Origin of the sequence: Streptomyces sp. ISL-94 (assembly GCF_018614075.1) — a bacterium.
In the GTDB taxonomy this organism is placed as follows: Bacteria; Actinomycetota; Actinomycetes; order Streptomycetales; family Streptomycetaceae; genus Streptomyces.
In genome coordinates this window covers 1-56,860 of the sequence record NZ_JAGGOZ010000007.1, presented here as the reverse complement: position 1 = coordinate 56,860, position 56,860 = coordinate 1, and the positions used below count along the sequence as shown (strand labels likewise).

At 73.4% G+C, this 56,860-nt stretch carries 50 protein-coding genes (1 of these 50 cut by a window edge); 29 read left to right on the top strand and 21 right to left on the bottom strand.

What is annotated here, in order from left to right; genetic code table 11:
- Positions 1–737, bottom strand: partial view of a phosphatase PAP2 family protein gene (locus tag J7E94_RS02090; RefSeq protein WP_215011789.1) — the 5' portion only. 361 nt of this gene lie to the left of the window's left edge; the window shows 737 of its 1,098 coding nt (coding positions 1–737); its start codon is at positions 735–737; its stop codon lies beyond the left edge, outside the window.
- 274 nt (positions 738–1,011) lie between these two features.
- Entirely contained in the window at positions 1,012–2,130 is a 1,119-nt protein-coding gene (locus tag J7E94_RS02085) for a hypothetical protein (protein WP_308344404.1), read from the bottom strand.
- Between the two features lie 291 nt (positions 2,131–2,421).
- Between J7E94_RS02085 and J7E94_RS02080 the strand changes: the two genes are divergently transcribed.
- Positions 2,422–4,086, top strand: a complete 1,665-nt coding sequence (locus tag J7E94_RS02080; RefSeq protein WP_215011788.1) for an MFS transporter — start codon at positions 2,422–2,424, stop codon at positions 4,084–4,086.
- A 349-nt stretch (positions 4,087–4,435) separates the two neighbouring features.
- Positions 4,436–5,608, top strand: coding sequence for an acyl-CoA dehydrogenase family protein (locus J7E94_RS02075; protein ID WP_215011787.1), 1,173 nt, complete (start codon positions 4,436–4,438; stop codon positions 5,606–5,608).
- A 37-nt stretch (positions 5,609–5,645) separates the two neighbouring features.
- Here J7E94_RS02075 and J7E94_RS02070 read toward each other — a convergent pair whose 3' ends face one another.
- Complete coding sequence (locus J7E94_RS02070; RefSeq protein ID WP_215011786.1) at positions 5,646–6,095, bottom strand: cell division protein SepF; 450 nt, start codon at positions 6,093–6,095, stop codon at positions 5,646–5,648.
- Between the two features lie 283 nt (positions 6,096–6,378).
- Here J7E94_RS02070 and J7E94_RS02065 point away from each other — a divergent pair, with 283 nt between their 5' ends.
- The 4 genes from J7E94_RS02065 to J7E94_RS02050 all read left to right on the top strand — a co-directional run bounded on the left by J7E94_RS02065 (position 6,379) and on the right by J7E94_RS02050 (position 10,277).
- Positions 6,379–7,698 carry a DUF5685 family protein gene (locus J7E94_RS02065; protein WP_215011785.1) on the top strand — a complete coding sequence of 440 codons (1,320 nt, stop codon included), beginning with the start codon at positions 6,379–6,381 and terminating at the stop codon, positions 7,696–7,698.
- Between the two features lie 77 nt (positions 7,699–7,775).
- A complete protein-coding gene (locus J7E94_RS02060; RefSeq protein ID WP_215011784.1) occupies positions 7,776–8,591 on the top strand; it encodes a DUF1684 domain-containing protein in 816 nt (271 codons plus the stop codon).
- A gap of 132 nt (positions 8,592–8,723) precedes the next feature.
- Positions 8,724–9,611, top strand: a complete 888-nt coding sequence (locus tag J7E94_RS02055) for a S1 family peptidase (protein WP_308344393.1) — start codon at positions 8,724–8,726, stop codon at positions 9,609–9,611.
- A 168-nt stretch (positions 9,612–9,779) separates the two neighbouring features.
- Entirely contained in the window at positions 9,780–10,277 is a 498-nt protein-coding gene (locus J7E94_RS02050; protein WP_308344392.1) for an amidohydrolase family protein, read from the top strand.
- 46 nt (positions 10,278–10,323) lie between these two features.
- Here J7E94_RS02050 and J7E94_RS02045 read toward each other — a convergent pair whose 3' ends face one another.
- Positions 10,324–11,463: a DUF3533 domain-containing protein gene (locus J7E94_RS02045; RefSeq protein ID WP_251055989.1), complete on the bottom strand. Its 1,140-nt coding sequence runs from the start codon at positions 11,461–11,463 to the stop codon at positions 10,324–10,326.
- A 145-nt stretch (positions 11,464–11,608) separates the two neighbouring features.
- On the opposite strand from J7E94_RS02045, the gene J7E94_RS02040 reads away from it, so the two are divergent.
- The 3 genes from J7E94_RS02040 (at position 11,609) to J7E94_RS02030 (ending at position 17,384) form a co-directional block, all read left to right on the top strand.
- Positions 11,609–15,352 (top strand): DNA polymerase III subunit alpha, encoded by a 3,744-nt coding sequence (locus J7E94_RS02040; RefSeq protein ID WP_215011783.1) that lies wholly within the window; start codon positions 11,609–11,611, stop codon positions 15,350–15,352.
- Positions 15,349–16,362 carry a hypothetical protein gene (locus J7E94_RS02035; protein ID WP_374224370.1) on the top strand — a complete coding sequence of 338 codons (1,014 nt, stop codon included), beginning with the start codon at positions 15,349–15,351 and terminating at the stop codon, positions 16,360–16,362. Before J7E94_RS02040 ends, J7E94_RS02035 begins: the two co-directional genes overlap by 4 nt.
- A gap of 161 nt (positions 16,363–16,523) precedes the next feature.
- Entirely contained in the window at positions 16,524–17,384 is an 861-nt protein-coding gene (locus J7E94_RS02030) for a triacylglycerol lipase (protein WP_215011781.1), read from the top strand.
- A 33-nt stretch (positions 17,385–17,417) separates the two neighbouring features.
- Here J7E94_RS02030 and J7E94_RS02025 read toward each other — a convergent pair whose 3' ends face one another.
- From J7E94_RS02025 to J7E94_RS02015, 3 genes are all read right to left on the bottom strand, one after another.
- On the bottom strand, positions 17,418–18,476 hold the full coding sequence (locus J7E94_RS02025; RefSeq protein WP_215011779.1) for a lytic polysaccharide monooxygenase: 1,059 nt from the start codon (positions 18,474–18,476) through the stop codon (positions 17,418–17,420).
- 207 nt (positions 18,477–18,683) lie between these two features.
- Positions 18,684–19,169: a DUF402 domain-containing protein gene (locus J7E94_RS02020; RefSeq protein ID WP_215011776.1), complete on the bottom strand. Its 486-nt coding sequence runs from the start codon at positions 19,167–19,169 to the stop codon at positions 18,684–18,686.
- Positions 19,166–20,107 (bottom strand): GNAT family N-acetyltransferase, encoded by a 942-nt coding sequence (locus J7E94_RS02015; RefSeq protein WP_215011774.1) that lies wholly within the window; start codon positions 20,105–20,107, stop codon positions 19,166–19,168. The genes J7E94_RS02020 and J7E94_RS02015 overlap by 4 nt, the downstream gene beginning before the upstream one ends.
- Positions 20,108–20,178: 71 nt before the next feature.
- Here J7E94_RS02015 and J7E94_RS02010 point away from each other — a divergent pair, with 71 nt between their 5' ends.
- Positions 20,179–20,568 carry a GntR family transcriptional regulator gene (locus tag J7E94_RS02010; protein WP_308344388.1) on the top strand — a complete coding sequence of 130 codons (390 nt, stop codon included), beginning with the start codon at positions 20,179–20,181 and terminating at the stop codon, positions 20,566–20,568.
- 573 nt (positions 20,569–21,141) lie between these two features.
- Here J7E94_RS02010 and J7E94_RS02005 read toward each other — a convergent pair.
- Positions 21,142–22,239 carry a DUF5925 domain-containing protein gene (locus tag J7E94_RS02005; RefSeq protein WP_215011772.1) on the bottom strand — a complete coding sequence of 366 codons (1,098 nt, stop codon included), beginning with the start codon at positions 22,237–22,239 and terminating at the stop codon, positions 21,142–21,144.
- Between the two features lie 228 nt (positions 22,240–22,467).
- On the opposite strand from J7E94_RS02005, the gene J7E94_RS02000 reads away from it, so the two are divergent.
- The gene (locus J7E94_RS02000) at positions 22,468–23,277 is read left to right on the top strand and encodes an SGNH/GDSL hydrolase family protein (protein WP_215011770.1); all 810 of its coding nucleotides are present in this window, start codon (positions 22,468–22,470) and stop codon (positions 23,275–23,277) included.
- Here the strand turns inward: J7E94_RS02000 and J7E94_RS01995 are convergent.
- Complete coding sequence (locus J7E94_RS01995) at positions 23,247–24,950, bottom strand: serine/threonine-protein kinase (protein ID WP_308344386.1); 1,704 nt, start codon at positions 24,948–24,950, stop codon at positions 23,247–23,249. The genes J7E94_RS02000 and J7E94_RS01995 overlap by 31 nt on opposite strands.
- Before the next feature lie 279 nt (positions 24,951–25,229).
- Here J7E94_RS01995 and J7E94_RS01990 point away from each other — a divergent pair, with 279 nt between their 5' ends.
- Complete coding sequence (locus J7E94_RS01990; RefSeq protein ID WP_030720225.1) at positions 25,230–25,499, top strand: hypothetical protein; 270 nt, start codon at positions 25,230–25,232, stop codon at positions 25,497–25,499.
- 57 nt (positions 25,500–25,556) lie between these two features.
- On the opposite strand, the gene J7E94_RS01985 is transcribed toward J7E94_RS01990, so the two are convergent.
- From J7E94_RS01985 to J7E94_RS01975, 3 genes are all read right to left on the bottom strand, one after another.
- Positions 25,557–26,753: a CaiB/BaiF CoA-transferase family protein gene (locus tag J7E94_RS01985; RefSeq protein WP_215011767.1), complete on the bottom strand. Its 1,197-nt coding sequence runs from the start codon at positions 26,751–26,753 to the stop codon at positions 25,557–25,559.
- 139 nt (positions 26,754–26,892) lie between these two features.
- Positions 26,893–27,681, bottom strand: a complete 789-nt coding sequence (locus tag J7E94_RS01980) for an ABC transporter permease (protein WP_215011765.1) — start codon at positions 27,679–27,681, stop codon at positions 26,893–26,895.
- A complete protein-coding gene (locus J7E94_RS01975; RefSeq protein ID WP_215011763.1) occupies positions 27,678–28,646 on the bottom strand; it encodes an ATP-binding cassette domain-containing protein in 969 nt (322 codons plus the stop codon). Before J7E94_RS01975 ends, J7E94_RS01980 begins: the two co-directional genes overlap by 4 nt.
- 75 nt (positions 28,647–28,721) lie before the next feature.
- Here J7E94_RS01975 and J7E94_RS01970 point away from each other — a divergent pair, with 75 nt between their 5' ends.
- The gene (locus tag J7E94_RS01970; RefSeq protein ID WP_215011761.1) at positions 28,722–29,450 is read left to right on the top strand and encodes a TetR/AcrR family transcriptional regulator; all 729 of its coding nucleotides are present in this window, start codon (positions 28,722–28,724) and stop codon (positions 29,448–29,450) included.
- Between the two features lie 113 nt (positions 29,451–29,563).
- Here the strand turns inward: J7E94_RS01970 and J7E94_RS01965 are convergent, their stop codons facing one another.
- Positions 29,564–30,739 (bottom strand): type ISP restriction/modification enzyme, encoded by a 1,176-nt coding sequence (locus tag J7E94_RS01965; RefSeq protein WP_374224372.1) that lies wholly within the window; start codon positions 30,737–30,739, stop codon positions 29,564–29,566.
- Positions 30,740–30,833: 94 nt separating this feature from the next.
- Between J7E94_RS01965 and J7E94_RS01960 the strand changes: the two genes are divergently transcribed.
- Positions 30,834–31,004, top strand: coding sequence for a hypothetical protein (locus tag J7E94_RS01960; protein WP_215011759.1), 171 nt, complete (start codon positions 30,834–30,836; stop codon positions 31,002–31,004).
- 78 nt (positions 31,005–31,082) lie between these two features.
- Here the strand turns inward: J7E94_RS01960 and J7E94_RS01955 are convergent, their stop codons facing one another.
- Together J7E94_RS01955 and hmgA are read right to left on the bottom strand one after the other, a co-directional pair.
- Complete coding sequence (locus J7E94_RS01955) at positions 31,083–31,832, bottom strand: GntR family transcriptional regulator (RefSeq protein WP_215011757.1); 750 nt, start codon at positions 31,830–31,832, stop codon at positions 31,083–31,085.
- 45 nt (positions 31,833–31,877) lie between these two features.
- Entirely contained in the window at positions 31,878–33,227 is a 1,350-nt protein-coding gene (gene hmgA, locus J7E94_RS01950; protein ID WP_215011755.1) for a homogentisate 1,2-dioxygenase, read from the bottom strand.
- A 145-nt stretch (positions 33,228–33,372) separates the two neighbouring features.
- Between hmgA and J7E94_RS01945 the strand changes: the two genes are divergently transcribed.
- From J7E94_RS01945 to J7E94_RS01910, 8 genes are all read left to right on the top strand, one after another.
- Positions 33,373–35,664, top strand: a complete 2,292-nt coding sequence (locus J7E94_RS01945) for a right-handed parallel beta-helix repeat-containing protein (RefSeq protein ID WP_215011753.1) — start codon at positions 33,373–33,375, stop codon at positions 35,662–35,664.
- A 41-nt stretch (positions 35,665–35,705) separates the two neighbouring features.
- Positions 35,706–36,599: a cupredoxin domain-containing protein gene (locus J7E94_RS01940; protein ID WP_215011820.1), complete on the top strand. Its 894-nt coding sequence runs from the start codon at positions 35,706–35,708 to the stop codon at positions 36,597–36,599.
- A gap of 62 nt (positions 36,600–36,661) precedes the next feature.
- Entirely contained in the window at positions 36,662–37,969 is a 1,308-nt protein-coding gene (locus J7E94_RS01935) for a hypothetical protein (protein WP_308344384.1), read from the top strand.
- 35 nt (positions 37,970–38,004) lie between these two features.
- Positions 38,005–38,625, top strand: a complete 621-nt coding sequence (locus J7E94_RS01930) for a TetR/AcrR family transcriptional regulator (RefSeq protein WP_215011818.1) — start codon at positions 38,005–38,007, stop codon at positions 38,623–38,625.
- Between the two features lie 229 nt (positions 38,626–38,854).
- Positions 38,855–41,053 (top strand): molybdopterin-dependent oxidoreductase, encoded by a 2,199-nt coding sequence (locus J7E94_RS01925; RefSeq protein WP_215011751.1) that lies wholly within the window; start codon positions 38,855–38,857, stop codon positions 41,051–41,053.
- Between the two features lie 73 nt (positions 41,054–41,126).
- Positions 41,127–42,566, top strand: coding sequence for a CitMHS family transporter (locus J7E94_RS01920; RefSeq protein WP_215011749.1), 1,440 nt, complete (start codon positions 41,127–41,129; stop codon positions 42,564–42,566).
- A 98-nt stretch (positions 42,567–42,664) separates the two neighbouring features.
- Positions 42,665–44,077 carry an aldehyde dehydrogenase family protein gene (locus tag J7E94_RS01915; protein WP_215011747.1) on the top strand — a complete coding sequence of 471 codons (1,413 nt, stop codon included), beginning with the start codon at positions 42,665–42,667 and terminating at the stop codon, positions 44,075–44,077.
- A 126-nt stretch (positions 44,078–44,203) separates the two neighbouring features.
- A complete protein-coding gene (locus tag J7E94_RS01910; RefSeq protein ID WP_215011745.1) occupies positions 44,204–45,283 on the top strand; it encodes a Zn-dependent alcohol dehydrogenase in 1,080 nt (359 codons plus the stop codon).
- Positions 45,284–45,359: 76 nt separating this feature from the next.
- Here J7E94_RS01910 and J7E94_RS01905 read toward each other — a convergent pair whose 3' ends face one another.
- Positions 45,360–46,004 (bottom strand): TetR/AcrR family transcriptional regulator, encoded by a 645-nt coding sequence (locus J7E94_RS01905; protein WP_215011743.1) that lies wholly within the window; start codon positions 46,002–46,004, stop codon positions 45,360–45,362.
- 78 nt (positions 46,005–46,082) lie between these two features.
- Between J7E94_RS01905 and J7E94_RS01900 the strand changes: the two genes are divergently transcribed.
- From J7E94_RS01900 to J7E94_RS01890, 3 genes are all read left to right on the top strand, one after another.
- Positions 46,083–47,234 carry an acyl-CoA dehydrogenase family protein gene (locus J7E94_RS01900; protein ID WP_215011741.1) on the top strand — a complete coding sequence of 384 codons (1,152 nt, stop codon included), beginning with the start codon at positions 46,083–46,085 and terminating at the stop codon, positions 47,232–47,234.
- A gap of 68 nt (positions 47,235–47,302) precedes the next feature.
- Positions 47,303–47,590, top strand: a complete 288-nt coding sequence (locus J7E94_RS01895; RefSeq protein ID WP_215011739.1) for a YiaA/YiaB family inner membrane protein — start codon at positions 47,303–47,305, stop codon at positions 47,588–47,590.
- Positions 47,591–47,668: 78 nt separating this feature from the next.
- Positions 47,669–48,298 carry a TetR/AcrR family transcriptional regulator gene (locus tag J7E94_RS01890; RefSeq protein WP_215011737.1) on the top strand — a complete coding sequence of 210 codons (630 nt, stop codon included), beginning with the start codon at positions 47,669–47,671 and terminating at the stop codon, positions 48,296–48,298.
- On the opposite strand, the gene J7E94_RS01885 is transcribed toward J7E94_RS01890, so the two are convergent.
- Complete coding sequence (locus J7E94_RS01885; protein ID WP_215011735.1) at positions 48,289–48,750, bottom strand: MaoC family dehydratase; 462 nt, start codon at positions 48,748–48,750, stop codon at positions 48,289–48,291. The genes J7E94_RS01890 and J7E94_RS01885 overlap by 10 nt on opposite strands.
- A gap of 124 nt (positions 48,751–48,874) precedes the next feature.
- On the opposite strand from J7E94_RS01885, the gene soxR reads away from it, so the two are divergent.
- On the top strand, positions 48,875–49,318 hold the full coding sequence (gene soxR / locus J7E94_RS01880; protein WP_308344382.1) for a redox-sensitive transcriptional activator SoxR: 444 nt from the start codon (positions 48,875–48,877) through the stop codon (positions 49,316–49,318).
- Here soxR and J7E94_RS01875 read toward each other — a convergent pair.
- The 4 genes from J7E94_RS01875 to J7E94_RS01860 form a co-directional block, all read right to left on the bottom strand.
- Positions 49,299–50,141 (bottom strand): 3-keto-5-aminohexanoate cleavage protein, encoded by an 843-nt coding sequence (locus J7E94_RS01875; protein WP_308344381.1) that lies wholly within the window; start codon positions 50,139–50,141, stop codon positions 49,299–49,301. The genes soxR and J7E94_RS01875 overlap by 20 nt on opposite strands.
- A complete protein-coding gene (locus tag J7E94_RS01870) occupies positions 50,138–50,731 on the bottom strand; it encodes a hypothetical protein (RefSeq protein ID WP_215011731.1) in 594 nt (197 codons plus the stop codon). Before J7E94_RS01870 ends, J7E94_RS01875 begins: the two co-directional genes overlap by 4 nt.
- A 95-nt stretch (positions 50,732–50,826) precedes the next feature.
- On the bottom strand, positions 50,827–52,173 hold the full coding sequence (locus tag J7E94_RS01865) for a serine-threonine protein kinase (protein ID WP_215011729.1): 1,347 nt from the start codon (positions 52,171–52,173) through the stop codon (positions 50,827–50,829).
- Positions 52,174–52,249: 76 nt separating this feature from the next.
- Positions 52,250–53,530, bottom strand: coding sequence for an exo-beta-N-acetylmuramidase NamZ domain-containing protein (locus J7E94_RS01860; protein ID WP_215011727.1), 1,281 nt, complete (start codon positions 53,528–53,530; stop codon positions 52,250–52,252).
- A 100-nt stretch (positions 53,531–53,630) separates the two neighbouring features.
- Between J7E94_RS01860 and J7E94_RS01855 the strand changes: the two genes are divergently transcribed.
- The 3 genes from J7E94_RS01855 to J7E94_RS01845 are packed head-to-tail and all read left to right on the top strand — an operon-like array spanning position 53,631 to position 56,844.
- On the top strand, positions 53,631–54,404 hold the full coding sequence (locus J7E94_RS01855; RefSeq protein ID WP_215011725.1) for an SDR family oxidoreductase: 774 nt from the start codon (positions 53,631–53,633) through the stop codon (positions 54,402–54,404).
- Entirely contained in the window at positions 54,401–56,188 is a 1,788-nt protein-coding gene (locus J7E94_RS01850; RefSeq protein ID WP_215011723.1) for a class I adenylate-forming enzyme family protein, read from the top strand. The genes J7E94_RS01855 and J7E94_RS01850 overlap by 4 nt, the downstream gene beginning before the upstream one ends.
- A gap of 50 nt (positions 56,189–56,238) precedes the next feature.
- Positions 56,239–56,844 carry a TetR/AcrR family transcriptional regulator gene (locus J7E94_RS01845; RefSeq protein ID WP_215011721.1) on the top strand — a complete coding sequence of 202 codons (606 nt, stop codon included), beginning with the start codon at positions 56,239–56,241 and terminating at the stop codon, positions 56,842–56,844.
- Positions 56,845–56,860: the final 16 nt, after the last annotated feature.

Here is a 56,860-nt window from a genome sequence, read left to right as displayed (position 1 = left end):
CGCAGCTCGAAGACGTAGGCCTCGGCCCGGGCGATGAGCGGCTCGAACCGGGGCAGGGCCAACAGGATCAGCAGACCCGCGGACCAGCCGAGCAGCACATCGCTGACCCAGTGGGTGCCGAGGTACACGGTGGTGGCGCCGACGCTCAGCGAGACGACCGCGGACACCACGGACAGCACCCGCCGGGTGACGGTGGTGGAAGCCAGGTAGGCCAGGATTCCCCAGGTCACGACGGCGTTGGCGGTGTGGCCGGAAGGAAATATATCGCCGCCCGCGAAGAGTTCGGCGGAGCCGATCTCGGTGGCGTAGTGCGGGCCGAGCCGGCCGAGGCCGAGCTTGACGGCCCCGACGGTGATGTTGAGCAGCAGCAGCGCCACGCCGAGGGTGATCAGCGGGCGGAGGGTGTGCTGCCGCCAGGAGCGCCAGCCGAGCCAGGCGGCGACCATGACCGCGGTGGGTCCGCGCTGGCCGAGCACGACGAGGTAGTCGAGGAAGGCGTGGAGCTGCGGCCACTGCTCGTAGGGCCGGAAGAACATGATCTGCCAGTCCAGGCGGACGAGCCAGGACGTGGTCAGAACGGCCACCACGATCGCCAGATAGAAGGCGAGGGTCGATCCCAGGAGCACGACGCGGTGCCGGCTCATCTGCGGGGTTTGCAGATGAGCCGGTCGCTCTGGTTCCCGGTCCAGCCGGGCGAACACCCGCTCCAGACGGGTCAGGATTTGGTCGGTACGCACTCAATCGACGTTACCGCGAGCCGATGCTCGGCCCGGTCCCATCGCGGGCTTTGTGATGACCATGTGATGTGGAGTTGGTCTCACGCGGGAGTTAATTCCCGGCATTTCGGCGGCGGTTGGAGTGAGGCTGATCCACTGTCCTGGCGACTATTTCGCACATTTGGTTCGGCTTTATCGCGGCAGGTCATTTCCTTTGCTGAAAGATGGAAGGGAATGATCCATTCCGTTACGCCGGCCGGTGCGTGGGCTGCTACGTCCACCGCTGCGTCGACAGCTACGGAGGACCCGAGCCGTTCAGCCAGAACGCCCCGTAGACCGCGGAGGCCAAGGCCGCCGCGCCGAGCACCGCAGCCGCCCGCCGTACCCGCCACCCGGCCAGCGCCACCGCCACCGGCAGCAGCAGCGGGAAGGCCGGCAGCAGCAGCCGGGGCTTGGAGCCGAAGTACCCCGACGCGCACAGTGCGAGCGCCACGACGATCCCGCCGTACACGAGGAGCGGAGCCGGCTGCCGCTGCCGTACGCACCGCGCGTACAGCCACAGCACCAGCACGACCCCCGCGATCAGCCCCAGCCCGGCCGCGAAGGCCGACGATGCCAGCTTCGCCCCGATGAAGCGGGCGAAGGCCCAGCCGCCGTCGAAGCCGTTGCCCCAGCCCGCCTGTACGTCCAGGTACCCGAACAGCCCGCCGCCGGTGCGCGCGCCGACCCACAGCGCGTACCCGGCCGCCCCCAGGGGGGCCAGCAGCGCCCCGGCTGCCATCCGCCACGACCGCTCCCCGCGCCGCCAGGCCAGTACGGCCGCCACCCACACCGCCGCGACCACCGCCGCGCCGACCGGGCGGGTCAGCCCGGCCCCGGCCGCGAGCAGGCCCGCCGCCGGCCACCGCCCGCGCAGGGCCCCGTACAGCGCCCAGACGGCGAGCGCGGTGAACAGGCACTCGCTGTACGCCATGGACTGCACGATCCCGACGGGCAGCGCCGCCCAGACGGCGACGGCGAACACCCCGGCCCGGCGGCCGTGGAGCAGGTCCGCCACCGCGAAGATCCCCCAGGCCGCGGCGAGGCCCGCCACCGCCGAGACCACCAGGCCCGCCGAGCCGTACGAGAGCCCCGTCGGCGCCGAGACGAGCCGCTCCAGCCAGGGCAGCAGCGGGAAGAAGGCCAGGTTCGAATGGACGTCCCCGTTCGGGAGGAGCACCTCGTACCCGTACCCCTCCGCGGCGATGCGCGCGTACCAGAGCGAGTCCCAGCGGGCCGACAGCAGCGTGTGCGGGCTGCTGCCGGCCGCCGCGCACCACCCCGCGAGCACGGCCAGGCCGAGCAGCCGGACCGCCGCGAAGACGGCGAGCGCGGGCGCGGCCCGGCGAAATCCAAGATCTTCCACGGGCACGATTATCGGTGGCGGCGGCCGACGGGCGGCCGGCGGGCGCGGCCGAGAACCACCGGCCGTGAGCGCGCGTGTACGCGGGGGAGGGGCGGGGTGGGAGGAAGTGGCGTACGCCACACGGCGGCCGCCGCCGGGATGAGAGCTTGGCCACGTGCCGGACAGGCGAACTCGCGTACGCTGACCGTTCACTCGCGTGTCGATGCCGGACCCCGTTGGACGCCGCACACCGCACCACCCCCCGCGGCTCCGTCAGACGCTGGTCCGCCGAGCGCGAGGGATCACCTGGGAGGTACATGCATGTCGGCGACGAACGCGGCCGGGACCAGGACCCCTTCCCCCTGGCAGCGGATCCGCGCGGCCTCCGGCGGAGCCAACCGCTGGGCCGTCCTGGCGGTCCTGTGCGTCAGCCTGGTCCTCGTCGCGCTGGACGCGACGATCCTGCACGTCGCCGTTCCGTCCGTCACCGAGGACCTGCGCCCCGGCTCCATCGAGCTCCTGTGGATCGTCGACGCCTACCCCCTGGTCTGCGCCGCCCTGCTGATCCTCTTCGGCACCCTCGGCGACCGGGTCGGCCGCCGCCGCATACTCCTGCTCGGCTACGGGCTCTTCGGCGCGGCCTCCGCCATGGCGGCCCTGGCCGACAACGCCCAGGTCCTCATCGCCGCGCGCGCCCTGCTCGGCATCGGCGGGGCGATGATCATGCCCGCCACGCTGTCGATGCTGCGCCAGGTCTTCCCCGACCGGCGCGAACGGGCGCTCGCCATCGGCATCTGGACCGCCGTCGCCGCGATCGGCGCCGCCAGCGGTCCCGTGCTCGGCGGCTTCCTCGTCCAGCACTTCTGGTGGGGCTCGGTCTTCCTCATCAACATCCCGCTGATGGCGCTCATCCTGCCGCTGGGGCGCCGGCTGCTCCCCGAGTCGAAGGGCTCCGCCGACGGGCCGTGGGACGTGCTCGGCGCGGTGATGGCCGCCGCCGGCGTGCTCGGTTCGGTCCTCGGGATCAAGCGGCTCGGCGCCGAGCGCCAGCTGCTGGACGCCCAGGCGCTGGTGCCGCTGGTCCTCGGCGTGGCGCTGCTCGTGCTGTTCGTCCGGCGGCAGAGGCGGCGTAAGCACCCGCTGATCGACATGCGGATGTTCTCGCGCGCCGCCTTCTCCACCTCGGTGGGCTGCATCGTGCTCGCGATGCTGGCCCTGGTCGGCCTGGAGCTGATCGCCGTCCAGTACCTCCAGCTGGTGCTGCACCTCAGCCCGCTCGCGACCGGGCTGAGGCTGCTGCCGCTCACCTTCGCCGCCATGGCGGCCGGGGCCACCGGGTCCTACACCCTGGCCCGGATCGGGCCGCGCACCATGGTCTCGCTGGGCTTCCTGCTGACCGCCGGCGCGGTGCTGCTGCTGACCTTCATGGGGCAGCACGACCGGCCCGTGCTGCTCACGGTCGGCTTCATCCTGCTCGGCTTCGGGCTCCAGACCACGCTGTTCGCCGCGTACGAGTCGATGCTGAGCGAGGCCCCGGCGGCCACCGCGGGCGGCGCGGCCTCGATCGGCGAGACCTCGTACCAGCTGGGGGCGGGGATGGGCATCGCGCTGCTGGGCAGCGTGATGAACGCGGCCTACCGGCCGGGGCTGGCGGGGGTGCCGGGGGTTTCGGCGGCGGACTCGGCGGACGCCGCCAATTCTCTGGGCGAGGCCTACCAGATCGCTGCGCAGCTCGGCGGGGCGGCGGGGGAGTCGCTGTACGCCGCGGCACGGCACTCGTTCGTCCACGGGCTGCACGTGACGCTCTTGGTGAGTGCGGGGCTGTTGTTCGCCGGGGCGGTGATGGCGTTGAAGCTGCCGCGGGTGATGGAGTGTGGGGCGGCTGCCGCTGTGGCCCCGGAGGCGGAGCCGGTGCGGCTGCCTGCGCAGGCGACCGGGGACCGGGTCGGCGAGCCGTGGCCGTCGGCGGCCGAGACCGCGCACTGACCGCTTGAGGTGCCGGTGCGGCGCCGTTTCCGGGGCCGGCCCCGGGCCCCCGCGCCTCAAATGCCGGCGAGGCTCGGTGGTGGTGCCCGGCGGGGCTGGAGGAGTCCGGCGGGTGCGGCGCCGTTGCCGGGGCTCTGCCCCGGACCCCGCGCCTCCAACGCCGGCGGGGCTGGATGGGCCCGGTGGGGCTGATGGGCCCGGCAAGGGTGGAGGGGCCGGGTGGGGGGAGGCGGCCCGGCCAGGGTGGAGGGCCCGGCGGGGGTGGATTTGGCCGCCGGAGGCTAATAGCGTCGGCTCCGCAGCGTAAAACTTGCGCTGCTAGTTTCGACTCAGGCCGCCGGGAGGCCCCGTGTCACCGTTCCTGCCTCATGATCCGCTCGGGCTCGACGAGCTGCTCGGGCCCGAGGACCTCGCCATCCGCGACACCGTGCGCGACTGGGCCGCCGACCGGGTGCTGCCGTACGTCGCCGAGTGGTACGAGAGCGGGGAGCTGCCCGGCATCCGGGAGCTGGCCCGTGAACTCGGGGCCATCGGGGCGCTCGGGATGTCCCTCACCGGGTACGGCTGCGCCGGCGCCAGCGCCGTGCAGTACGGCCTCGCCTGCCTGGAGCTGGAGGCCGCCGACTCCGGCATCCGCTCGCTGGTCTCCGTACAGGGCTCGCTCGCCATGTACGCGATCTGGAAGTACGGCTCGGAGGAGCAGAAGCAGCGCTGGCTGCCCGGCATGGCCGCCGGTGAGCTGATCGGCTGCTTCGGGCTGACCGAGCCCGATGTGGGCTCGGACCCCGCCGCCATGCGGACCTACGCCAAGCGCGACGGCAGCGACTGGGTCCTGAACGGGCGCAAGATGTGGATCACCAACGGGTCGGTGGCCTCCGTCGCCGTGGTGTGGGCCCAGACCGACGAGGGCATCCGCGGATTCGCCGTCCCGACGGACACCGCCGGGTTCTCCGCGCCGGAGATCAAGCACAAGTGGTCGCTGCGGGCCAGTGTGACCAGCGAGCTCGTCATGGACGACGTGAGGCTGCCGGCCGACGCGGTACTTCCCGGAGTGACCGGGCTCAAGGGACCGCTCGGCTGCCTCAGCCACGCGCGGTACGGGATCATCTGGGGGTCCATGGGCGCGGCGCGCGCCAGTTTCGAGACCGCCCTCGGCTACGCGAAGACGCGGGAGCAGTTCGGAAAGCCGATCGGCGGCTTCCAGCTCACCCAGGCCAAGCTGGCGGACATGGCCCTCGAACTCCACAAGGGCATCCTGCTCGCCCACCACCTGGGCCGGCGTATGGACGCGGGCACCCTGCGGCCGGAGCAGATCAGCTTCGGCAAGCTCAACAACGTCCGCGAGGCCATCGAGATCTGTCGCACCGCGCGGACCATCCTGGGTGCCAACGGGATCTCCCTCGAATACCCCGTCATGCGGCACTCCACCAACCTCGAATCGGTCCTCACCTACGAGGGCACCGTCGAGATGCACCAACTGGTGCTGGGCAAGGCGCTCACCGGGCTGGACGCCTTCCGGTGAGAGTCCCCCAGCTACCGCTGGGAGGTGCCCCCACTGCCTAGCTCTGGTTGAAGAAGTCGCGCGAGCGGCCGCCGGGCTCGCCGCTCACGATCTGGGTGTCGGCCGGGGTCAGCAGGAAGACCCTGGTCGCCACCCGCTCGATCGAACCGCGCAGCCCGAAGGTCAGGCCGGCCGCGAAGTCGACCACGCGCTTCGCGTCGCCCGGGTCCATCGACGACAGGTTCACGATCACCGGGACGCCCTCGCGGAACAGCTCGCCGATTCCACGCGCGTCACGGAAGCCGTCGGGGGTGACCGTCGCGATCCGGCGGCCGTGCTCGACAGCCGACTCGGAGGCCACCCTGACGCGCGGGTCGGTGACCCACTGCTCGCCGGGACCGGCCACGGAACCCTGTGCCGGCTCCGCGTAGTCGTCGTCGTAGTAACGCTCGTCGTCGCTGTCCTCCACGAGACCCAGCCAGGCACTCGCCTTGCGCACCGAACCCATGGACGCCTCCTTTCACCGCGGTCAGTTGTCTTCTCTCCGCTGCCCCTATGGTCGTCCATGATGCTGACAACGCGCCAAGTGGATAGTCGCCGCGCAGGGGTTTCGTGACGGTACTGGTGCAGAACATCCGTTGCACGGTCAAGGATCCTGGCGGCTACCACTGCTGACTGAGTGAAAATACGACTGGTGCCTCCGTGCGGGTGACCGATGGGGACGTACGGGTGAGGGACGCGGCTCGATACGATGCCCGGCAGGCACGCGCACGACACACGGGGGAAGCGGTTTGTTCGGCATTGTCAGACCCTGCACGCACCGGCTGGGAGAGCGGTTCAAAACGGAGTGGATGGCCCATCTTTGCGGGCTGTGCCTGGCACTTCGCGGCGACCACGGCCAGTTCGCCCGGATCGTCACCAACTACGACGGGCTGCTCGTCTCCGTCCTGACGGAGGCTCAGTCCGGCCCCGCACCCGGCGCCCGGCGCACCGCGGCTCCCTGTCCGCTGCGCGGGATGCGCACCGCCCCCGTGGCCAACGGCGAGGGGGCGCGGCTCGCGGCCGCCGTCTCGCTCGTCCTGGCCTCCGCGAAGGTACGGGACCACGTGGCCGACCGGGACGGTCTGTTGGCCCGGGCCCCCATCGCCGCGGCCGCGCGCAGGGTGGCCCGCGGCTGGGACCGCGCCGGCGCCCGCACCGGGGCCTCCCTGGGCTTCGACACGGCGGTCCTCGTCGACGCCGTGGACCGGCAGGCGGGCATCGAGACGCTGGCGGGCCCCGGCACGCCGGTGCTGGTGGTGACCGAGCCGACGGAGACCGCGACGGCCGCCGCCTTCGCCCATACCGCGCAGCTGGCCGGACGTCCAGGCAACGCGCCGGCGCTCGCCGAGGCGGGCCGCTACTTCGGGCGGCTCGCGCACCTGCTCGACGCGGTGGAGGACCAGGCCGCGGACGCCGCGGCGGGCGCCTGGAACCCGCTCACCGCCACCGGGACCCCGCTCGCCGAGGCGCGGCGGCTGTGCGACGACGCGCTGCACGGGATCCGGCTGGCGCTGCGCGAGGCGGAGTTCGCGGACGCCGGGCTCGCCCACCGGCTGCTGGTGCACGAGCTGCGCACCTCGGTGGACCGGGCCTTCGGAACCAGCAGCTGCGGGCATACGGCGACCGCCTCCGCCGGGCAGGGGCAGGGCGGCTTCGGGCCGGCGCCGCAGGGTTATTCCCCCGTGCCTGGGGACCCGTACGCCGGCGGTCCTCCCCCAGACTTCGTCCGGGGGTACCCCCAGGGCCACAATCCGTACGCCCCGAACACTCCCTACGCCCCGGGCGGCCCGGGGATGCCTCCGCCGCCCATGGGGCCGGGCGGCGGTGGCGGCGGCGGAGGAGGGCTGCCCCCGCAGAAGCCGCGCCGCGGGCTGCTGGCCGGCTGCGCGGTGGCCCTGGGGCTGTTCTGCACCTGCCAGCTGTGCTGTACCGACCACGAGGGTCCATGGTCCCGCAAGAAGCGGGACCCCTGGTGCGACGCCTGCGACTGCGGCAACTGCAACTGCGACTGCTGCGGCGACGGTGGCTGCTGCGATGGCTGCGACTGCGGGTGCGACTGCGGCTGCTGAGACCCCTTCAGGTTCCGCAGGTCCGGACGGAGTACCCCGCGGTTCCCGTCCGGACCGGTGTGGAAGGGTTGACGGGCATGAACGACGACGCAGACGACCCGCCCGCCGCCTGGCACCAATGGCACGAGCATCGGGTGGCCACCGTGTCCGCCCCCTACGGCCCCCTCGCACTCACCGGCACCTTCTGGCTCGCCGATTACTCGGAAGGTCGAATTCCGGCCGTTCCGGGGCAGTGGCGCACGATCGACGGCGGAGTCGCGCTGACGGCCGCCCCCGAGGATTCCCTTCACCTCGACGGCGAGCCCTTCACCGGTGACGCCGTACTCGCCGCCGACGAGGGCTCGCCCGCGCACGCGCGTCTTTCGGCGGGGCGGATGCGGCTCGTCGTGATCCGGCGCGAAAGGGAGTGGGCGGTGCGGGTCTTCGACCCCGCGGCTCGGACGCGCCGGGCCTTCGCCGGGATCGAGGCCACCCCCTACGACCCGGCCTTCGTGCTGCCGGGTCGCTTCCGGCCATACGGGGAGGAGCGGACCGTCCAGGTGGAGAACGCCGACGGGCGGGCGCGCGGACTCGGCCTCGGCGGCGAGCTGAGCTTCCCCTTCGAGGGCGTCGAGCACACCCTCCAGGTCGCCGTCGACGAGCAGGACGGCAGCCTCTGGGCCGTCTTCGGCGATGCCACCGGTGGGCGCTCCAGCTACCGCTTCCGCTTCCTGAAACCCGGCGCCCCCCAGCGGGACGGCTCGATCACGGTGGACTTCAACCGGGCCCAGCTGCCGCCCTGTGCCTTCGCCGACCACTTCATCTGCCCCTTCCCGCCTCCGGGGAACACCCTTCCCTTCGAGGTGGCGGCGGGCGAGCGGCGGCTGAAAAACGCCCTTGCGACCGGTAACTGACGACAGGACACTCCCGACAGTGCTTGTCAGGGACACGGCGTAAAACTAGGCGCTCCCCGTGCCCCGACTGCGCCTCACGGGCTCCGGCACCCCCACGACCGCCGGGCCCCCGAACCTCTCGGAGGACGATAAGTGAGGATCAAGAGCATCACCCGTACCAGGCTGCTCGCGGTGGCCACCGGCCTGGCCGCCATCGCAGCACTCGCCGCCCCCGCCGTGGCGAACGCGGACGCACAGGACGGCGGCGGCTTCAGCGCCGCACGGCTGGCCTCGGCCGGCGCATCCGTCCTGCGCGCCGACGTCGCCGGCACCGCCTGGCACACCGACGCCGCCACCGGGACCGTGGTGGTCACCGCCGACTCCACCGTCTCGGACGCCGACCTCGCGAGAATCAAGCGCGAGGCCGGAGCCGACGCCGGCGCCCTGCGCATCGAGCGCACCCCCGGCAAACTGACCAAACTGCTCTCCGGCGGCGACGCGATCTACGCCTCCAGCTGGCGCTGCTCGCTCGGCTTCAACGTGCGCAGCGGCAGCACGTACTACATCCTCACCGCCGGGCACTGCACCGACGGCGCCGGTACCTGGTGGAGCAACTCCTCCCACACCACCACCATCGGCACCACCGTCGGATCCAGCTTCCCGACGAACGACTACGGCCTGATCAAGTACTCCAGCACCTCGACGGTCCCGCCGGGCACCGTCGGCAGCCAGGACATCACCAGCGCCGTCAACGCCACCGTCGGCATGGCCGTCAAGCGGCGCGGCTCCACCACCGGCACTCACAGCGGCTCGGTGACCGGGCTCAACGCCACCGTCAACTATGGCGGCGGCGACATCGTCTACGGCATGATCAAGACCAACGTGTGCGCCGAACCCGGCGACAGCGGCGGCCCGCTCTACTCGGGCACCCGCGCCGTCGGCCTCACCTCGGGCGGCAGCGGCAACTGCTCCTCGGGCGGAACCACGTACTTCCAGCCGGTGGTCGAGGCCCTCAACGCCTACGGGGTCAGCGTGTACTGACCCGGCTGATCCGGCTGATCCGGCTGAGCGGCTGACCCTGCCGACGGGCAGGTCACCCGCCCCCGGCCTGCGGGACCATCGTGAGCCCCTGCCCAACTCCTGGGCGGGGGCTCACCTTTGTTCGGAGCCGGAGCCGGAGCCGAGAATGCGCGGGAGTATCCGCTACGCGTGCGGGACGAGGAGGGCCGCCGCCGAGCGGGCCTGCTCCAGGTGGCCTGCCTGCAGCCCAGGCACTGTGCGCCGGAGATCGCCGGTCCAGGGCAGGACTGGGCGCAGAACGTGGGCGAGGACCGCTGGCACAAGGCGTGGCCGATGCGGAGCCTCTCCGAGGCCGGGGCGGTGCCGGCCTTCTCCAGCGACTGGAACGTGGCCGAGATGGACCCGATGATCGGCATCTACACGGCGCTGACCCGCCGCCCGCTGGACGGCGGCGACCCGTGGCAGCCGGCCGAGACGGTGTCCGCGGAGACGGCGGTGTACGGCTACACGGTGGGCTCCGCCTACGCCAATTTCCTCGAGGAGGAGCGCGGTTCCCTCACGGTGGGCAAGGCGGCGGACTTCGTGATCCTGTCCCGGGACATCCTCACCGTCCCGGCGGACCGGATCCCGGGCACGGTGGCCGAAACGGTGGTGGTGGCGGGCGAAGTGGTCCACCGGGCTGCCTGACGCCGGGCTGCCTGACGCCGGGCTGCCTGACGGTCGGCGGCCGTGTTCACCGGGCGTCCGTCCCGTCGCCGGCGAAGCGGGGTACGGACGGCGCGTCATCGGGGAGCCCGCTGCCCACGGCGGCCCCCGGCCGGCCCCGGCGGAACACCGAGCAGGCCAGCGTGACCGCCGCGCCCGCCACCGCCCAGGCGGCGAGCACCAGCATGGGCCCGGCCGCGCCGTTGCCCCTGAAGTACGCGAGGGAGCGCGCGGCGTACGTACCGGCGCCGGGCGGCAGCGCCGGGCCGATGGCCTTCCAGAACGGCGGCAGCAGAGGGTACGGGTAGGCGCCGCCCGCGCTCGGGTTGCCGAAGACCACGACCAGCAGGATCGCGAGTCCGATGCCGACCACGCCGGCCAGCCCCTGGAAGGCCAGGGTGATCGCGCCGACCGCGAAGACGACCAGGGTGCCGAGCCCCCACAGGGCCATGAGGGGGCCGGGCAGGGCGCCCAGGATCGGGCCCGCGATCACGGCACCGAGCAGTCCGGCGGCGATGGAGTACCCCAGCAGGGCGCCGAGCCGGATGATCGCGCGGTGGATGTTGGCGGGCCGGGCGCCGGCGCTGATCGCGAGGATCGCGGCGCACAGGTAGCCGCCCACGCACCAGCCGACGACCAGGTAGAAGGAGCTCAGCCCGCGCGCGTCACCCGCGTCGGCCGGGGCCACGTCGGTGATCCGGAGGGTGCGCCCTTGGGCCTTCTCGGCCACGCCGACGATCTGTTCCAGGGCCTGGGAGAGGGAGGCCCCGGCGCCGCTCGCGACCAGCAGCCGGTCGGTCGTGCCGGCCGGGTCGACGATCAGCGCGCCGTCCACGTCCCGGTCCCGGACCTGCCGGAGGGCCGCGGCCTCGTCCTTGGCCACGCGGGTGTCGAGCGGCTTGCCGGGCAGCGCGCCGAGCTGCTGCGCGGTCCGTTCGGCGACCGGCGCGAGGGGGGCGGCCACAGCGATCGGGATCTCGCTCGGCTTGGGATGGTGGAAGGCCCCGACGTACGAGGTGATGAAGGCCAGCTGGAGGGCCAGCACCCCCAGGACCAGCAGGGCTGCCCGGGTGGTCACGGCGTCTTTGATCTCGGCGAGGAAGCCGCCGCCGGACGGACCTGCGTCTGTGTTTTCGGTGGGCCTGGCGGGCCGGGCGGGCTGGGTCATGCCTCTCACGCTCGATGCGGCGGGGACGGGGCGCAGCAGGGGCGGGCCGAATGGATGATCGAACAAGTGTTTCGCACGCGTATTCGAATTGCTCTATGGTGGAGACGGGGGAGGTGTTGTTCACGAGGGAAGCAGGAGGCCGCGGGTGCCTGGTTTTACGCATCTGCACACCGTTTCGGGGTTCTCCATGCGCTACGGAGGCTCGCATCCGGAACGGCTGGCGGAACGTGCCGTCGAGCGGGGCATGGACGCCCTCGCCCTGACCGACCGCGACACCCTGGCGGGTGCGGTGCGGTTCGCGAAGGCGGCCGCGCAGGCGGGGATCCGGCCGCTGTTCGGTGTCGACCTGGCGGTGTCGCCTCCGGCCGGGTCGGTTGGGTCGGCGGGGTCGGCCGGGTCGGGGGGCTCGGCCGGCTCCGGTACGGCCGGCTTCGGCGAGGCCTCGTACCGGCGGCGCACCCCCGTCAAGGGCGGTGCCTTCATCGACGAGTCCGCCCCGCGGGCCGTGTTCCTGGCCCGGGACGGGGCCGCCGGCTGGGCCGAGCTCTGCCGGATGGTCACGGCCGCGCACGCGGGGGGTGGGCCGGAGGGGGCCGGTGGGTCCAGTGGGTCCGGCAGGCCTGGTGGGGCCTGCAAGGCCGGTGGGGCCGACGGGCTCAGTGGGTTCGACGGGCTCAGTGGGTCCGGCGGACTCAGTGGGACCGGCGGGTCCGCGCGGTTCGCGGGCGGGCAGCCGGTGGTTCCCTGGGAGGTCCTGCGCGGGGAGGGTGTCTTCGTGCTGCTCGGGCCCGGTTCCGAGGTGGGCCGGGCGCTCGCCGCGGGCCGTCCCGACCGGGCCGCCCGGCTCCTCGCGCCCTGGCGGGAGGTCTACGGGGACTCCCTGCGCCTGGAGGCCGTCCACCACGGCCGCACCGGCACCGGCCCCGGCTCGCTCCGGCTGGCCGCCCGTACCGTCGGCTTCGCCGCCGAGCAGGGCGTCCCGGCCGTGCTGACCAACGCCGTCCGCTACGCCGACCCCGGCCAGGGCCCGGTAGCCGACATCCTCGACGCGGCCCGCCGGCTGACCCCCGTCCGGGCACCGTTCGACACCGGCGAGCGCTGGCTCAAGGACCCCGGCGCCATGGCCGAGACCGCCGACCGGATCGCCCAGGCCGCCGGCCTGCGCCCCGCCGACGCGCGGCGGCTGCTCGCGGAGACCCGGCGTACCGCCGAGGCCTGCGCGGTGGACCCCGAGGACGACCTCGGCATGGGCTCCGTGCACTTCCCCGAGGCCCGGCTCGTCGGCGCGGCCCACCGCACCGCCCAGCGGGTCCTCACCTCCCGCGCCACCGCGGGCATGGTGCTGCGCGGCTACGCGAACGACCCCGCGTACTGGGAGCGCATGCACCAGGAGCTCGACATCATCGCCTACCACGGCTTCGCCTCGTACTTCCTGACCGTCGCTCAGGTCGTGGACGACGTTCGGGAGATGGGCATCCGCGTGGCCGCCCGCGGTTCCGGCGCCGGCTCCCTCGTCAACCACCTGCTCGGCATCGCGCACGCCGACCCCGTGGCGAACGGCCTGCTGATGGAGCGCTTCCTGTCCAAGCGCCGCCGCGTCCTGCCCGACATCGACATCGACGTGGAGTCCGCCCGCCGGCTGGAGGTCTACCGGCGGATCATCGGCCGGTTCGGCGCCGAGCGCGTCGCCACCGTCTCCATGCCCGAGACCTACCGGGTCCGGCACGCCATCCGCGATGTCGGCGCCGCCCTGTCCATGGACCCGGCCGTCACCGACCGGCTCGCCAAGGCCTTCCCGCACATCCGGGCCCGCGACGCCCGCGCCGCGCTGGAGGAGCTGCCCGAACTGCGCGGCGTACGGGGGGAGTCGCACGGGCGGCTGTGGGAGCTCGTCGAATCGCTCGACGCGCTGCCGCGCGGCAGCGCCATGCACCCGTGCGGCGTCCTGCTCTCCGACGCCTCCCTGCTCGCCCGTACGCCCGTCGTCCCCACCAGCGGCGAGGGCTTCCCCATGTCCCAGTTCGACAAGGACGACGTGGAGGACCTCGGGCTGCTCAAGCTCGACGTGCTGGGCGTACGGATGCAGTCCGCGATGGCCCACGCGGTCGCGGAGATCCGGCGCGGCACGGGGGAGGAGCTCGACCTGGACGACCCCGCGCAGGTGCCGCCGGGCGACCGGGCCACGTACGAGCTGATCCGCTCGGCCGAGACGCTGGGCTGCTTCCAGATCGAGTCCCCGGGCCAGCGCGACCTGGTGGGGCGGCTCCAGCCGTCCACCTTCCACGACCTGGTCGTCGACATCTCCCTCTTCCGGCCGGGGCCGGTGGCCGCCGACATGGTCCGGCCGTTCATCGAGGCCCGGCACGGGCGGGCGCCGGTCCGCTTCCCGCACCCCGACCTGGCCGACGCGCTGCGCGAGACGTACGGGGTGGTGGTCTTCCACGAGCAGATCATCGAGATCGTGCACGTCATGACCGGCTGCGGGCGCGACGAGGCCGACCGCGTGCGCCGCGGGCTGTCCGACCCGGAGTCGCAGGCGCGGATCAGGGTCTGGTTCGCGGCGAAGGCGGGCGAACGGGGCTACTCGGCGGAGGTGATCGGCCGGACCTGGGAGATCGTGGAGGCCTTCGGCAGTTACGGATTCTGCAAGGCGCACGCGGTGGCCTTCGCGGTGCCGACGTACCAGTCGGCGTGGCTGAAGGCGCACCACCCCGCGGCCTTCTACGCCGGGCTGCTGACCCACGATCCCGGGATGTACCCGAAGCGGCTGCTGCTGGCGGACGCGCGGCGGCGGGGCGTGCCGGTGCTGCCGCTGGACGTGAACCGGTCGGCGGTCGCCCACCGCATCGAACTGGTGTCCGATCCCGTCGCCCCCGCCGGGACGTGGGGGCTGCGGCTGGGACTGTCCGACGTCCACGGCATCAGCAAGGCCGAGGCGCTCCGGGTCGAGTCCGGGCAGCCGTACGCCTCCCTGCGCGACTTCTGGGACCGGGCGCACCCGGGCCGACCGGTGGCCGAACGGCTCGCGCAGGTCGGGGCGTTGGACTCCTTCGGCGCCAACCGGCGCGATCTGCTGCTGCACTTGACGGAACTGCACGGCGCGCAGCGGGCGGCAGGGGTGCGCGGACCCCAACTCCCCCTGGACGGAGGCCTGTCCACCGCCCCTGTCGGGCTGCCCGACCTGTCCGAGGCGGAACGGCTCAGTGCCGAGCTGGGTGTCCTCGGCATGGACGCCTCGCGGCACCTGATGGTCGACCACCATGACTTCCTGGCCGAGCTGGGAGTGGTTCCCGCGCGGCGGCTGCGGGATGCCGGACACGGGCAGACCGTGCTGGTCGCGGGGGCCAAGGCGGCCACCCAGACCCCGCCGGTCCGGTCCGGGAAGCGGGTCATCTTCACGACGCTGGACGACGGCACGGGCCTGGTGGACCTGGCGTTCTTCGACGACAGCCACGAGCGGTGCGCGCACACCGTCTTCCACTCCTTCCTGCTGCTGGTACGGGGTGTCGTGCAGCGGCGGGGGCCGCAGAGCCTGAGCGTGGTCGGGGCGGCGGCGTGGAACCTGGCGGAGCTGGTGGAACTGCGGGCGGCCGGCGGCCTGGACGCGGTCGCCGCCCGGCTGGCCGCCGAGCCGGTCGCCTCCGGCGGGGCCGGGGCCGGGGCCGGGGCCGGTTCCGACTCTGACCCTGGTGCTGGTGCTGGTGCTGGTGCTGGTGCTGGTGCAGGTGCTGGTGCAGGTGCCGGTTCGGCTTCCGGGGGCGACAGCGGCCGCCGGATCCGGATGTCCACGGGGTACGAGATGAACCCCTGGGCCGACCTCCAGCCGCCGGGCACCGGCCCCGCGACCGGGCGCAAGCTGTGGCACTCCAGTCCGGGGAGCGCGGGATGAGCAGCGCCGCCATGCGAGCCGTGATGTGCCTGCGGCTGCACCCCGCCGACGGGGGGCCGCTCGGGGCCGAGGCCTACGCCGGGGTGCTCGCGCTGCTCGACGGGCTCACCCCGGCCGTGCAGGCCCTGCCGCCCGACGGGGCCCTCGCCGATGTCCGGGCGGCGCTGCGGTACTTCGGCTGCGACGCCGTCCAACTGGCCGCCGTGGTCCGGGTCCGGTCCCTCGCCCTGTACGGCGTGGACTGCACCGTCGGCGTGGCCGGCAACCCCATGCTGGCCCGGGCCGCGGCCCGCGAGGCCCGGCCCGGGGGGACCCTGGTGATCCCCGACGAGCCCGCCGCCGTGGTCCGGTTCCTGGCCGACAAGCCCGTCACCGCCCTCGACGGGATCGGCCCCAAGGCGGCCCGCACCCTGTGCTCCTACGGCCTCGACTCCGTCGGCCGGGTCGCCGCCGCCCCGCCCGCCGCCCTGCGGCGGATCCTGGGCGCCCGGCTCGGCCGTGAGGTGCAGGAACGTGCCCTCGGAGTCGACCGGACCCCCGTCCGGCCGGGGGCAGCCGCACGGGCCATCGCCGCGGAGCGGGTTTTCGACCGGGACGAGCTGGATCCCGTACGGCACCGGCGGGCTCTGCTCTCGCTGACGGAGGAACTCGGTGCGAAGCTTCGTACACAGGAAGAGGGCGGGGGACAGGTCTGCCGGACCCTCTCGCTCACCATCCGCTGCGCCGACCGCACCACGCTCACGCGCACCCGCACCTTGGCCGAACCCACCGCGCATTCCGACGCGTTGACCGCCACGGCCTACGCCCTGTACGCGGGCCTGGGCCTGCAGCGGGCCCGGGTGCGCGCCCTGTCCCTGCGGGCCGAGGACCTGATCCCGGCCGAACGGGCCGCGCGGCAGCTGAGTTTCGACCCGCAGGACGAGAAGGCCCGCCGGCTGGAGGCCGTCACGGACCGCGTCCGCGCCCGCTTCGGGCCGCACGTCATCGCCCGCGGCACGCTCGCGGCATAACGGACTGCCGTACGACACGCGAGATTTTTACCAACGCGTAACTTCCCAGTTTTCCTACCCACCCGTAATTTGGCGGGCAGCAGCACCCCTTGTGATCCGGATCACGGGACGAACCCCCACCGCCCCATCCCCTTGAGTCGCAACCGCAAGGAGATCACACGATGCTGCCCTGGAGACGCCTGCTCCGCCCGCTGGCCGTCCTCACCCTCACCGCCGCCGCGCTCGTCGCCCCCACCGGCGCCGCTCAGGCCGCGTCCGCACCCAGCAGCGGCTGGAACAACTGGTCCTGCAAGCCGTCCGCCGCGCATCCGCGCCCCGTCGTGCTCGTGCACGGCACCTTCGGCAACTCCGTCGACAACTGGCTCGGCCTCGCGCCGTACCTCGTGCACCGCGGGTACTGCGTCTACTCGCTCGACTACGGGCAACTGCCCGGCGTGCCCCTCTTCAACGGGCTCGGCCCCATCGACCAGTCCGCCGGCCAGCTCGACGTCTTCGTCGACAAGGTGCTCGCCGCCACCGGCTCCGCCAAGACCGACATCATCGGCCACTCGCAGGGCGGCATGATGCCGCGCTACTACCTGAAGTACCTCGGCGGCGCCGCCAAGGTCAACGCCCTGGTCGGACTCGCCCCCGACAACCACGGCACCACTCTGCTCGGACTCACCCAGCTGCTCCCGTACTTCCCGGGGGCCGAGGACCTGATCAGCAGCGCCACCCCGGGGCTGGCCGACCAGATCGCCGGATCCGCCTTCCAGCACAAGCTGAACGAGGGCGGCGACACCGTGCCCGGCGTCGCGTACACGGTGATCGCGACCAAGTACGACGAGGTGGTGACCCCGTACCGGAGCGCCTTCCTGGACGGGCCGAACGTACGCAATGTCGTGCTCCAGGACCTGTGCGTCCTGGACCTCTCGGAGCACGTGGCCATCGGGCTCACCGACCGGATCGCCTGGCACGAGGCGCTGAACGCCCTCGACCCGGCGCATGCCGAACGCACCACCTGCGCCTCGGTCTTCGACTGACGCGCACGTGGTCCGCGGTGGGCCTGCGGTGAACTAGCGGCCGTGGCGGCCCGTCGTCGTCGCACGGCGGCGGGCCAGCCCGAACAGCACGGCCGCGCCGATGGCCAGGACGCCGGCCCCGGCGATCGCGATCAACGGGGTGGCGCTGCCGCCGCCCGTCTCGGCGAGGTTGTGGTTCTGCGCGGACTGCGACGGGACCGGGGCGCCGACGGCCTTTCCGTTCGTCTTCGGGTCGTTGTCGCCGTGGCCGTCGTGCTCCACGCTGGACTTGCCGGCGCCATCGGCGATCTGCTGGTCCGTCGGGGCCTGAGGCCGCGCGTCGGCGGGCTTCTCGGCGGACGGCTTCGCGCTCGGCTTGGCGCTGGGCTTGGCGCTCGGGACGGTGGCCGTGCCGCCGTTGCCCCCGCTGCCGCCATGGCCCCCGCTACCCCCGCCGCCCCCGTTGTCCTTGCCGAAGACCACGTCCGAGCAGGTGTAGAAGGCCTCCGGGCTGTCCGAGCGCTGCCAGATGCTGTAGATCAGGTGGCGTCCGGACTTGTTCGGGACCGTGCCGGAGAAGACGTAGTCGCCGTTCTGCATGCCCGGGTCGGTGGCCTTCGCGAACGGCGCGGGCTCCAGGTCGGACCACTTCAGCGGCTTCGTCGGGTCGTAGCCGTCCTTCGTCACGTACAGCTCGAAGGAACCCCTGTGGGGAGCGGTCCCCTTGTAGCGGAAGGTGTGCGCGCCCGCGGTCATCGGGCTGGCCGGCCAGTCGGCGCGCGCCAGGTCCAGCCCCTGGTACTTGTCGTTGCCGGCGGAGCAGAGCTGGCCGTTCGGGATCAACGCCCGGTGGTTGCCGGCCGCGTTGGCGATGTTCACCGCGTTCCAGTCGTAGAACGCCTGCGCTCCGCCGGCCGCGACGGCCGCCTTGCACGCCGCCGACTTCGGCGACTCCGGGCCCTCCGCGTAGCACGCCGCCACCCGGCTGACCGGGTCCGTCATCGAGCCGTGGGCGACCGCGGGCGCGGCGGCGTACGCGGCCACCGCGAGGGGGGCGAGGCCGGCGGAGGCGATACGGGTCAGCGTCACGGTGCGGCGGCGGCGTGCGGGCATGGGGGGATCTCCTTCGGGCGCAAGGCAGGTGTGCGCCAGCGGTCGGGACGGTGCGGCGCCGCCCCCCGGCGGCGCCGTTCCCGGCCCTCCGCTGGCCATGCCAAGCTAACCGCCCGAACCCCGTGTTTCGCCTGCTTCGGGCCCCGGAAGCTGATCCTTAGGCTCCGCTTAAGGAAGCGCTAAGCGGGCGGACAGGAAGGGCCGCCGTCAGCCGAGGAGAGCGGCCAGGCCGGCCGGGGTCCGGGCCTGGTCGTCCAGGGCGTCGAGGGCCCGGACGGCCTGGGCGGCAGCTTCGGGGTCGCTGGTGGCGAGGCCGCTCGCCGCGAACTCGTCCTCGTCGAGGCGCAGGACCGAGGACCCGTCCGCCGAGACCCACAGGTCCAGGTCGAGGTCCTCGATCAGGATCTCCCCGCTCTGCACCAGGGCCGGGCGCGTGACGTCGCAGTACCAGCCCTTGAGGACCCCGTCGGCGGTCCACACCTCCTTGACCGCGTACCAGCGCGTGCGCCAGAAGTGCTCGACGAACACGTCGCCCGGCTCGAAGCGCACGAAGCCGAAGTCCCGTACGCCGTCGGCCGCCCAGGGGGCGCGGACGGAGATGCGGTCGCCGTCGTCGGCGACCTGCGCGGCCGGGTAGCGGATCTTGAGCTTTCCGGCCTTGGTGAGGACCACGGTCAGCTGCTGTCCGGTCACACTGCCTCCAGTTTCTTCGTGAAGCGCGTTTCGGTGGCGCAGATCTCGTATCCGAACCGCTTGTTGATGGCGAGCATCGGTTCGTTGCCGGCGTCGTTGCCGGTGAACGCGTGGGTGTACCCGGTCGCCCGCGCCCGGTGCAGCGAAACGATCTTGGCGAGCTTGGCCAGGCCGCGGCCGCGGAAGGCCCGCCGGGTTCCGGTCATCGCCGAGGCGTAGCGGGTGGCGCCGTCGGTTTGGGCGGCGGTGAAGGAGGCCACCTGGCCGTCGACGAGGACGACGGTGGTCAGCTCCTTGTCGAGGGACGGGCTGTTCCAGATGTGCGCGAGCCAGTCCTCGTAGTCGTCCAACTCGATCCTGAGGTCGCCCGGTTCGTCGGAGGTCGTCTCCGCGTCGGCCTCGAAGACCGGACGCGGGTCGGCGGCGAAGGCGGAGGCCGGGCGCACCTCGATCCCGGGCGGGAGCGTCTCCGGGACCGGGGGCAGGGCGGCCGCCCCCAGGTCCAGGTGCAGGAAGTGCGCGGTGCGGCTGGGGCGGTAGCCGCGCCGCTCGGCGAAGAGGCGGTGGGCGGGCTCGTCGAGGACCCAGGCGTACGTGTCCACCGCGGCGTGGGCGGCGAGGTGCTCCTCGGCGGCGCGCAGCAGCCGGCTGCCGGCGCCGAGGCCGCGGTGGGCGGGGTCCACGTAGGCGTTGACGTACGACTGCCCCGGCTCGGGGCTGTCGTGGGCGATGCCGAACTGGGCGGTGCCGATGACGCGTCCCGCGCCGTTCTCGGCGACGAGGAGGCGGTAGTGGCGGGCGGGGTGCGCGGCGGAGAGTTCGAACGCCACGCCCTCGGTGGTGGTGATCATGAAGGGGAGGGCCGCGCGGCGGACCCGTACGACGGCCTCCGCGTCCGAGGGGTCGTTCGGGCGGAGGTCGCGGATCGAAACGGTCATGCGGCCGACGCTACGGGCGCACGTGCGGCCGGCGCCTCCCAATTAACCGGCGATGGGGGACAATCACCCGCGTGACCTCGACGAACCTGAAGATCACCATCAGCGGCGCGACCGGCTCGGCCGCCCCGTATGAACAGCTGCGCGCGCAGATCGCGGACCGGGCCCGGTCGGGCCGCCTGCCGGCGGGCTTCAAACTGCCGACGGTGCGGGGGCTGGCGGAGGAGCTGGGGCTGGCCGCGAACACCGTCGCGAAGGCGTACCGGGCGCTGGAGGCGGACGGGGTGATCGAAACGCGGGGACGCAACGGGACGTTCGTCGCGGCGGCGGGTGAGGGTGCGTCCCGCGAGGCCGCGGCCGCCGCGCAGGCGTATGCGGAGCGGGTCCACCGCCTGGGCCTGACCGAGCCGGAAGCCCTGGCCGCCGCCACCACCGCCCTCCGGGCCCGGTACGCCGCCAACTAACCTCCCCCGCCTGAGTGCACGGGTGCGGGTGCAGCCCCGGGGCTCCGCCCCGCACCCCGCGCCTCAAACGCCGGCGGGGCTGGATGTGCCCCGCCTGAGTGCACGGGTGCGGGTGCAAGGCCTGGGCTCTGCCCGCACCGCGCACCCTGCGCCTCAGGCGTCGGCGGGGCTGGATGTGTCCCGCCTGAGTGCATGGGTGCGGGTACAAGGCCTGGGCTCCGCCCCGCACCGCGCACCCCGTGCCTCAAGCGCCGGCGGGGCTGGATTTGGCTGATGTCGTCCGCCTGGTGCACCTGGATTGCCCGCAGGGCACTTCCAGCCTCGCCTCGTGTGAGGCGGGGGTACACCCAGCCCCGCCGGCGTTTGAGGCGCGGGCGCGGAGCGCCGTGTGTTGAGGCTCGCCGGAGTTGAGACGCCGCGCAGGCGGGCGGTGCGCATCCAGCCCCGCTGGCGTTTGAGGCGCGGGTCCGGGCGGCGCCCGGTTGGCCCGGCGCAGCCGACCGGGTTCGGGCCCCGCCACCCCGCAGCCGCCGGGTTCGGGCCGCGCCACCCCGCCCCCGCCCGGCCCGGCAGCTAGAGGTAGAGGCCCGCCTCCGACGTGTGCGGCTGTGGCGGGAGCACCGCCGCCGGCCCCGTGCCCCGGCGCAGGGCGAAGAGTTCCGCCAGGCTGGCGCCCTCGCGGGAGACGCCCTCGTCCGTGCCCAGCCAGTCCACCGCCTCCCGGTGGGTCAGCCGGCCGACCTCGATGCGGGCCAGGCAGCGCCCCGGGCGGACCACCGCCGGGTGGAGGCGTTCGAGGTCCTCGTTCGTCGTCACTCCGACCAGCACGTTGCGGCCCTGGCCCAGCAGACCGTCCGTCAGGTTCAGGAGCCGGGACAGCGCCTGCCCCGCCGTGTGCCGCGCCTCGCCGCGGATCAGCTCGTCGCAGTCCTCCAGCAGCAGCAGCCGCCAGCGGCCCTTCGAGGTGCCCTCCTCCTCGCCGATCGCGATGTCCATCAGGTAGCCCACGTCGTTGAACAGCCGCTCCGGATCCAGGACGCAGTCCACCTGGCACCAGTCCCGCCAGGACCGGGCCAGCGTCCGCAGCGCGGAGGTCTTCCCCGTCCCCGGCGGCCCGTGCAGCAGGAGCAGCCGCCCCGCGATGTCGTCGGGGGTCACCTTCATCAGCCGGTCCATCGCCCCGGCCACCGGCGCCGTGTAGTTGGACCGCACCTCGGCCCAGGTCCCGGCCGCGATCTGGCGGGTCGTCCGGTACGGGCCGCGGCGCGGCGAGACGTACCAGAAGCCCATCGTGACGTTCTCCGGCTGCGGTTCCGGCTCGTCCTGCGCCCCCTCCGTGGCCTCGCCGAGCACCCGCTCCGCGAGTTCGTCGCTGACCGCCGTCACCGTGACGTCCGCGCCCCGGCTCCAGCGGGAGACGAGCATGGTCCAGCCCTCGCCCTCGGCGAGGGTGGCGCTGCGGTCGCTGTCGCGCGCCGAACGCAACACGGCGGCCCCGGGCGGCAGCAGGCTGATGCCCGCCTTGACCCGGTCGATGGACACGCTGTGCGAGTACGGCTGCTCGCCGGACGCGAACCGGCCGAGGAACAGCGCATCGACTACATCCGACGGCGAGTCGCTGTCGTCGACGTTGAGCCGGATCGGCAGCGCGTCATGCGGGTTGGCTGGCATGGCGCCCATGATCCGGCACACCGTGCCCTCATGCACCCGTGTTTCGCCGGATCGGGTGCCGGGGTCCCCCTTCAAGGGGCTCCCTCTTCAAACACATCGCGCGTGAAGATTCCGGCCACGACTCTGCCCCGAATATTCTTGGCATGAACACTTCCAGTGAGCCTCGGCTCCTTGTACCACGGACTCAGGAGTAACTCCGGAGTAACCCCCACAAGGAGCCGCACCCCCATGAGCACAAGACTGTCGCGCTTCGCTGCCCTCACCTCCTCCGTCTTACTCGCCGCCGGCGCCGCCCTGTTCGGCGCCGGCCAAGCAGCCGCCGCCCAGGCCGACTTCGGCTACGTCGCACTCGGCGACTCGTACTCATCCGGCGTCGGCGCCGGCGGCTACGACAGCGCGAGCGGCGACTGCAAGCGCACCACCCGGGCCTACCCCGCCCTGTGGGCCGCGGCCCATTCCCCGCAGATCTTCTCCTTCACCGCCTGCTCGGGCGCTCGTACGAATGACGTCCTCGCCAACCAGCTCGCCCCGCTGAACTCCGGCACCGACCTGGTTTCCCTCACCGTCGGCGGCAACGACGCCGGATTCGCGGACGTCATGACGACGTGTGTGCTCCAGTCCGAGTCCACCTGCATCAACCGCGTCAACGAGGCCAAGGCGTACGTGGACTCCACCCTCCCCGGCCGGCTCGACCAGGTCTACGCCGCCATCGGCAGCCGCTCCCCGAACGCCCACGTCGTCGTCCTCGGCTATCCCCGCTTCTACAAGCTGAACGGCTCCTGCGTCGCCGGCCTCACCGAAGGCGAGCGCACCGCCATCAACGGCGCCGCCGACTACCTCAACGCCGCCATCGCCAAACGCGCCGCCGACCACGGCTTCACCTTCGCCTCGGTCGCCGGAGCCTTCACGGGCCACGAGATATGCTCCGGCGACGCGTGGCTGCACAGCCTCAACTGGGTCAACATCGGCGAGTCCTACCACCCGACCGCCGCCGGACAGTCCGGGGGCTACCTGCCCGTCTTCACCAACGCGGCCTGACCGGCCCCCGCCGTCGGCGGGACCGGTGACACGCTCGTGACAGGGGAGGAGGCCCCGCCCGTCGGGGTCTCCTCCCGGCACGTCACGGAGGTCCCCACCCACTCGGTGGTCACCTCCAGCGGCCCCCGCACCTCCAGCCGGACCGCGTCCTCGAAGACCGCGCCCGGCACGTGCGCGAGCTCGGTGTGCTCCAGCCGCCGGCTCCTGGGCCCGGCCGCCTCGTACGTGACGGACTGCCAGCCGGGGCCGGAGGTCTTCCCGCTCCGCGTGGCCCAGCGGTACTCCAGCACGGCCGGCACCCGCTCCACCTCGACGGTGGCGGTGAAGGCGGGCGCCCGCCCCGCGGGCGGCGGGCAACTGCCGGTGTAGGCGGTCCGCACGGCGTCGACGTACACCGACACGTGCTGCCCGGAAGCAGCCGAAGACGAGGCCGAGACGGACGCCGAAGCCGAAGCCGAAGCCGAGGCCGATGCGGACGGGCGGCCGGAGGGGGCCGTCGTCGCGGACTGGACGGCGGTGGTCGCCGAACCGCCCGGGCCGCCGCTCCCGCTCCCGCCCCCGTCCCCGGAACCCGTGCCCGTACGGTCCTTCAGCAGCAGCCACCCCAGCGCGGCCAGCGCCAGCAGCAGCACCACGATCCCGGCGGTCAGCACCAGCCCGGCCCGGCCGCCCTGGCGCGGCGCGGGCGGCGGGGCGGGGATCGGCGGCGTGGGATCCCCGTACGGCGCCGCCATCCCACCGTGCCGGTGCTCCCGCCGGTTCTCCTGCGCGGTGGCCGACGGCGAGTCCGGCCCCGACACCGCCCCGCCGAAGGCCCGTACGGCCCCGCCCGCGCCCACCACCCGCAGCATCCGGGCCGCCTCCGCCGCGGGCAGCCGCTCGGCCGGATCCTTGCGCAGCAGCCCCTCCAGTACGGGCTCCAGCGGCCCGGCGCGCCGCGGCGCGGGCGGTTGCCCGTCCACCACGGCCCGCAGCGTGTCCAGCGGGGTTTCCTGCCGGAAGGGCGAGACCCCCTCGACGGCCGCGTACAGCATGACCCCGAGCGACCACAGGTCCGACTCGGGACCCGGGTCGCGCCCCAACGCCCTCTCCGGGGCCAGGAATTCGGGAGAGCCGACCACCTCGCCCGTCATGGTGATCGCCGAGGACCCCTCCAGGCTCGCGATCCCGAAGTCGCTCAGCACCACCCGGCCGTCGTTGGCGATCAGCACGTTCCCGGGTTTGACGTCGCGGTGCAGCACCCCGGAGTCGTGCGCGGAGCGCAGCGCGGCCAGCACCTGCTCGCCGACGTGCGCGGCCCGCTCAGGGGACATCGGCCCCTCGGCCTCCAGTACGTCGGCCAGCGAGAGCCCGCGGACCAGCTCCATCACGATCCACGGCCGGCCGCCCTCGGAGGCCACGTCATAGACCGTGACGGCCCCGCGGTGCGAGACCCGGGCCGCCGCCCAGGCCTCCCGCTCCAGCCGCCGGTACATCCGCTGGAGTTCCGCGGGCTCCATTCCGGCCGGCGCCCGCACCTCCTTGACGGCGACCTCGCGCGCCAGCACCTCGTCCCGGGCCCGCCAGACGATGCCCATCCCGCCGCGGCCGAGGGGCTCCAGCAGCCGGTACCGGCCCGAGATGACACGATCGGGGCTCGAATCCCCGCCCGCACCCGCCACATTCCCACTCACGCGAGCCCCCATGTGTGTCCGCATGCACCCATGTGTCACCAGATGATCACTCCAAGTTAGCGCAGAGTGCGACAAGTGGCCCCTGTCGTGACGTGACTCGCGCCGAGAGTCCCAACTGAGCCGTTTCGGTGCGGAGAGTGACGGTCGACTCCGCTGAGTAATCGTCAACTCCCCGTCGGTACAGGGGTAATTCACACCACCGGGATACCCGAGCGCGCCGCGGGGGCGATAGGGTTAACCTGCCCGGGCCGGGTGCCCTCGTACGGGTGGGGAGAGAACATGGAACAGATAGCAATGCGCAGCAGGCCGCCCCGCGTGCCTGCCATCACGTGCGGCAGCGGCGCGACCAGCTCGCGCCTCGACCGTCATCTCGCCGTGCTGGGCGGTCCCGCCGTCCCGCACCGGGAGACCGCCGAGGCGACCCTGCTGATGCGCGAGCTCACCTCCCGCGACCACACGCACCGCCTGCGGAGCCGGAGCGCGCGCGTCTCGCTCTTCGCGCCGCTGCGCCGCCTGCGTCGCACGCTCTTCGGCAGCCGCCGTTCGTAACCGTCCCCGTACCGAGGCCTTTTTCCGGCCCCGGTCCCAGCCCCGGCTCCCCGGCCCCTACGCGATCACACCGTCCCGGCGAAGTTCCGAGATCTGCGCTCCCGTCATCCCCAGGGAGCGCAGCAGGGGTTCGGTGTGCTCGCCCAGCGCGGGCACCGCACCCATGTGCGGTGCCGCGCTGCCCGGCAGTCCGATCGGCGGCAGCAGGGCCCGCAGCGGGCCGGCCGGCGAATCCACCTCCCGCCAGCGGTCCCGGGCCGCCAGCTGCGGATGTGCAGCCAGCTGGGCCACCGAGTTGAGCCGCGCGCAGGCGATGCCCGCCGCCTCCAGCCGGCCGATCGCCTCGTCCGCGCCCAGCCGGGCCAGCGCCTGCGCCACCACCGCGTCGGTCTTCTCCCGGTTGCCGGTGCGTGCCGCGTTGGTCGCGTAGGCCGGGTCCTCCGCCAACTCCGGTCGGTCCAGCACCTGTTGGGCCAGCCGCCGCCACTCGCGGTCGTTCTGCACCGACAGCAGTACCTGGTCCCCGTCGGCCGTCGGGTAGGCGTCGTAGGGTGCGATCACCGCGTGCGCGAGACCGGTGCGTACCGGCTGCTCCCCGCCGTGCATCGTGTGGTGCAGCGGATGCCCCATCCACTCGGCGAGCGCGTCCAGCATGGACACCTCCACCCTGCCCCCGCGCCCGGTGACCCCGCGGCGCAGCAGGGCGGCGAGCACTCCCGAGAAGGCGTACATGGCCGCCGCGATGTCCGCCGCCGGGATCCCCGCCTTGACGGGCTGCTCCGGCGTGCCGGTCACCGAGACCAGGCCGGCCTCGCACTGCACGAGCATGTCGTAGGCGCGCTTGTGGGCGTACGGGCCCTCGGCGCCGTAGCCCGAGACGTCCACGGCGACCAGCCGCGGGTAGCGCGCGCACAGCGCGGCCGAGTCGAGCCCGAGCCGGGCGGCGGCCCCCTGCGCGAGGTTCTGGACGAAGACGTCGGCGCCGTCCAGCAGGCCGTGCAGGACCTTGCGGCCGCGCGGGTCCTTCAGGTCGAGCGCGATCGACTCCTTGCCGCGGTTGGCCCACACGAAGTGCGAGGCGAGGCCCTGCGCGGTGGTGTCGTACGCACGCGCGAAGTCGCCGCCGTCGGGGCGCTCGACCTTGACCACCCGGGCGCCGAGGTCGGCGAGCTGGCGGGTGGCGAAGGGGGCCGAGACGGCCTGTTCGACGGCGACGACGGTGATGCCGGCGAGGGGGAGCGGTTCGGTAGCCATGGGGCCTGCCTACCGGGTCGGACCATGATCTGTCACCCATGCGGAGTGAAGAGATCCGCCCGGACGCTCGGTTCCTCCGGTTCCTCTGGTTCCTCTGGTTCCTCCGGTTTCTCGCGGGCGGCCTCCCGTTCCGGCCGGCTCAGCCCTGGCCCCGCGCGAACCTGCGCGTGGCGAGCGGCATGAACGCGGCGAGGAGGACCAGCGACCAGAGCAGCGCCCCGGCGACCGGGTGCGCGGCGGGCCAGGCGGCGCCCGCCGCGGGCCCCCCGCCCGCGTTCCCGCACAAGGCGCGCACGGCCGTGGCCACGGCGCTGATCGGGTTCCACTCCGCGACCGTACGCAGCCACCCGGGCAGCCCGGCGGTCGGCAGGTACGCGCTGGACAGCAACGGCAGCACGAAGGTGGCGCTGCCCAGCTGGCCCGCCGCCTCCTCGCTCCTGCTCAGCAGGCCGAGGTACGTGCCCACCCACGCGGAGGCGAAGCGGAACAGCAGCAGCACACCGAGCGCCCCCAGCGCGCCCGGCAGGCCGTTCTCGATCCGCCAGCCCATCGCCAGCCCCACCAGCATCAGCGGCACCATGGAGGCCGCGGTGGTGAGCAGGTCCGCGGAGGTCTGCCCGAGCGGCACGGCGCTGCGGCTCATCGGCAGGGTCCGGAAGCGGTCCATCACCCCGCGGTGGGCGTCCTGCGCGGCGGTGAACATGCCGGTCATCAGGCCGTTCGCGGCGGTGGCGGCGAGCAGTCCGGGGACCAGGAACTCCCGGTACTCGGCGCCCGGCATGGCGAGCGCGCTGCCGAAGACATAGCCGAAGAACAGCAGCATCGTGATCGGCATGGTCTGTGTGAGGATCAGCAGCGCCGGGGCGTGCCGGGCCTTCTGGAGCTGGCGGGTGAGGACGGCTCCGCCGTCGGACAGCAGGGTGCTCATGCCGCGTGCTCCTTCTCGGCGGGGGCCGTGCGGATCCGGGTGAGGCGCAGGAACACCTCGTCGAGGGTGGGCGGGCGCAGGCTCGCGTCGGTGACCGGCACCCCGGCGGTGTCGAGCTCGCGGATGATCCGGGGCAGGGTGAGCGCGGTGTCGAGCACGGTGACGCCGACCGTGAGGCGCTCCTCGTCGAGCACCGGCCGGCCGCCGGTGAGCTGGTCGAGCACGACGGCGGCGCCGGACAGGGCCTCGCGCGCGGTGACGGCGACCTCGGCGTAGGCGCCGATCCGGGCCTTCAGCTCGGCCGGGGTGCCGGTGGCGACGGCCCGGCCGCGGTCGACGACCGCGATGTCGTCGGCGAGCCGGTCGGCCTCCTCCAGGTACTGGGTGGTCAGCAGCACGGTGGTGCCCTCCGCGGCGAGGTCCCGTACCGCCGTCCAGATCTGCTCGCGGGCCGCCGGATCGAGGCCGGTGGTGGGCTCGTCGAGGAAGAGCACGCGGGGCCGGGTGATCAGCCCTGCGGCCAGGTCCAGGCGCCGCTTCATGCCGCCCGACCAGGTGGAGGCCACCCGGTCGGCGGCCTCGACGAGCCCGAAGCGCTCCAGGAGCGCGTCGGCGCGGGACCGGCCCGTGGAGCCGCGCAGTCCGGCGAGGCGGGCGAAGAGGCGCAGGTTCTCACGGCCGGTCAGGTCCCCGTCGACGGAGGCGTACTGGCCGGTGACTCCGATGGTGCGGCGCACGGCCGCGGGGTCGCGGGTGACGTCGTGGCCGGCGACGAGGGCGCGGCCGGCGGTGGGTGCGGTGAGGGTGGTGAGGATCCGCACGGCGGTGGTCTTGCCGGCGCCGTTGGGGCCGAGGAGCCCGAAGACCGTGCCCTCGGGCACGGCGAGGTCGAGGCCGCGCAGGGCATGGACCTCCCCGTAGCTCTTCTCCAGACCTTCACTAAGTACAGCGTACGTAGTCGTCATGTACGGCACCCTACCCCACTACGTACGGCGTACGTAACTAAGATGGGGGCCGAGACGGACGAGGTGATGTGAGCGATGGCAGCCGGTGGGCGACCCGCTGAACCCGAAGTGATCTGGGCCCGCCCGCCGCGGGCCGGCCGCGGCCCACGGCCCGCGCACAGCCGCGAGTCGATCGCCGCCGAGGCGGTGCGGATCGCGGACGCGGAGGGGATCGAGGCTGTCTCCATGCGACGCGTGGCGGCCGGGATCGGCGCCGGGACGATGTCCCTGTACAACTACGTGCCGCGCAAGGAGGACCTGTACGAGCTGATGGTCGATGCGGTCGGCGGGGAGTACGAGCTCACCGCGCCGACCGGCGACTGGCGGGCCGACCTGCTCGCGCTGGCCCGCCAGACCCGGGCGCTCATGCACCGGCACCCGTGGCTGCCCCGGCTGCTGACCCCGGTGTACGGCTTCGGCCCGAACGCCCTGCGGTACCTGGAGCACAGCCTGGCCTGCCTGGCCCCGCTGGACGCGGCCGGCCCCGAGAAGCTGGAGCTCGTAGCGGCCGTCAACGGCACGGTGGCGACGTACGTGGCGGGCGAGCTGGCGCTCGCCGAGCGGGCCCGGTCGCTGCCCTGGAGCGAGGCCGCCGAACAGCGCGTACGGACGGCCTGGCTCGGCTCGCGCCTGGCCACGGGGGAGTACCCGCTGCTGGCCGGGGCCCTCACGGGCGGTATCGATCCGGTCCCCGGGGCGGGGCTGGACATGGCCGCCGTGTTCGACCGGACGGTGTCGCGGCTGCTCGGGGCGTGGGCTCCGTAGGGCCCGTGCGGTGCGTCGGTTTTCGGTAGGCCGGGTCGGAGTGGGGCTTCGGCAGGCCGGGTCGGAGCCGGGCTTCGGCAGGCAGGGTCGGAGCCGGGCTTCGGCAGGCAGGGTCACAGCAGGGCGAACTGGCCGCCCGGGCCCTCCTCCTGGTGGTCCAGGACCGAGGCCGGGCGCCTGGCCCAGCCCGGCGGCGGCAGCACCCCGGCCGCGCGCAGCTCGCTCGCGGACAGCGCGGGGCCCGGCTCGAAGGCGGCCCGCTCCGGCGCCAGATCGGCCAGCAGCGCCAAAGCCGTGACCAGGGCCGGCAGCTCCGAGGTCCAGCTCTGGGGCCACTCGGCCGGACCCAGCGCCTCCAGCCCGTCCGCCCCCGGGGCGCGGTGCGCGCTGCGGGCGGCGAACCAGGCCTCCAGCACCCGCACGCCCTGGACCTCGTACTCCCAGGCGCCGGCCGGCACGGGGGACACGGTCCCGCCGCCGAAGCCCAGCGTCTCGCTCTCGGCCTCGTACGTCACCTCGTGCGGCCACGCCACGACCGCCGAGCGGACGTACGGACGCCGCCCGCCCGGCAGCCGGGGCGGCTCGCCGCCCCGGGCTCCGCGCAGCCGGACGGTGAGCAGCCGGTGGCCCAGCTCCAGCCCGGCCCGCCAGCACCCGGGGTCGGCGGCGAGCGGGACCTCGTACCCCCGCGGCCCGGGGCGGCCCGCCGCGAGGATCCAGCACAGCACGTCCTCGGGGGTGGCCCGGCCGCCGTACCGCTCGCCCAGCAGCGACAGCAGGCCCGGGGCGAGATTCGGCTCGGTGCCGCCGGGGCGGCGGTGCAGCGGGCGGATGCGGCCGAGCCGGCCGGCCGGGAGGTGTGCGGTGACCAGCAGGTCGGGGCCCGCCGGAGTCTCGACGGCGAACAGCTGGTGCTCGTCCCGGACCCGCCACAGCTCGGGGCGGGCCGCGTCGATGAGCCGCTGGTCGGGCAGCAGCCACTGTTCGTCGAAGGGGTCGCGCAGGATCCGTACCGGATCGGGGCACGGGCCGGGCTCGTCGGCGAAGCGGGCGGTGGCGGCGGAGCGCCGGCCGGGCAGCGCGGCCGCGCCCGCGGCGGGGGTACGGCTCCGGCTCGGCCGGAACAGCCGCTCCCGCTCGGCCCCTTCGGCGGCGGTCAGGGCAGCCCAGCGGGCGCGCAAGGCCGCCGGATCGGGTGCAGCCACCCAGTCCCGGCCCAGGCGCAGGCCGCCCACGGCCCAGGGCATCAGATCGTCCAGCAGCGGTACGTCGTCGCTCACGCCGCCGATGGTAGCGACGGCCCCTGGTGCCCGGGCCCGGTCCAGGCCGAAGCGCTACGCTCCTTGTGTACGCATACGTACGGTATCGACCGAGGAGACGGTCATGAGTCAGTACGACGAATACTCGACTCCGTCGCAGGCCGAGGGCGAGCGCCTCGACGAGGACATGGACGAGAAGCAGAAGGCGCAGCGGCACCACCCCGACACGAAGCGGACCACGCCGTCGCAGGCGGAGGGCGAGCGCTCCACGGACGATGAGGAGCGGGAGCGGTAGGTCCGTCCGTCCGACGGTACGGACTGCCGGCGCCCGATGGCGCCTGTCTGCGCCATCAGTGCGCCGCTCGTCAGCGCGTCAGTGCGCGTCGACCGTCACCGTGAAGGAGAACCGGTCGCCGCGGTAGCGGATGCGGGCCACGTCCACCACCCGGCCGTCCTCGTCGTAGGTCACGCCGGTGTAGTGCAGGATCGGGCTCAGCAGGGGGACCTGGAGCAGTTCGGCCGTCTCCGGGTCCGCCAGCCGCGCCTCGACCGTGTCCGTGATGCGGCTGATGCGCACCCCCACGATGTCCCGCAGCACCTTCGTCATCGGCCACCGCTCGAGATCGGTGAGCTCCACCGCTTCCGCGAACTCCGGAAGGACCGCGTTCTCCACCCAGTTGGTCGGCTCTCCGCTCTCGCGGTCGTGGCGCAGCCGGCGGTACGTGACCACCTCGGGGGTGTCCGGGAAGTGGTCCAGCAGCTCCCCGGACACCGCCGTCCGCCCGTGGCCGAGAATCGTCGTACGGTCGCCCGACTGCTGGGCCACGATCGCGTCGACCGAGCCCAGCAGCCGCACCGGGGCGCTGCGCCGCGCGCCCGGCTCGATGAACGTGCCGCGCCGCCGGTGCCGGCTGATCAGTCCCTCGCCCTCCAGCTCCTTGAGCGCCTGCCGCATGGTCAGCACGCTCACCCCGTAGTGCTCGGCGAGCTGCTCCTCGGTGGGCAGGCGCAGCGAGGCGTCCGGGGTGCGCCCGAGTATCGAGGCGCGCAGCGACTGTGACACCTGGTACCAGAGCGGCAGCTTCCGGTTCAGCACCAGCGAGTCGGGGGCGAAGGCGGTCACGGGTGGTTCTCCGTACGGCTGGACGGGGGCGGTGTGCTGCGCATATTAGGCGCGGAAGTGGCGCTGGAGACCCTGCCAGACGTCGTCGTATCCGCGCTGGAGGTGGTCCGCGCCGGCCGCCTGGGCGGTGGCGGTGATCGGCCAGCGGGTCTCGAACATGAAGGCCAGGCCGTCGTCGATCTTCTGCGGCTTCAGCTCGGCGGCGCTGGCCCGGTCGAAGGTCTCCCGGTCGGGGCCGTGCGCGGACATCATGTTGTGGAGCGAGCCGCCGCCGGGGACGAACCCCTCCGCCTTGGCGTCGTAGGCGCCCTCGATCAGGCCCATGTACTCGCTCATGACGTTGCGGTGGAAGTACGGCGGGCGGAAGGTGTCCTCGCCGACCAGCCAGCGCGGGGCGAAGACCACGAAGTCCACGCCCGCGAGGCCCGGGGTGTCGGAGGGTGCGGTCAGCACCGTGAAGATCGACGGGTCGGGGTGGTCGTAGCTGATCGAGCCCAGGACGTTGAAGCGGCGCAGGTCGTAGACGTACGGGACGTGGGTGCCGTGCCAGGCGACGACGTCGAGCGGGGAGTGGTCGTAGGTGGCCGACCAGAGGTTGCCGCAGAACTTGTTGACCACCTCGGTCGGGCGCTCGCTGTCCTCGAACGCGGCGGCCGGGGCCCGGAAGTCGCGGGCGGCGGCCAGGCCGTTGGCGCCGATCGGGCCCAGGTCCGGCAGCTCGAAGGGGCGGCCGTAGTTCTCGCAGACGTAGCCGCGGGCGGGGGCGTTTTCGGTGCCGTCGGCGGCCTCGGCGGCGTCGCCGTCCAGCAGCTCGACGCGGAAGCGGACGCCGCGCGGGATGAGGGCCACCTCGCCCGGCCGGGCGGCGAGCAGGCCGAGCTCGGTGCGCAGGAGCAGGCCCCCGCGCTCGGGGACGATCAGCAGCTCGCCGTCCGAGTCGCTGAACACCCGGTCGGTCATGTCCGCGTTGGCGGCGTAGAGGTGGATGGCCATGCCGGTGCGCTGCGCGGCGTCGCCGTTGCCGCCGAGGGTCCACAGGCCGGCCAGGAAGTCGGTGCCGGGCGCCGGGTCGGGCAGGGGGTTCCAGCGCAGCCGGTTGGGGTCCGCGGCGGCGTCGGTGAAGGGCGCGGTGCGCAGGGCCCCGTTGTCGATCCGGGTGAAGGGCGGGTGCGCCGCCGAGGGGCGGATCCGGTACAGCCAGGAACGGCGGTTGTGGCTGCGCGGCTCGGTGAAGGCACTGCCGCTGAGCTGCTCGGCGTAGAGGCCGAGCGGTGCCCGCTGGGGCGAGTTCCGGCCGTGCGGCAGCGCGCCGGGGACGGCCTCCGAGCTGTGCTCGTTGCCGAAGCCGGTGAGGTACTCCAGCCCCTCCGCCGTCTTCCTGGCCTGCTCGCTCATGTGCTGCTCCCGCTCCGTCGAAGGAATCCTATGGTCGACAGTAGGATTCCGCGGCCCGCACGTCAACGGCGCATCGAAGGAGCGGGGCAAACGGATTCGCGCACGGGGGATCCGAAAAGATGAACATTGCTCTACTCTCACGCGCATGTCGTGGACCCGCAGGTTCCCTGCCGTGCCGGCGGCTCTCTTCGCCGCCCTCCTCGCCCTCCTGTCCCTCTTCGCCGCGGCGCCCGCAGCCCGCGCGCACGAAGAGCGCCCCGTCACCCTCCCGGACGGCTCCGGATCCGTGCCCGAGTACCGCAGGGCGGAGCCCGACCTCGTGGTCTGCAAGACCGACCGCCCCGCCTTCGAACGCCGGATATCCGCCTTCCCGGAGGAGCTCCGGCAGCGCAACCTCGCCCTGTACGAACGGTGCGAGAAGAGCGGCTACCGACACCTCCAGGAGGCCGTCGACGCCGTCGACCGGCCGGGCATGAACATCGCGATCCTCCCCGGCCTGTACGAGGAGGAGCCCTCGCTCCCCAAGCCGACGGGCGAGTGCGCGGAGCTGAAGGCCCCCAACTCCTCGCTCGGCTACCAGATCCTCAGTTACGAGCAGCAGGAGCGCTGTCGGCACAACCAGAACCTCGTCGCCATCCTCGGCAAGACGAACCTCCAGATCGAGGGCACCGGCGCGTCCCGCCTGGACGTGGTCATCGACGCCAAGTACCAGAAGCTCAACGCCCTGCGTGCCGACAGGTCCGACGGCGTCTACTTCCGCAACTTCACCGCCCAGCGCACCACCTTCAACTCCCTCTACGTGCTGGCGGGCGACGGGTTCGTCATCGACGACGTGCTGACCCGGTGGAACGACGAGTACGGCTTCCTGACCTTCGCCAGTGACCACGGGCTCTACAAGAACTGCGAGTCGTACGGGAACGGCGACTCCGGCATCTACCCGGGCAGCGCCTCCGACATCAACGACGGCCGCGGCTACGACGTCCCCCGCCACTCCATCGAGATCACCGGCTGCCGAAGCCACCACAACATGGTCGGCTACTCCGGCACGGCAGGCGACTCCGTCTGGGTCCACGACAACGAGTTCGACCAGAACATGGGCGGCGCCTCGATGGACAGCGCCTTCCCCGGCCACCCGGGACTCCCGCAGAACCACGCCAAGTTCGAGCGGAACCTCATCCACGACAACAACCAGGACTACTACGGGTACGTCGCCGACGGCACCTGCGCCAAGCCGCCGATCGAGCGCGGCTACGAGCGGGGCGTCGTCTGCCCGCAGATCTCCATGCCGCCGGGCACCGGCATCATCACCGCGGGCGGCAACTGGAACCTCTACGAGAACAACTGGGTGTACGGGCACCGCCGCGCGGGCTTCTTCCTCTCGGCGGTACCCGCCTTCATCCGGGGCGAGGAAGCCTGGTCCAAGCAGGCGGACACCTCCCACCACAACCGCTACGCCGGCAACGTCCTCGGCAGGGACAAGTCCGGCGCCGCCCGCCCCAACGGCATGGACGTGTGGTGGGACGGCCAGGGCCGCGGCAACTGCTGGCAGAACGGCCCCGACGGCTCCACCCCGGGCACGCTGCCGCAGTGCGGGGGCGCCCGCGGCCAGGTCTCGGGAGCCTCGGCCCGGCTGGTGGGCGAACCGGTGAAGCTCGTCCAGCTGCTCGTCTGCGCCGACTACAACGTGCAGGCGCGCAAACTCCCGGCCGGCTGCGACTGGTACGGCGCCCGGGGCCTGGAACGGGTGGAGACCCAGATCGCCCTCGCCGTCGCGGGTGTCCTCCTCCTGGTCGGCGGCGTGCTGTGGTGGCGCCGTCTGCGCGGCTCCCGGCTGGGCACGGCGGCCTCCCTGCTGGGCCTGGCGGGCCTGACCCTGGACGTGGCGGGCTCCACCACGGGCTTGGTCGCCACCGCCGTCCCGGCGCTCGCGCTGACCCTGCTGGGCCTGTGGTGGACCGGTGTGGGCCTGGCCCTGCGCCCCCCCCGCCCCTGGTTGGCCCGCCTCACCCTGCTGCTGGCGGGGCTCACCCTGCTGGACGCCTTCGACAAGGCGATCCTGATGATCCCCTGGACCCCCCTGAGCCCCGCCTGGATACGAGCCCTGGTGGCCGTCGTCTGGCTCCTGTGGGCGGTCATCGCCTCGGCCCGCCCAGCAGCCCCGGCCGGCCCAACGGCCCCAACGGCCCCGGCTGGTCCGGCGGCCCCGGCCGGCTCTGACACCCCGGCCGGCCCCGACACCCCGGCCGGCCCCGACACCCCGGCCGGCCCCGGCGACCCCGCGGGCCCGGGCGACGCGGGCCCGGGCGATGCGGGCCCGGGCGATGCGGGCCCGGGCGATGCGGGCCCGGGCGACGACCCCGCGGGCGACCGCACTCCGGCCCCGGACGCCCCCACCCCGTCGGCCGAGGCCGCACCGACCGCCGGAGGGCAGCCGTGACCGACTGGCCCGACGACCGCAGCCGGTGCGACGCCCGCGGTATGCCCCACCCGCGCCGCAGGCCCGGCAGGCCCCGCAGGCCCGGGAGGGGCGGCCGGCGCGCCCGGGTCGCGGCCGTGCTCGCCCTGGCCCTGCTGCTCGCCGGGGGAGCGGCGACGGGCTGCGGCGGGCGGGCCACCACCCACCACAAACCCGGCACCAGCCACGAGCAGGCCTCCGGCAGCGTGGGCACCCTGCTCACCGCCGACGACGGCGCGGGCCACCGGCTCCGCGAGGTCCCCGCCGAGGGCGCGCCGGAGGTACAGCTCACCGCCCGCCCGGACTCGGAGGACGGCTGGAACCTCCAACTGGCCGTGGAGCACTTCCGCTTCACCCCCGACAGCACCGGCGGCGCCGCCCTCCCGGGCGCCGGCCACGCCCACCTGGAGCTGGACGGCCGCACACTCGCCCGCCTGTACGGCCCTTGGTTCCACCTCTCCGCCGCGCAGGTCCCCGAGGGCACGCACACCCTGACCGCCCGGCTGTACGCGGACGACCACACCGCCTGGGCGGTGTCCGGCAAGCCGGTCGAAACCGCCGTCCCACTGATCGCAGGCCCCCCGGGCCAGGCCTCCCACAGCCACCCCGCGCCCACCCAGACCGGCACCCCGGAGCCCTCACAGCCTCCGCAGGCCGACCGGACGGTCACCATCACCGTCCGGGACGGCAGGGTCAGCCCCGCCCCCGCCCGCACCGAGCTCAAGCGCGGCGAACGCGTCGCCCTGCGCGTCACCAGCGACCGCGCGGACACCCTGCACGTCCACGGCTACGACAAGGAGCTCGCGCTGCCCGCAGGACAGGAGGCCACCCTGATCCTGACGGCCGACCGCACCGGCCTCTTCGAGGTCGAGACCCACGAGTCCGCCCTCGTCCTGACCCAGCTCCTCGTCCGATGACCCCACCCGTGCCCCTGCACCTCCCCCCGCACGCTCCGGCCAGTGGCGGGGGAGGCCAGGGCGTGGTCCCACTCCTGGCCGATCCGCTCACCGCCCTCGCGCACGGGATCGGGTCCCAGCACGACCTTCCGATCTCTCCCTTCTACGTCTTCGCCGGGGCCTTCACCGCGCTGTTCGTCTCCTTCCTCGCACTCGCACTGCTCTGGTCCACCTCCCGCTTCCGCGGCGACCGCTCCGGGCTCGCCCTGCCCGCCGCCCTCCAGCAGGTGGCCGACGCGCCGGCCACCCGCACCGCCCTGCGCGGACTCGGGCTCGCCCTCGCGCTCGCCGTCCTCCTCCACCTCCTCCTCGGTCCCGACGACCCCGCGCACAACCCCGCTCCCGGCGCCGTCTACGTCCTCTTCTGGGTCGGACTCGTCCCCGCCTCCCTCCTCCTCGGCCCCGTCTGGCGCCTGCTCAACCCGCTCCGCACCCTGCACCGCCTGCTCTCCCGGGCCCGGCGGGGTGGAGGCGACGGCCCCGACCGCCCCCTCCCCGCACGGCTGGGCCAATGGCCCGCCGCCGTCGGACTGTTCGGCTTCACCTGGCTCGAACTCGCAGCTCCCGACCCCGCATCCGCCACCACCCTCCTCATCGCCCTCGCCACCTACACCACCGCCCAGCTGCTGCTCGCCGCCCGCTTCGGCGAGCGCTGGTTCGACGACGGAGACGCCTTCGAGACGTACTCCGCCCTCCTCGCCCGGCTCTCCCCCCTCGGCCGTCGCAGCGACGGCCGCCTGGTTCTCCGCAACCCCTTGCACGGACTCGACGCGACGCCCGAGCGGCCCGGACTCGTCGCCACCGTCTGCGTCCTGCTCGGATCCACCGCCTACGACGGCTTCTCCGACAACCCCTCGTGGATCAACACCCTCCAGACCTCCCCCCTCGGCCGCACCCCCACGGCCACACTCGGGCTCCTCGGCTCCGTCGCCCTCGTCGCCACCCTCTACTGCCTGTGCGCCGCGGCCACCCGCCTCGTCAGCGGCCCGCACCCCGGCCCGCTGACCGCCTTCGCGCACTCACTCGTCCCGATCGCACTCGGTTATCTGGTCGCCCATTACTTCTCCCTTCTGGTGACCGAAGGACCACGCACAGTAAACATGGCATTCGCCACTGACAACGCCCCCGAACCCTTGCCGCCACTGGCCCCCGGGGCCCTCGCCGCCCTCCAGGTCATCGCCGTCGTCACTGGCCACGTGCTCGGCGTCGTCGCGGCCCACGACCGCTCCGTACGCCTCTTCCCGCCCGCCAGGGCGGTCGCGGGCCAGCTGCCGCTGCTCGCCCTGATGATCACTTACACCGTAGGCGGGCTCGGCCTCCTGCTGAACTGAGGCTCCCGCCGAAACGAGAACCCCGGAGCGGCATGATGGACCCCGTGCCTCCCGCCCACTCCCTGCGCCGTACTCCGATCCAGCAGCGCAGCGCCGACCGGCTCGCCCGGATCCTCGACGCCTGCGCCGAGCTGCTCGACGAGACCGGATACGAGAACCTCAGCACCCGCGCCGTCGCGCTGCGCGCCGGAGTCCCGATCGGCTCGGTCTACCGCTTCTTCGGCAACAAGCGAGCCATGGCCATCGCCCTCGCCCATCGCAACCTGGACCGCTATGCCGACGGCATCGCGGACCGGCTCGCCGACCTCCCCGCCACCCACTGGCGGCCGGTCGTGGACGCCGTCCTGGACGAGTACCTGGCCATGAAGCGCAGCGTCCCCGGCTTCGCGCTCGTCGACTTCGGCGTGCCCGCTCCGCCGGCCGAGGGCCCGGAGGCCGACCCCAACCACCTGGTCGCCGCCCGCCTGACCGAACTGCTCTGCGCCCACCTCGGCCTGACCCCCGACGCCGCCCTGGGGCGGGCGGTCCTCGTCTCCGTCGAGGCCACCGACGCGCTGATCCAACTGGCCTTCCGCGCCGACCCGGCGGGGGACCCCGACATCGTCGCCGAGACCCGGGCGATGATGCACGCCTACCTCGCCCGCGTACTGGACTGAACCTCCGGGCCAGGGCTGCTGCGCCCGGCCCGACCGCCCTCCACCCTGCGGCGCTCACCACACGGCTCACCACACCGCTCTCCCTCCGGCCCCTCCCGCTTCGCCGGCGAGGCGGCGGGTGCCTCGCCCGGACCGGCTCCCGCAGACCCCTCGCGTCCGTCCCTACCGGTCGGTATGCTCAGGGCGCCCCGTGTGCCCGCGCCGCAGCCTGTCGCCCCCTGGAGGGCCCATGCCCCGCACCGCCCTGCGCATCTGCCCCCTCTGCGAAGCCACCTGCGGACTCACCCTCACCATCGAGGGCACCGCCGTCACCGGCGCCCGCGGGGACCGCGACGACGTCTTCAGCCGCGGCTTCATCTGCCCCAAGGGCGCCGCCTTCGGCGCGCTCGACGCCGACCCCGACCGGCTGCGCACCCCCCTCGTCCGCCGCGACGGCCGGCTCCAGGAGGCCACCTGGGAGGAGGCCTACGACGCCGTCTCCGCCGCCGTCCCCGCCCTCGTCCGGGAGTACGGGCCCCAGTCGGTCGGCGTCGTCCTCGGGAACCCGAACGTCCACACCATTGCCGGCGCCCTCTACCCGCCGCTGCTGCTCAAGGCACTCGGCACCCGCAATCTCTTCACCGCCAGCACGCTCGACCAGATGCCCAAGCACGTGTCCAGCGGCCTGCTCTTCGGGGACCCCTTCGCCATCCCGGTTCCCGACCTGGACCACACCGACTTCCTGCTGCTCCTGGGTGCCAACCCCCTCGAATCCAACGGCTCCCTGTGCACCGCCCCCGACTTCCCCGGCCGGCTCAAGGCCCTGCGCGCCCGCGGCGGGACGCTGGTCGTCGTCGACCCGCGCCGCACCCGCACCGCCCGGCTCGCCGACCGCCACCTCGCGCCCCGCCCCGGCAGCGACGCGCTGCTGCTCGCCGCCCTCGCGCACACCCTCCTCGAGGAGAAGCTCGCCGCCCCCGGCGCACTGGAGGAACAGACCGATGGCCTCGGGGAACTCGCCGCCGCCCTCGGGAGTTTCACTCCTGAGGCCGTAGCACCCGCCTGCGACCTCGCAGCCGATGACATCCGCACCCTTGCCCGCGAGCTCGCGGCCGCCCCCACGGCCGCCGTCTACGGGCGGATCGGCAGCTGCACCGTCGAGTACGGCACGTTGGCCAGCTGGCTGGTCGACGTACTGAACATCCTCACCGGCAATCTCGACCGGCCGGGCGGAGCCCTCTTCCCGCTGTCCGCGACCACCGGCGCGCCCCGGCCGGCCGGCCCCGGCAAGGGGTTCGCCCTCGGCCGCTGGTCGAGCCGGGTCGGCGGCCACCCCGAAGCCAAGGGCGAACTCCCCATCTCCGCCCTGGCAGAGGAGATCGACACCCGGGGCGACGGACGGATCCGGGCGCTGATCGCCATCGCCTCGAACCCGGTCCTGTCCGCACCCGACGGCGACCGGCTCGACCGGGCGCTGGCCGGCCTCGACTTCATGGTCTCCGTCGACCCCTATCTGAACGAGACCTCGCGCCACGCCCACGTCGTGCTGCCCCCGCCGCCGCCCGCGCAGAGCGCGCACTTCGACTTCGCGTTCAACGGGTTCGCCGTACGCAACCAGGCCCGCTACTCGCCCGCCGCCGTCCCCTTGGAGGCCGGGCGGATGGACGAGTGCGAGATCCACGCGCGGCTGGTCCTCGCCGTCTCCGGCCTGCACGGCGCACCGCCCGAGGCCGTCGACGAGCGCGTCATCGCCGACACCCTCGCCCGCGCCGTCACCGAGCCGCACTCACCGCTTTTCGGCGGCGACCCGCAGGAGCAGGCCCGCATGCTGTCGGGCCGCACCGGTCCCGAGCGGCGGCTCGACATGATGCTGCGCCTGGGCCCGTACGAACTGACCCTGGAGGATCTGCGGCAGAGCCCGCACGGCATCGACCTGGGTCCGCTGCGGCCCCGGCTCCCGGGCGCGCTGAGGACCCGCAGCGGCAGGATCGAGCTGCTCCCGGACCCGATCGCGGCCGAGCTCCCCAGGCTGCGCGCGGCGCTCGCCGACCGCCCCGCCGGCCTGGTGCTCGTGGGCCGCCGCCATCTGCGGTCCAACAACAGCTGGTTGCACAACGTCCCGGCCCTCACCGGAGGTTCCAACCGCTGCACCCTCCAGATCCACCCGCAGGACGCGGGCCGGCTGGGCCTCACCGATGGGGGCCGGGCCAGGATCACCGCCGACGGCGGCGCCCTGGAGGTCCCCGTAGAGGTCACCGACACCGTGCGCACCGGAGTGGTGAGCCTCCCGCACGGCTGGGGCCACGACCGCGCCGGCGTCCGGCTCTCGGTGGCGTCCGGCTCGCCCGGCGCCAACGTCAACCAGCTCCTCGACGGCTCGCGGCTCGACCGGCTGTCCGGTACGGCTGTCCTCAACGGCTTCCCCGTCGAGCTGACTCCCCTGCCCTGAGCTGGGGTTTTGCTCGTATTGCTCACACGCAGACGTCTTGTTGGCACAAGGAGGCGGCACCTACGTTCCCAGCATGCTGACCTTCCTCGGCTTCGCCATGATCGCGACCTTCCTGGTCCTGATCATGCTGAAGAAAATGTCGCCCATCGCGGCGCTCGTCCTCATCCCCGCGCTCTTCTGCGTGTTCGCAGGCAAGAGCGCGTACCTCGGCGACTACGTCATCGACGGCGTCGGCAAGCTGGCCCCGACCGCCGCCATGCTGATGTTCGCCATCGTCTACTTCGGCGTGATGATCGACGTCGGCCTCTTCGACCCGATCGTGCGCGGCATCCTGCGGTTCTGCAAAGCCGACCCGGTCCGTGTGGTGGTCGGCACCGCCGTCCTGGCCGCGATCGTCTCGCTCGACGGCGACGGATCGACCACCTTCATGATCACGGTCTCGGCCATGTACCCGCTCTACAAGCGGCTGGGCCTGAGCCTGGTGGTGATGACGGGCGTCGCCGCCACCGCCAACGGCGTCATGAACACCCTCCCCTGGGGCGGCCCCACGGCCCGCGCCGCCACCGCCCTCAAGCTCGACGCGGCCGACATCTTCGTCCCGATGATCCCGGCCCTCGCGGTCGGTCTGCTCTTCGTCTTCGTCCTCGCCTACGTCCTCGGGCTGAAGGAGCGCCGCCGCGTCGGCCTCCTGGTCGTGCCCGGCGAGGAGGCGGAAGCGGAATCCGTCTCGCTCGTCGCCGCCGGCTCCGGTGCAGCCCCCGCCGCCGCCGCCGGCTCCGGCTCCGCGTCGGCCGCCGGATCCACCGGTTCCGCCACCTCCGCCACCTCCGCCTCCGCCACCCCCACCGGCGAAGGCGACGGCGATAACGGCTTCCAGGGCCTCGACCCCCACCGCGCCACCCTGCGTCCGCGCCTCTACTGGTTCAACGCAGGCCTCACCCTCACCCTCCTGACTGCCATGATCATGGAGCTGCTGCCCATTCCGGTGCTGTTCCTGCTCGGCGCCGCCCTCGCCCTCACCGTCAACTTCCCGCACATGCCCGACCAGAAGGCCCGGATCGCCGCCCACGCCGACAACGTCCTCAACGTCGCCGGCATGGTCTTCGCCGCCGCCGTCTTCACCGGCGTCCTCACCGGCACCGGCATGGTCAAGCACATGGCCGACTGGCTCGTCGGCGCCATCCCCGAGGGCATGGGCCCGCACATGGCCCTGGTCACCGGCCTGCTCAGCCTGCCGCTCACCTACTTCATGTCCAACGACGGCTTCTACTTCGGCGTCCTGCCCGTCCTGGCCGAGGCCGGCGCCGCCCACGGGGTCTCCCCGCTGGAGATCGCCCGCGCCTCCCTGGTCGGCCAGGCCCTGCACATGTCCAGCCCGCTGGTTCCGGCCGTCTACGTCCTCGTCGGCATGGCCAAGGTCGAGTTCGGCGATCACACCCGGTTCACCGTGAAATGGGCGGCTCTCACCTCTCTGGTCGTTCTCGCGGCAGGGATGCTTTTCGGCATCATCTGATCCCGGCCGCCTCTGGCGCGCAGAAAACTACCGACGCTAGTTTGTAGGGTGTTGGCGAGGTCAGGTCTACGCGCTCGTGCGTGCTCGGGAGGAATGACATGAAGGCCCACGACGGGATGTACATCGGCGGGGAATGGCGGCCCGCAGCCGGCCAGGACCGGATCGAGGTGGTCAACCCGGTCGACGAGCAGGTCATCGGCTCGGTTCCGGCCGGCACCGCCGAGGACGTGGACGCGGCCGTACGCGCGGCACGTGCCGCCCTGCCCGGCTGGGCGGCCACCGCTCCGGCCGAGCGGGGCGCCCTGATCGGAGCGCTGCGCGACGTCCTGGCCGCGCGCAAGAGCGAGATCGCCGAGACCATCACCGCCGAGCTCGGCTCGCCGCTCGGCTTCTCGGAGCTGGTCCACGTCGGATCGCCGATCGCCGTGGCCTCCTCGTACGCCGAGCTCGCGGCCTCGTACGCCTTCGAGGAGCGGATCGGGAACTCCACCGTCCTGCTGGAGCCGGTCGGTGTGGTCGGCGCCATCACGCCCTGGAACTATCCGCTGCACCAAGTCGTTGCAAAGGTGGCGCCCGCTCTCGCCGCCGGCTGCACCCTCGTCCTCAAGCCGGCCGAGGACACCCCGCTGACCGCACAGCTCTTCGCCGAAGCCGTGCACGAGGCGGGCATCCCGGCCGGAGTCTTCAACCTGGTGACCGGGACCGGCCCGGTCGCCGGCCAGGCCCTGGCCGCGCACGAGGGAGTGGACCTCGTCTCCTTCACCGGCTCGACCGCCGTCGGCAAGCAGATCGGCGCCACCGCCGGCGCCGCCGTCAAGCGGGTCGCCCTCGAGCTGGGCGGCAAATCGGCCAATGTCATCCTGCCCGGGGCTGACCTGGCCAAGGCCGTCGCGGCGGGCGTGGGCCACGTCATGAACAACACCGGCCAGAGCTGCAACGCGCTCACCCGGATGCTCGTCCACCGGGACCAGTACGAGGAGGCCGTCTCCCTCGCGGCCGCCGCCGTCGCCAAGTACCCCACCGGCGACCCCACCGACTCGGCCACCCGCCTCGGCCCCGTCGTCAACGCCAAGCAGCACGACCGCGTGCGCGGTTACATCGCCAAGGGCATCGAGGAGGGCGCCCGCCTCGTCGCCGGCGGCCCGGACGCGCCGCACGAGCAGGGGTACTTCGTCGCCCCGACCGTCTTCGCCGATGTCACACCCGACATGACCATCGCACAGGAGGAGATCTTCGGCCCTGTGCTGTCGATCCTCCCGTACGAGGACGAGGAGGACGCCCTGCGCATCGCCAACGGCACCGTCTACGGCCTGGGCGGCGCCGTCTGGGCCGCGGACGAGGAGACGGCCGTCGCCTTCGCACGCCGTATGGACACCGGGCAGGTGGACATCAACGGCGGCCGCTTCAACGTGCGCGCGCCCTTCGGCGGTTACAAGCAGTCGGGCGTCGGCCGCGAGCTGGGCCCGCACGGGCTGGCCGAGTACCTCCAGACCAAGTCCCTGCAGTTCTGAGCCGTCCTGCAATCCTGCCGTCCTGCACCCCTTGACGTCCTGCACCACTGACGTCCTGCCTTCCTGCCCCCTGCAGTCCTGCGGTTCTGAGCCGCCGCCCTCGACTACCAGACGGAGAAGACGACCATGGTCCGCGCCGCCATCCTGCCCGCCGTCGGAGCCCCGCTGGAGATACGGGAGATCGTGCTGCCCGATCCCGGCCCCGGGCAGGTCCGGGTGCGGCTCGCCGCAGCCGGGGTCTGCCACTCCGACCTCTCCCTGACCAACGGCACCATGCGCGTGCCCGTGCCCGCCGTCCTCGGCCACGAGGGCGCGGGCACGGTCCTCGCCGTCGGGGAGGGCGTCAGCCACGTCGCGCCTGGCGACGGGGTGGTGCTGAACTGGGCTCCATCCTGCGGGCAGTGCCACCACTGCACCATCGGCGAGGTCTGGCTCTGCGCCAACGCGCTCACCGGGGTCGGGGCCGTCTACGCGCACGACGCCCAGGGCACCGAACTGCACCCGGGGCTGAACGTGGCCGCCTTCGCCGAGGAGACGGTCGTCGCGGCCAACTGCGTGCTGCCCGCGCCCGCCGGGATCCCGCTCGCCGAGGCCGCCCTGCTCGGCTGCGCGGTCCTCACCGGCTACGGCGCCGTCCACCACAGTGCCCAGGTCCGCCCCGGCGAGTCCGTCGCCGTCTTCGGTGTCGGCGGTGTCGGACTGTCCGCCCTCCAGGCCGCCAGGATCGCCCAGGCGGGCCCGATCGTGGCCGTCGACGTCTCCCCGGCCAAGGAGGAACTGGCGCGCGCGGCCGGAGCCACGGACTTCGTGCTCGCCTCCGACACCACCGCCAAGCAGATCCGCGCCCTCACCGGCGGGCAGGGCGCGGACGTCGCCGTCGAGTGCGTCGGCCGGGCGGAAACCATCCGCGGAGCCTGGGAGTCCACCCGCCGCGGCGGCCGCACCACGGTGGTGGGCATCGGCGGCAAGGAGCAGCAGGTCACCTTCCACGCCCTGGAGATCTTCCACTTCGCCCGCACCCTCACCGGCTGCGTCTACGGCAACAGCGACCCCGCCCGCGACCTCCCGGTGATCGCCGAACACGTTCGCGCGGGCCGTCTCGACCTCGGCGCCCTGGTCACCGACCGCATCACCCTCGACGGCATCCCGGCGGCCTTCGACGCGATGCTGGCCGGCCAGGGCGGCCGCTCGCTCGTCGTCTTCTAGGCGGGAGCCGCAAGCCCCCGAGCCGAAAGCCGAAACAGAAAGGATCTCCGCCCACCGGCCCGGCCGGCGGGCGGAGTCAGGCCTCGGGCAGGGCCTCGTACTGCAGGGACAGGCCGTCCAGCAGCGCCGCCAGGCCCGTCTCGAAGGCGCCCTCGTCCACCTCCTGCCGGCGCTCCGCCAGCAGGTGGGCCTGGCCCAGGTGGGGGTAGTCCGACGGGTCGTATGCCGTCTCGTCGTCCACGAAACCCTGCGCGAACGAGGCCACTGCCGAGCCCAGGATGAAGTACCGCATCAGCGCGCCGATCCGGGTCGCCTGCGCCGGCGGCCAGCCCGCCGCCGTCATCGCGCCGAACACCGCGTCCGCCAGCCGCAGGCCCGCCGGGCGGCGGCCCGGTCCCCGCGCCAGCACCGGCACGATGTTCGGATGGTCGGACAGGGCGTCCCGGTACGAGTGAGCCCAGGTGTGCAGGGCGCCGCGCCAGTCCCGCCCGGACTCCGGCTCGAACATCGACAAGTCGACCCGCGCGCTCACCGCGTCCGCGACCGCCTCCAGGATCTCGTCCTTCGTACGGAAATGGTTGTAGAGGGACGGCCCGCTGACCCCCAGCGCCGCCGCCAGCCGCCGCGTCGACACCGCCTCCAGTCCCTCCGCGTCCACCAGCGCGCCCGCCGCCTCGACGATGCGGGCTCTGCTGAGGAGGGGCTTGCGCGGTCTGGCCATGCGCCACATAGTAGGGCCTGCCCGCCATAAACTACCGGTGCTAGTTAATGGCCCCGATGACCCGCCCGGAGGTGCCCGGTGAATCTGGAGCTGAGCGAGGAGCAGGCCGCCGTACGCAGACTGGCCCGCGAGTTCACCGAGCGCGAGGTCGGTCCGTACGCCGCCGAGTGGGACCGCGCCGAGAGCGTGGACCGGGCCATCGTGAAGAAGCTCGGCGCCCTGGGCTTCCTCGGCCTCACCGTCCCCGAGGAGTACGGCGGATCCGGCGGAGACCACCTCGCCTACGTCCTGGTCACCGAGGAACTCGGCCGCGGCGACTCCGCCGTGCGCGGCATCGTCTCCGTCTCCCTCGGCCTGGTCGCCAAGACCATCGCCGCTTGGGGGACCGAGGAACAGAAGCACGACTGGCTTCCCCGCCTGTGCTCCGGGGACGCGCTCGGCTGCTTCGGCCTGACCGAGCCGGGCACCGGCTCCGACGCCGGCAGCCTCACCACCCGCGCCGTGCGCGAGGGGGACTCGTACGTCGTGAGCGGCAGCAAGATGTTCATCACCAACGGCAGCTGGGCCGATGTCGTCCTGCTCTTCGCCCGCACCAACGACACCCCCGGCCACCGCGGGATCTCCGCCTTCCTCGTCCCCGCCGACAGTCCCGGCCTCACCCGCCGCGAGGTCCACGGCAAGCTCGGCCTGCGCGGCCAGGCCACCGCCGAACTCGCCCTCGACGGCGTCCGCGTGCCCGCCACCGCGATGCTCGGCCCCGAGGGCAAGGGGTTCTCGGTGGCCATGTCCGCCCTGGCCAAGGGGCGTATGTCGGTCGCCGCCGGCTGCGTCGGCATCGCCCAGGCGGCCCTGGACGCGGCCGTCTCGTACGCCGCCCAGCGCGAGCAGTTCGGCAAGCCGATCGCCCACCACCAGCTGGTCCAGGAGCTGATCGCCGACATCTCGGTCGACGTGGACGCCGCCCGCCTGCTGACCTGGCGGGTCGCGGACCTCATCGACCGCGGGCAGCCCTTCGCCACCGAGTCCTCCACCGCGAAGCTCTTCGCCTCCGAGGCCGCCGTGCGCGCCGCGAGCAACGCCCTCCAAGTACACGGCGGCTACGGCTACATCGACGAGTACCCGGCCGGGAAACTACTGCGCGACGCCCGCGTGATGACCCTGTACGAGGGCACCAGCCAGATCCAGAAGCTGCTCATCGGCCGCGCCCGCACCGGGGTTTCGGCCTTCTGACCTTATGAGTACGCGCATGAGTACGCGTGCGGATGCGGGACCCAGCGCATCGGCCGGATGCTGTGGCCATGAACGAGACACCGGTCAAGCAGCAGAGCACGGGGGCGTACTACGGCCAGGCCGTCGCCTCTTTCGGCATCGCCATGGGCGCCGTGGCCGTGGGGATCTACAACCTGGAGACCAACGGCTGGGTGCGGGCCTTCCTCGGCATCGCGGTCCTCTACCTCACCACCTCCGCGTTCACGCTCGCCAAGGTGATCCGCGACCGGCAGGAGGTCACCCAGATCGTCAGCCGGGTGGACCAGGCACGGATGGAGAAGATCATGGCGGAGTACGACCCGTTCGCGCCGAAGTAGCCAGCCCGAGCGAGCTAAGCGCTTGCTCACCCTCCGGTAGGCTGTGCAGTCCTACAGGGCGACGAGGGTGAGTGAGTGATGGACAGCGCGGAGGAGACGGCCGGCGGCTACCAGCCGTGGTCGGAGGTCACCCCCGACGCCGCGCGGCGGCTGCTCGTCGCCGCCGTCGACGCCTTCGCCGAGCGCGGGTACCACGCCACCACCACGCGGGACATCGCGGGCCGGGCCGGCATGAGCCCGGCCGCGCTCTACATCCACTACAAGACCAAGGAAGAGCTGCTCCACCGGATCAGCCGGATCGGCCACGACAAGGCGCTGGAGATCCTGACCTCGGCCGCCGACGGTCCCGGCTCCGCCGCGGAGCGGCTCGACGCGGCCGTACGGTCCTTCGTGCGGTGGCACGCGGCGCATCACACCACCGCGCGCGTGGTCCAGTACGAGCTCGATGCTCTCGCTCCGGAGCACCGCTCCGACATCGTGACACTGCGCCGGCAGAGCGACGCCGCCGTACGCCGGATCCTCGCCGACGGGGTGACAGCGGGGGAGTTCGACGTCCCCGACGTGCCGGGCACCACTCTCGCCGTGCTCTCGCTCTGCATCGACGTGGCCCGCTGGTTCAGCGCGGCCGGACAGCGCACGCCCGACGAGGTCGGCGCGCTCTACGCCGACCTCGTGCTCCGCATGGTGGGCGCGCGCACTCAGAAGTAGTAGCGGGACACCGACTCCGCGACGCACACCGGCTTGTCGCCGCCCTCGCGCTCGACCGTGACCGTGGCCGTCACCTGTACGCCGCCACCGGCCTCCGTGACGTCCGTGATCACGGCGGTGGAGCGCAGCCGCGACCCGACGGGCACCGGCGCCGGGAAACGCACCTTGTTGACCCCGTAGTTGATGCCCATCTTCATGCCCTCGACCCGCATGGTCTGCGGTACCAGGCTGGGCAGCAGGGACAGGGTCAGATAGCCGTGCGCGATCGTGGAGCCGAAGGGCCCGTCCGCCGCCCGCACCGGGTCCACGTGGATCCACTGGTGGTCGCCGGTGGCGTCCGCGAAGAGGTCGATCCGCTTCTGGTCCACCTCCAGCCACCCGCTCGGGCCCAACGGCTCGCCGATCCCGGCGTGCAACTCCTCGGCGGACGTGAAGACCCTCGGCTCGGCCATGCCCTGCTCCTGCCTCTCACTCACGGATTCACGGACTCGCGCATAGCGCTGGGCGAATAAGCGCTTGCTCAGCATGCGGGGACCGTATGGGTATGTCAACGGACCTCCGACTACCCTCGGCCTGGTGCCGCAGATTCCCGAGAACGTCCATGAACTCACCGTCGGACAGCTGTCCGCCCGCAGCGGCGCGGCCGTCTCCGCGCTCCACTTCTACGAGTCCAAGGGCCTGATCAGCAGCCGCCGCACCTCCGGCAACCAGCGCCGCTACACCCGCGACGCACTGCGCCGGGTGGCCTTCGTACGGGCCGCGCAGCGGGTGGGCATCCCGCTCGCCAGCATCCGCGACGCCCTCGCCCAACTCCCCGAGGAGCGCACCCCCACCCACGAGGACTGGGCCCGCCTCTCCGAGGCCTGGCGCACCGAACTCGACCAGCGGATCGCCCGACTCGGCCGGCTGCGCGACCACCTGACGGACTGCATCGGCTGCGGCTGCCTCTCGCTGGAGACGTGCGCGCTCTCCAACCCGGACGACATCTTCGGCGAAAAGTTCACCGGCTCCCGGTTGTAGCCGCCGGTCCGCCCACCGCCGGTCCTCCGCGGCCCGCCCGGTCCCGTGCGGCCCGGCCGAGCGCGGCCCGGTCCAGCGCCACCCGGGCCGCCGCCACCAGCTGCGCGTTCGACCGGGCCCGCCGACCGTCCGGCAGGTGCAGCACATCCCCTACGCCGGTCCGCGCGCCCGTACCGCACCGCGCCGCCAGCCGCAGCACCGGCCAGGCGGCGGCCTCCCGCCCGTACAGCAGCACCGCCACCGGCGGCAGTCCCCGCAGCCCGGCCACCAGCGCCGGATCGGCCGCCGCGAGCTCGGCCGCCAGCCGGACCCGCCCGGGCGCGCGTACCGGCCAGGCCAGGAACCGGGCCATCGGCTCCGGCCCGGCCGGCCCACCCAGCGGCACCACCGCGTCCACCGCGACCCCCCGCGCCAGCAGGGCCTCCGCCAGCTCCGCGGCCCCCGGCTCCGCGAAGCCCACCGCCGCCCGGTCCGGCAGCACCGTCCAGGACCGCACCCGCTCCAGCCGCCCGGCCGGATCCGGCTCGGCCCCCACACTCGCCGGCACAGACAGCGGTACGAGGACCCCCGCGCCCCGCATCGCCTCCAGCACCGGCCCGACCACGCGCGGCGACAGGCTCTCCCGCCCGCAGGGGGTCCGCGGATGCACGACCACCTCCCCGGCCCCGGCAGCCACCGCGGCCAGAGCCGACTCCACCAGGTCCGCCGGGGACATCGGCACGGCCGGCCCGTCGGCACCGCTCCGGGTGCCGTTCAGCGACACCGCCGGCAACACCGCCGGCGACACGGGCAGCGGCAACGGCGCCGGCAGCGCGGGTCTCACGCCGCCCCCGCCGCGGGGACGTCCGCCAGCGCCGGTCTCGGAACCACGATCCCGCAGCCCCCGCACACCGGCCCGTCCCAGGCCCACGTCCCCTCCCAGGGCCCGACCGGGGCCGAGGGGGCCGCCATGTCCGGCCACTGCAGCTCCTGCTCCCCGCAGACCGGGCACGCCGTCCCCGGCTGCGACTCCAGCACCCGCACCAGCCGCCGCAGGACCTCGCCCAGCGCCCCCTCCGGCCGCACCCCCGGATCCGCGCACCGCACCACCGCGTCCCCGCTCCCGCCCCACGCCCACTCCGGCCGGCGCAGCCCGTGGTACTTCTCCCGTCTGCGCCGCTCCGCGAACTGGCGCTCGTACTCCAGCCAGACCGCGCGTGCGTCCTCCAGCTCCTCCAGAGCGGCCACCAGCCGCAGTGGATCCGCCCCCCGGTCCTCGGGGGCGATCCCGTGCCGGTCGCACAGGTGCCACCACGTGGCCCTGTGCCCGTACGGCGCGAACCGCTCCAGGCAGCGGCGCAGGGAATGGCGCCGCAGGGCCCGATCATTGCGTGCGTCGCGCACCTGGTAGGCCAGACTCCGGAATCCCGCCATCACACCTTCACCTCCGCCGATGTGCCCAACATGCCCGGCAGCCTGCGGGCGCATGCAAGGGCGGACGAGGCGTGCGGGTGACACATGGCCGGAAGTCAGCGCCCCATGCGCCCCGCGGCAACCACCACCCGGGCCAGTTCTTCGTGGCAGATGTCGCTGTGCGCCCCCGAGGGGACGCCGCCGCGCCGCACCACCGAACCCGCGTCCACGCTGACGCAACCGCTCGCGGGCAGCCCCTCCCGCAGGGCCGCGTCGAGGGTCAGCCGGGGCGCGCCCGGCAGCGCCTGCACCCCGTCGTGCCCGATCGCCCCCCACCGCTCGTCGAAGCCCAGCAGTCCGGCCGAATCCCCTGCCATCCGGGAGGCCAGCGGATAGAACACCTTGAGGGAGGTGTCGTGCGGGGAGTGGCAGGCGACCACCGGTCCGTCGACCCTCCGCTGGAGGCCGGCGAGGGCGCCGCCGCGGCCCCTGTCGTGCGGCAGCCGGTCGCAGAACGCGTAGTGCGAGAACGCGCCCTGGAGCAGGGTCAGCGAGGTCACGTGCCGGGCCCCGTCCGGTACGGCGCGCAGCGAGAAGGACACCACGCGCGCGCCGAAGCTGTGCCCGATCAGGTGGATCCGCACCCCCGGACGGCGGCGCGCCAGCTCGGCCAGCACCGGACCGAGACCGCGTTCGCCGACGACCCCCGCCCGCTTCTTCATCTCGTAGTACGCCGCCTGCCTCAGCAGCTCCTTGGCGCCCTTCCACAGCCCGCGCAGCCCGCCGCCGGCCGAGAGGCCCCGCGCGTTGTCGCCGCCGCCGCCGCCGCCGTCGCCGTCGCCGTCGCCGTCGCCGTCGCCGTCGCCGTCGCTGTCGCCGGGCGGGGCCCCCGCCTCGGCCAGCGCGAGGGTGAGGGTGCGGCACACGTCCAGGACGTCCTCCGAGAAGAGGGCGGGCACCGCCGGGGCGACCGCCGCGGGTGCGGCGTCCACCCCGGCCAGCTCGCGCACCAGCGCCCCGAATTCGACGAAGGCCGCCGCCGACTCCGGCCGCTCCTCCAGCAGTTCGGCCACCCGGTCCAGCTCCGCCTCCCGCCCGGGCCAGAACTCCCCGAGAGCCTGCCGGGTGCCGCGGTCGAGCGCCGTCCCGAAGCCGGGCTCGGCGAGCGCGCCGGGCGTGTCGAAGTCCGGTATCGGCTCGTCAGAGAACCGGATCGAAGGCCATACGACACCCACGTACCCCAGCCGTATCTGCGGCCCCACCAGCCCAGGGAAGGGGGCGAAGAAGCGGTCGTAGAGCCGGGTCGCGGTGGACCGGTCGCTGTTCCATCCGTGCGCGAAGACCAGCAGGTCCGTGGCCTCGATCCGGCCCACCGCCTCCTGCGTGGCGCGGTCCACGTCCCCCTCCGCGTCGAAGGTCAGCTCCGTGTACGGCCCGACCCCGATACCCGTCCCATCTGACATGACGTCCCCCCTCCACGCCGCGCCCTTCCGGTGCCACCAGCATCCTGCTGCGGCCCCCGAACGGCTAGAGGCCGGCTCACCCGTACAGCAGGTACTCCTCGCGCACCGCCTCGAAGCGGGCCAGGCCCGCCGCCCAGTCATCCGCGATCTCCTCCACCCCGGCTCCCGCGTCCACCAGCTTCCGCACCCGGTCCGAGCCCGTCAGCCGGTCGATCCAGTGGTCCTCGCGCCAGGCGAAGCCGCTCCACGCCCGCCGCGCGGTCACCAGCAGGCCGATTCCGGCCCGGACCGGATCGAAGGCCTCCCGGTCGTGCACGATCAGCCGGATCCCGCCGCAGACCTTCCCCGCGTGCTTGGAGAACGTGGGCGTGAAGTACGCCTCCCGGAACCACACCCCGGGCAGGTCCAGCGCGTTCGCCGCCCCGGCCCACCGGCGGTCGATGCCCTCCGCGCCCACCACCTCGAAGGGGGTGGTCGTCCCGCGCCCCTCGGACAGGTTCGTCCCCTCGAACAGGCAGGTGCCGGCGTACGCGAGTGCCGTGTCCGGGGTCGGCATGTTCGGGCTCGGCGGCACCCAGGGCAGCCCGGTCTCGCAGAAGAACGACTCGCGCCGCCACCCGGCCATCTCCACCGTGCGCAGCCTGGCCGGATTGCCGGCCAGGAACGCGCCGTTGAACAGCAGGGCCAGCTCCGCCGCCGTCATCCCGTGCGCGAGCGCGATCGGCTCCCGGCCCACGAAGCTCGCGTACGACCGCTCCAGCACCGGCCCCGCCGCCCGCCGGCCGCCCACGGGGTTGGGCCGGTCCAGCACCACCACCGCCTTGTCCGCGAGCGCGGCGGCGCGCATGCAGTCGTACAGGGTCCAGATGTAGGTGTAGAACCGCGCCCCGACGTCCTGGATGTCGAAGACGACCGTGTCGATCCCGGCCGCTGTGAACAGGTCCGCGAGCCGCTGCCCGCTCTTGTCGTACGTGTCCCACACCGGCAGGCCCGTCGCCGGATCCCGGGAGGCCCCCTCGGAGTCCCCGGCCTGCGCCGTCCCGCGGAAGCCGTGTTCCGGCCCGAACACCGCGACCAGGTTCACGCGCTCGTCCGCGTGCAGTACGTCGACCAGGTGGCGGGCGTCGGCGGTGATCCCGGTGGGGTTGGTGACCACCCCGACCCGCTGCCCGGCCAGTACGGCGTACCCGTCCGCGGCGAGCCGTTCGAACCCGGTGCGCACCCGGTCCGCCCGCCCGGCCGGCGCGGCCCGCCCGGCCGGCCATGCGCTCGGCGCGGCGGCTCCCACGGCTCCCACCGCCCCCACCGCTCCCATGGCCCCCGCCAGTCCCAGCACCCCGCGTCGCGACAGCGTCATCCGGCCACGCTAGGAGTCAGACCCCTTCCCCGCCGACATACCGACTGGTTAGTCTGCCCGCTGTCAGTGATTGAGCACAGTCGCCGTCCCGCCCCGAAAGGTGATCCCCGTGAGCGAGTACCAGGACCAGCGAGTCGTCGTCACCGGAGCGGGCGGCGGCATCGGCGCGGCCCTCGCCCGTCGCTTCGCCGCCGAGGGGGCGACCGTCGTCGTCAACGACCTCGACCCCGCCAAGGCCGCCTCCGTGGCGGGCGGCATCGGCGCCCGCGCGATCGCGGTACCGGGAGACGCCTCGGCGATCGTGGCCCAGGCCCGCGAGGCACTCGGCGGCACGGTCGACATCTACTGCGCCAACGCCGGACTCGCATCGGGCGGCGACGCGTTCGCCGACGAGGCCGTGTGGGAGGCGGCCTGGGACACCAACGTCATGGCCCACGTCCGTGCCGCCCGACTGCTGCTGCCCGACTGGCTGGAGCGGGGGGACGGCCGCTTCGTGTCCACCGTCTCCGCCGCCGGACTGCTGACCATGATCGGGGCGGCCCCGTACAGTGTCACCAAGCACGGTGCGCTCGCCTTCGCCGAATGGCTCTCGCTGACCTACCGCCACCGCGGTGTGCAGGTCCACGCCATCTGCCCGCAAGGGGTGCGCACCGACATGCTGACCGCCGCGGGCTCGGCGGGCGAACTCGTCCTCGCGCCGACCGCGATCGAGCCGGAAGCGGTCGTGGACGCACTGTTCGACGGCATGGAGAAGGGCCGGTTCTTGATCCTCCCGCACCCCGAGGTCGCGGACTTCTACGCGGCCCGCGCCACCGAACCCGACCGCTGGCTGAGCGGCATGAACCACCTCCAGCAGAAGTGGGAGGCCCGGTGACCCCGACCCCCTCTCCCTCCTCCTCCGTACCGGCGTCCCCGGCCTCCGGTTACGCGGCCCGGCCCTGGCTCGCCCTGCTCAGCCCGGCCCAGCGTGCCCCCGTCGCACCCCCGCCGACCGTGCTGCACGCATTCCGCGACGCCGTGGCCCGCGCCCCCGAGCGCACCGCGCTGGCCTACTTCGACGGCCGCACGAGCTACGCCGAGGCCGACGCGCTCTCCGGCTCCGTCGCCGGGCACCTCGCCGCGCGGGGCATCCGCCGCGGGGACCGGGTCGCCGTGATGCTGCAGAACACCCCGCACTTCGTGCTGGCCGTCCTCGCCGCCTGGAAGGCCGGGGCCGTCGTCGTCCCGCTCAACCCCATGTACAAGTCCGGCGAGGTCGGCCACATCCTGCGCGACTCGGGGGCCGCCGCGCTGGTCTGCGACGGCCGCGCCTGGTCGGAGTACCTCCACGAGGCCGTCCGGGGCACGGCTGTACGGACCACGCTGACCGTCCGTGACCGGGACTTCCAGACCCGCGACGACCAGCGGCTCTTCGGCCCGGCGGCGCCGGACCCGCAGCCCGCGCCGCAGCCTCCGGCCGGCTCGCCGGCCGCTCCCTTGACCCCGGACGCGACCCCGTATGCGGCCCCGGATACGACTCCCGATGCGAACCCCGACACGGCCGATCTCGCCACCGTGGCCCGCCAAGGCCGCCCCGCGCCGCCCGATGCGCACCTCACCGCCGCCGACACCGCCCTCATCAGCTACACCTCGGGCACCAGCGGCACCCCCAAGGGCGCCATGAACCCGCACGGCGCACTCACGTACAACGCGATACGACAGGTCATCGGTCACCCCCTTCCCGAGGGCGCCACCTACTTCGCCCTCGCCCCGCTCTTCCACATCACCGGCATGGTCTGCGAGCTCGCCACCTGCATCGCCAACGCCGGCACCCTCGTCCTCGCCCACCGCTTCGACGCCGGAGTCGTCCTCGACGCCTTCCTCGAACACCGCCCCGCCTACACCGTCGGCCCGGCCACCGCCTTCATGGCCCTCACCGCCCACCCCGGCGTCACCCCCGACCACTTCGCCTCCTTCCAGGTGATCTCCTCCGGCGGCGCCCCGCTGCCGCCCGCCCTCGTCGAACGGCTGCGCGCCTCCTTCGGCTTCTACCTGCGCAACGGCTACGGCCTCACCGAGTGCACCGCCCCCTGCGCCTCGGTCCCTCCCCACCTCGAAGCCCCCGTCGACCCCGCCTCCGGCACCCTCTCGGTGGGCCTGCCCGGCGCCGACACCGTCGTGCGCATCCTCGACGAGCGGGGAGCCGAGGTCCCCTTCGGCGAGACCGGCGAGATAGCCGTCCGCGGACCGCAGGTCGTGCCCGGGTACTGGGGCCTGCCCGCCGACACCGCCAAGGCCTTTCCGGACGGTGAACTGCGCACGGGGGACGTCGGGTTCATGGACGCGGCCGGCTGGCTCTACGTCGTCGACCGCAAGAAGGACATGATCAACGCCTCCGGCTTCAAGGTCTGGCCGCGCGAGGTCGAGGACGTGCTCTACACCCACCCGGCCGTCCGCGAGGCGGCCGTCGTCGGCGTCCCCGACCCCTACCGCGGCGAGAGCGTCAAGGCGTACGTCAGCCTGCGCCCCGGCACCTCGGCCGAACCGGCGGAGCTGTCCGCGTACTGCGCCGCGCGCATCGCCGCGTACAAATACCCGCGGGAGGTGGAGATCCTGCCTGTCCTTCCGAAGACGACCAGTGGCAAGATCCTGCGACGGGAACTGCGCGACCGCGGCTGAAAACAGTCGGACGGCCGTACAGCTGGGAATGGGAAGGGAAGGTCGGCGCCATGGCTGCCAGGACCACGGAACCCGAAGGCACGCGCGAGGCCCCGGTGCCGCAGCGGCTGCTGGCCGTCGCCACCCGGCTCTTCGCCGAGCGCGGCTACGACCGCACCTCCGTGCAGGAGATCGTCGAGGCGGCCGGGGTCACCAAGGGTGCGCTCTACCACTACTTCGGGTCCAAGGACGATCTGCTGCACGAGGTGTACGCGCGCATGCTGCGCCTCCAGCAGCAGCGGCTCGACGCGGTGGCCGATTCCGACGCCCCCGTCGAGGAGCGGCTGCGGGCGGCCGCCGCCGACGTGGTCGTCACCACCATCGAGAACCTCGACGACGCGATGATCTTCTTCCGGTCGATGCACCAGCTCAGCCCGGAGAAGTTCAAGCAGGTACGGGCCGAGCGCCGGCGCTACCACGAGCGCTTCCGGGCGCTGGTCGAGGAGGGCCAGCGTACGGGGGTGTTCTCCAGCGCCACCCCCGCCGACCTGGTGGTGGACTACCACTTCGGATCCGTGCACCATCTGTCCACCTGGTACCGCACGGACGGCCCGCTCACCCCGCAGCAGGTCGCCGACCACCTCGCCGACCTTTTGCTGCGCGCGCTCCGCCCCTAAGACCGACCGGCAAATG

Excerpts from the sequence above, each read along its gene's own strand:
- J7E94_RS02000 (WP_215011770.1), top strand. The coding sequence starts at position 22,468 with ATGAGCACAAGACTGTCGCGCTTCGCTGCCCTCACCTCCTCCGTCTTA.
- J7E94_RS01915 (WP_215011747.1), top strand. The coding sequence starts at position 42,665 with ATGAAGGCCCACGACGGGATGTACATCGGCGGGGAATGGCGGCCCGCA.
- J7E94_RS01910 (WP_215011745.1), top strand. The coding sequence starts at position 44,204 with ATGGTCCGCGCCGCCATCCTGCCCGCCGTCGGAGCCCCGCTGGAGATA.
- J7E94_RS02030 (WP_215011781.1), top strand. The coding sequence starts at position 16,524 with ATGCTGCCCTGGAGACGCCTGCTCCGCCCGCTGGCCGTCCTCACCCTC.
- J7E94_RS01940 (WP_215011820.1), top strand. The coding sequence starts at position 35,706 with ATGCCCCACCCGCGCCGCAGGCCCGGCAGGCCCCGCAGGCCCGGGAGG.
- J7E94_RS01920 (WP_215011749.1), top strand. The coding sequence starts at position 41,127 with ATGCTGACCTTCCTCGGCTTCGCCATGATCGCGACCTTCCTGGTCCTG.
- J7E94_RS01960 (WP_215011759.1), top strand. The coding sequence starts at position 30,834 with ATGAGTCAGTACGACGAATACTCGACTCCGTCGCAGGCCGAGGGCGAG.
- J7E94_RS01905 (WP_215011743.1), bottom strand. The coding sequence starts at position 46,004 with ATGGCCAGACCGCGCAAGCCCCTCCTCAGCAGAGCCCGCATCGTCGAG.
- hmgA (WP_215011755.1), bottom strand. The coding sequence starts at position 33,227 with ATGAGCGAGCAGGCCAGGAAGACGGCGGAGGGGCTGGAGTACCTCACC.
- J7E94_RS02025 (WP_215011779.1), bottom strand. The coding sequence starts at position 18,476 with ATGCCCGCACGCCGCCGCCGCACCGTGACGCTGACCCGTATCGCCTCC.
- J7E94_RS01930 (WP_215011818.1), top strand. The coding sequence starts at position 38,005 with ATGGACCCCGTGCCTCCCGCCCACTCCCTGCGCCGTACTCCGATCCAG.
- J7E94_RS02045 (WP_251055989.1), bottom strand. The coding sequence starts at position 11,463 with ATGACCCAGCCCGCCCGGCCCGCCAGGCCCACCGAAAACACAGACGCA.
- J7E94_RS01985 (WP_215011767.1), bottom strand. The coding sequence starts at position 26,753 with ATGGCTACCGAACCGCTCCCCCTCGCCGGCATCACCGTCGTCGCCGTC.
- J7E94_RS01975 (WP_215011763.1), bottom strand. The coding sequence starts at position 28,646 with ATGACGACTACGTACGCTGTACTTAGTGAAGGTCTGGAGAAGAGCTAC.
- J7E94_RS01990 (WP_030720225.1), top strand. The coding sequence starts at position 25,230 with ATGGAACAGATAGCAATGCGCAGCAGGCCGCCCCGCGTGCCTGCCATC.
- J7E94_RS01895 (WP_215011739.1), top strand. The coding sequence starts at position 47,303 with ATGAACGAGACACCGGTCAAGCAGCAGAGCACGGGGGCGTACTACGGC.
- J7E94_RS02070 (WP_215011786.1), bottom strand. The coding sequence starts at position 6,095 with ATGGGTTCGGTGCGCAAGGCGAGTGCCTGGCTGGGTCTCGTGGAGGAC.
- J7E94_RS01890 (WP_215011737.1), top strand. The coding sequence starts at position 47,669 with ATGGACAGCGCGGAGGAGACGGCCGGCGGCTACCAGCCGTGGTCGGAG.
- J7E94_RS02060 (WP_215011784.1), top strand. The coding sequence starts at position 7,776 with ATGAACGACGACGCAGACGACCCGCCCGCCGCCTGGCACCAATGGCAC.
- J7E94_RS01970 (WP_215011761.1), top strand. The coding sequence starts at position 28,722 with ATGGCAGCCGGTGGGCGACCCGCTGAACCCGAAGTGATCTGGGCCCGC.
- J7E94_RS02015 (WP_215011774.1), bottom strand. The coding sequence starts at position 20,107 with ATGACCGTTTCGATCCGCGACCTCCGCCCGAACGACCCCTCGGACGCG.
- J7E94_RS01885 (WP_215011735.1), bottom strand. The coding sequence starts at position 48,750 with ATGGCCGAGCCGAGGGTCTTCACGTCCGCCGAGGAGTTGCACGCCGGG.
- J7E94_RS01870 (WP_215011731.1), bottom strand. The coding sequence starts at position 50,731 with ATGGCGGGATTCCGGAGTCTGGCCTACCAGGTGCGCGACGCACGCAAT.
- J7E94_RS01945 (WP_215011753.1), top strand. The coding sequence starts at position 33,373 with ATGTCGTGGACCCGCAGGTTCCCTGCCGTGCCGGCGGCTCTCTTCGCC.
- J7E94_RS01925 (WP_215011751.1), top strand. The coding sequence starts at position 38,855 with ATGCCCCGCACCGCCCTGCGCATCTGCCCCCTCTGCGAAGCCACCTGC.
- J7E94_RS02080 (WP_215011788.1), top strand. The coding sequence starts at position 2,422 with ATGTCGGCGACGAACGCGGCCGGGACCAGGACCCCTTCCCCCTGGCAG.
- J7E94_RS02005 (WP_215011772.1), bottom strand. The coding sequence starts at position 22,239 with ATGCCAGCCAACCCGCATGACGCGCTGCCGATCCGGCTCAACGTCGAC.
- J7E94_RS02035 (WP_374224370.1), top strand. The coding sequence starts at position 15,349 with ATGAGCAGCGCCGCCATGCGAGCCGTGATGTGCCTGCGGCTGCACCCC.
- J7E94_RS01860 (WP_215011727.1), bottom strand. The coding sequence starts at position 53,530 with ATGACGCTGTCGCGACGCGGGGTGCTGGGACTGGCGGGGGCCATGGGA.
- J7E94_RS01865 (WP_215011729.1), bottom strand. The coding sequence starts at position 52,173 with ATGTCAGATGGGACGGGTATCGGGGTCGGGCCGTACACGGAGCTGACC.
- J7E94_RS01980 (WP_215011765.1), bottom strand. The coding sequence starts at position 27,681 with ATGAGCACCCTGCTGTCCGACGGCGGAGCCGTCCTCACCCGCCAGCTC.
- J7E94_RS01845 (WP_215011721.1), top strand. The coding sequence starts at position 56,239 with ATGGCTGCCAGGACCACGGAACCCGAAGGCACGCGCGAGGCCCCGGTG.